Source organism: Acidovorax sp. A1169, from assembly GCF_030704685.1.
In the GTDB taxonomy this organism is placed as follows: Bacteria; Pseudomonadota; Gammaproteobacteria; order Burkholderiales; family Burkholderiaceae_C; genus Acidovorax.
This window is the reverse complement of record NZ_JAUZDX010000014.1, coordinates 111,359-167,446: the sequence shown is the minus strand read 5'-3', so window position 1 is coordinate 167,446 and position 56,088 is coordinate 111,359. Positions and strand designations below refer to the sequence as shown.

Sequence of the window (56,088 nt, the reverse complement as noted above, 5' to 3'; positions counted from 1 at the left end):
TATGTATAGCAATTACTGTACTAATTTTGCCTTATAAAGTAAAGCGATTGCTATACTTGGCGCATGACCTCCCCTCCTTCACTGGACCCCTCTCCCCGCGGTCGTCCGCGCTCCGACGCGCTGCACGCGGAAATCCTCTGGGCCGCGGCGCAGTTGTTCAGCACCCAGGGCATCGGTGGCACCACCACGCGCCAGGTGGCTGCACAGGCGCAGACCACCGAGCGCACCCTGTTCAAACACTTTGGGTCCAAGGAGGGGCTGGCCCAGGCGGTGATCTCAGAAGCGGTGCTGCCCCATTTGGCCCCGGCATCGCTGGCGGGGCTGGCCGAGGCCATCGCGGCCTACGGTGGTGATCTGGTGGCCTGGCACCAGGCGCTGCTGCGCGCACGGATCACCGCGCTGCAGACTGCGCCCGAGCTCACACGCCTGCTTCTGGTCGAACTGGTGCGGGACGAGGGCCTGCGCGGGCGCTTTGCCGCGCAGTGGAAGCCGGCAGTGTGGGGCCCGCTGGTGGCATTGTTTGACCGGTTGCAGCAGCAGGGACTCCTGCGCAGCGACGTCGCGGCAGGAGTACTCGCCCGGCGCTTTTTGGCGCTCAACATCGGATTTTTGGTTTCGCGGTTGGTCCTGGCCCCGGATCTGGCGCTCGATGACGAGGAGGAGATCGCCTCGATCGCGCAGGTGTTCTTCGCAGGGGTGTCGCCGCTGCGCGGATGAGGCGACGCGGGCAGGGCAGGCCTGCGGGTGAGATCTTGTGCACGGCGGCATGACCGCTGTGGTCCATGGTTTGCAGTGGTGGCGGGCAGGCCCTGGCGTACTTGGATGGTCCTGGGTACGCCCCGACCTTGCCCGCCCAGCAAACTTCGCAAGCCAGATGCCGAGGACTCTCATCCTCGAATATCCCCCACCAGGTAGCTTGCTCAGACGGGCAAATCATACCATAAAATGCGAATCATTCTTATTATCAAGGATGGTGCATGCATACCCTGTCCGAAGAGTTCCTGGTGCTGTGCCGCCAGCTGGGGGAAGCGCAGACGCGTTGCAGCGACGCGCTGGCCCGGCAGGCGGGCGAGCTTGAGCAGTTGCGGGCCGAGGTGGTGCGGCTGCGGGCGGCGGTGGTGGTGCGCGATACGCGGCTGGCCCTGGCGCAGGAAGACCTGGCGCAGTTGCATGCCGCGCAGCCGGGGCTCAGGCGCCGCCTGGACATGGCGCGGCACATTGCAACGCTGGCCGAGCGCATTGCCAGCCTCTCGCGCGAGTGCCTGCGCTGGCGGCTGCAGGCGGTGGCTGCGGCCTCGGAAGAGCAGGGCGTTGCGCCGGCCCCGGCTGCGGCCATGGACGGAACCGACAATCCGGCCCTGAACTCCAGCCTGGCCGCCGCTGACCTGGTCATCTGCCAGACGGGCTGCATCAGCCACGACGAATACTGGCGCGTGCAGGACCACTGCCGGCGCACTGGCAAGCCCTGCATCCTGGTGGACCAGCCGCTGGGCGCGGGTGCGGCCGACAAGGCACAGCCTGTGGTCGTGCTGCGCATGGCGCGCGGCCTGCGGGCAGTGAGCGGCGTGCAGGCCGTGGATGCCGTGGATGCCGCTGCAACGCCTGATACGGATTTGCATTCGATCTTATAGCCAGGCGGGAAGCCGTAGACAGTGCTTTAGAGGGTGTAGACGAAATCAACCGGCCAGGGCAATCCTGCTGAGCAGGACACCTGCCTCAGCAAGCCAGACCCATGCAGCAGAGATCGAGGTCTTGCGGTCGTGATGCATAACCATGCGGCGCCAGCGTTCGCCCCAGGCATGGGTGCGCTCGACAACCCAGCGCTTGGGTAGCACTACAAAGCCCATAGCCGTTCCTGCCACAAGGATTGCTGCGTATCGTGCAGTGTCCCAGTCGAGCGGTTGCCTGGCTTGCGCACGACCTGGACGCGGATGCCATGGGCCTTCTCGATTGCTTGCGCGCATTGGCCACCGTAGGCCCCATCGGTGTAGAGCCGCTGGATGCCAGGAGCGTTGCGACAGGCCTGTGCCACAACATCTGCGGCGCCGTCGCGGTCCTGCACGCTGACAGCCGTGACCGTGACAGCCACAAGCAGACCAAGCGTGTCCCCGACGATGTGGCGCTTTCTGCCTTTGACTTTCTTGCCCGCGTCGTAGCCGCACTCGCCACCTTGAGGTGATGCGCGATTTGACCGTGCATCGATGACTACCGCACTTGGTTCGGCATTGCGCCCCATGTGATACGGATTTGCATTCAATCGTATAACTAGGCGGGAAGCCGCAGACAGTGCTGTAGCACGGCAAGGCGGACCAACGAAGTTAGACGGTTGAAGGCAAATTCGTATGAGACCGCCACTGCTGGCGAAGCCGGTCCTGCATCCGCTTGAAGACATCAGCCTGGACCCAGCGCGCGAAGGCCTTGTAAACCACCTCCCACGGTGCGAAGTTCGAAGGGCAGCAGTCACCAGGCGCAGCCGGTGCGCAGCACATAGCAGCAGGCGTCAACGAGGTGGCGGCGCTCGTAGCGTGCTGGCGTTGCATGCGGCATCCGGGAGACGCTGCCACGCAGCAAAACGATGTGCTCCGGCGTCAATGCCGCAGGCCTTCCCCTTCGATCTACAGCCATGCATTTATCATCCACTTGCTTGCGTTCTGCCATGGCAACTCCGTGCTCGGATGGCAGATGACTCGCAATTTTCAGGCCGATTGATTTCGTCCACATCCTCTTAAGATGAGATCACTGACCGCTCACGTTGGTCGCACCTTCTCAGCTGCTTTCCGTCCGATCCCTTTCGAAGTTCCCGCCGTGTGTGTTCGCTCCTCGGACGCATCTCGAAGGCATTGAGCAAACTGCGCGACGATGGGAGGCGTTGTACGTGGCTTGCGTTGCAGAAGGCCAATCTCTCGATAGAACGTAGCTTCGCCCAGCGAAATCACACGAAGGTTCGGCGGTAAAGGAAGGTGCGCCTCGACCATTGGAATAAGCGCCACGCCAAGCCCCTTGGATGCCAAATGGATGAGCCCGGAAATCTCGTCGACTTCGATCGCGTCGTTGACCACAAGCCCTTCGCGCCTCAGAAACCCTTCGACCATCCGCCCTCCGAACGAGGCACGGTCGTAGCGCAGAAAAGGTTGCCCCTGAATCAGCTCGCGCCAGTCCTTTCCCTTTATGGAGTCTGGAACGACAAGCACGTAGGGTTCATGCACCAACGCTGCCCAAGTCAGCTCTGGAAGCATGCCAAACGGCGGCCTGATGATGACCGCTGCATCGATCTTGCCGGAATCCAGATCGTCCATGAGTCGCATGGAAACACCAGGCGACACATGTACACGCACCATGGGGTAAGCACCGCGCAGGCGTTCCAGCGCGCGGGCCAGGAGAGTCGACTGGGTCGAAGCGATAGCGCCGATGCGCAAGAGGCCCCTGGTAGAGCTGCCGCTTGGCGCATCTCCGAGTTTCGCGTACAGCGCGCAGATTTCTTCGGCGCGCGCAAGAGTGGTGTGTCCTGATGCATTCAACGTGGCAGAGCGGCCAGTGCGGTCGAAGAGCTCAAACCCCAGAGATTCCTCAAGCCGTTTGATCTGGCTGCTGACTGCAGATTGGGTCAGGCCAATACGCTCAGCGGCCGCCGCAAAGGTGCCATGCTTGCAGACGGCAATGAAGGTCTTCAGCGCTGTAATCAAGGTTCGTGCTCCTCATGTCAATCGAGTGAAATGGGCGTCTGCAACTCCTGGAGCGAGTGCGGCACAAGGAGCATTGGCTGCAACGCCCGATAGACCGGTTGCGTCGGGTATTGCTTCCCGCGCCCAGGGGCCTGCCCTGGGCTTGTTGTTACTACCCTGCGATCCTCGGCTTTCGAGCGTTTCGCTTCGATGCCTTCTGCCACGCCCGCTCCCCGCAGTTTGGATGAACAGGTGCTCCAAGAGCGCATTAAAGCGTGTGCGAGCGATTTTGGATGGAGCCGCTGTGCTGCAGCCCGTCCGTAGTGCTTCGCCGAAGCATTTTTTCGCAGAAATGCGTGCTGTTCTGACAAGAAGCGATGATTGCGTTGGAAACGCCTTGATGGGTCCGCTTGGGTACCGAGCGATCGTCGAGTTTCGAGCGCTTCGCGTCGAAGCCTTTTGCTGCGCAGACCTGTCGCGTTTCCAGAGACGAGTGGTCGACGCGTTGGCGAACACTCGTTCATGGCCTGAATCGTCAGTTCTTAAGAGGCGGGATCACCAGCGCCAAACCATTTGGACTGCGAGGATCGGTGACCGGCATCGGCGTGCGACCCACCACCTGGATGGCCTCGATGTTGAGCCCGCCGCCTACGCCGTCCTGCAGGATCCAGCCGCGTCGTGTGAGATCGGCCTTTACGGAGTCAGAGTACTTGTTGGCTTCATAAAAGATCACGTTGTCAGGCAGCAACTGATGGTGGAAGCGCGGCGCGGCTTGCGCCTGGTCGATCGGCAAACCATAGTCGAAAACATTGACCAATACTTGGTAGACACTGGTGAAGATCCGCGACCCGCCAGGCGTACCCAGCACCAGAGCCACCTTGCCGTCCCTGGTTGCAATGGTTGGACTCATGGAAGACAGGGGGCGCTTGCCCGGCTGAATCGAATTGGCGTCCGCGCCAACCACTCCGTACTGGTTGGGCACACCCGGCTTGGCAGAGAAATCATCCATCTCATTGTTGAGCAAGAATCCCGCTCCCTCGACGACGATGCCGCTGCCATAGCCTCCATTCAGCGTATAGGTGTTGGAGACTGCATTGCCCCATTTGTCCACGATGGAGAAATGCGTCGTTTCGGGCTTCTCGGCTGCCGAAATAGGTGTCGGATAGTCGAAGCCGAGTCCTGGCTTCACGTTCGCAACTGGCGTCGGCACAAGTGGGTTGACCGAAGCTGCACGGCCCCGAAGGTAGGTGTCATCCAGCAACTGTGCCATCGGAACCTTGTAGAAATCGGGGTCGCCGAGGTACTGGGCTCGATCGGCGAAGAGTCGCTTCTCCATCTCTGCAGTCAGATGAATGTATTGGGCCGAGTTAAGCGGCGCGCTGGCAAACTGGGGTGCGAGAAAGCCCTTCATCTTCAGCAACTGGCCTATGCCAAAGCCGCCCGAACTCGGCGGCGGTGAGGTGTAGATCGTCAGGCCGTTCCAGTCTATGGTCACGGGATTGCGCCACACTGGCTTGTAGTCGGCCAAGTCGGCCTTGGATATCAGACCTTTGGTTCGTCCCATCTGCGCGACCAACAAGTCTGCTGTCGCACCCTTGTAAAACTCGTCTGCGCCGTTGTCACTGATACGCTGCAAGGTGTTGGCCAGTTCGGGCTGTTTGAACAGCTGCCCAGCTACCATCTTTCCGCCGAAATAGTCGTTGAAATTCACGCGGCGGCCGGCGCTTGTCGGCTCGGCGGTCGCATATGCCGTGAAGCCATTCCTCGCGTAGTCGATAGCGGGAGCCATCACCTGCTTCCAGGTCAGCTTTCCGAACTTCTGATGGACCGCCTGCATGCCTGCGACGGTTCCGGGGACACCGGCCGAGAGAGAACCATCCCAGCTCAATCCGGGGATCACCTCGCCGTTGGCGTCGAGGTACATCGTCGGGGTTGCCTTGCCGGGCGCCTTCTCCCGATAGTCAATGAAGTATGGCTTGCCATCCATGTAGACCGTCATGAACCCACCGCCCCCGATGTTGCCGGCAGATGGCAGGGTCACGGACAAAGCGAACGCCACCGCGACGCCAGCATCGACCGCGTTGCCACCTTGGTCCAACATCAGCTTTGCGGCCTGCGCGCCAAAGCGGTCCGGCGACGAAACCGCGGCGGCGGTCAGCAAGGTGGAGGCGTTGCATTCGCTACTTTCGCTCCCTCCGCCGCCGCAACCTGCGAGCAGGGCTGCGAGCAACGCTGAGGCCACAAGGCCGCGCCGTCCGCCGTTAACAGAATTGAATTTCTCCATGATGACTCCGTGGGTTTTGACATGCTGAATCTAGTGAAAACGACCACTGTCTAGGTCGATGAATAATTGAACTCAGCATCACTATTTTTGCTGCTCGAACAATTTGAAGTTCTGGAGTCCACTCGCAGAGAAACCTGAATGTGGCTTTCAATCTGGCGCGAGCGGGCATCCGGCTGGGCGCAATTGCCGTGTGTGAACGCCCGAAAAAATGGGATTGGGCCAAGCTCACGTGTCGCCGTGTGTTTGCATGCAGGGTGCGCGCTTGATGGGAAGAGCGGTCCGACACAAACCGCGTGCATAGGCTGCCTGTACCTCGCGCCATCTCAAGTTCGTGGCGTGCTCTCGCTGAGCATCGGCGACGCGCTGTTCACAAAAGCATGCTGGTGACTTCGCAACCATCCTGGCATCAATTGACAATTAAAATTGATGCTAATCAACGAAAAATATTGATTTTCATTGATTTGGATCATGGATAAAGTTTGGAAACATCAACACCCCAAACGCTTTCATATGACCACCCCACAACGAATCCCGTTCCATTTGGCTTTCCCCGTGCGTGATATTGCAGAGGCTCGTGCTTTCTACGGTGAACTGCTGGGATGTCCTGAAGGACGCAGCGCACCCGAATGGGTTGACTTTGATTTCTATGGGCACCAGATCGTCGCCCACTTGGCCCCGGACGAATGCGGTCACAAGTCGAGTAGCGCGGTAGATGGCCATGACGTGCCTGTGCGCCATTTCGGCGCCATCCTTCCCATGGACCAATGGCAGAAGATGGCCGACAAGCTCGTCGCGAACAAGACCAAGTTCGTCATCGAGCCCTACATCCGCTTCAAGGGGGAGCCTGGTGAGCAAGCCACGATGTTCTTCCTCGACCCTTCCGGCAATGCCGTCGAAATGAAGTCCTTCGCGGATCTCGATTCGCTGTTCGCAAAATAAGGGTGATGACATGAAGAACCAACTCCTTCTTCCGATCGCAACCGCGACGGCGCTCCTGTGCTTCCTGGGGAATGCAGTCGCCCAGACCGACACGCTCAAGAAGATCAAAGATTCCGGAGTCATCACCATGGGTGTCCGCGATGGCTCTGGAGCCATGTCGTATACGCTGGGGCCTGGGGTCTACACGGGCTTTCATGTCGAAGTGTGCGAGCGCGTCATAGCGGATGTGAAAAAGGCGCTGGGAGTTCAGAAGCTCGACGTCAAATACCTGCTTGTTACACCACAGAACCGCATTCCGCTGGTGCAAAACGGGACGGTCGACATCGAGTGCGGTACCACCACGAACAACACTGCTCGCCAGAAGGACGTTGCCTTCGCACCGACGCTCTATGTGGAGGGGGTGCGCGTGGCTGTCAAGAAGGCCTCCGGCATTACCTCCACATCCCAGTTGATCGGCAAGACTGTTGGCGCGACATCAGGCAGCACCGCAGTGCAGCAATTGCGCAAGCTCAAGCGTGACGGCGGTGGCGGGGAGGTTGGCGAATTGTTTGCCAAAGACAATAGCGAAGGCTTCCTCTTGCTTGAGTCCGATCGCGTGCAGGGATTCATCGCTGACGGACAAATCCTTGCGACCCTGATATCCAAGAGCAAAGACCCTTCACAGTACGAATTGCTGGACCAAGTGCTCAGTGTCGAGCCTATTGCAATCATGCTGCCCAAAGGCGATCCGGGCTTTAAAAAGCTGGTAGACCAGAGCGTTCTGGCCATTGCTCAGAGCGGCGAAGCCGCGCGCCTGTATGACAAATGGTTCATGAAGCCGATTCCGCCTAGCAGCTTGAAGGTGGGCCTGCCTCCAAACGCTTTGACTCAAGCAGCTTGGAAAGGTCCCTCTGACAAGCCAATGGAAGCATACGAAGTCAAGTAAGTGCAAGCTACCGTCAGTAGGTGATTGCTGACTCCAAGGCGCACGAGGGTGCTTGCGGGCTACAGGACGGCCGGCAATCAATGCAATACGCAAGGGATGCCAGAGCTTAGACATCATGGTCCCAATAGGTAAAGGCAGGGGCCGACCTCCTGCCTGATCCGTCGGCTGTAGATTTCTGTGCAGAGGTGCATGCTGTGACTGTGTCACGGGCAGCTGAGGCAAGGGGGGGCGACCATGGATCAGAACGATTGGGCATTATTGGCCGCTCGCATGAAATCGACGAATGCTCGCAGCTTCCCAGGCATACGCGTGCGATGGGGGTAATATAAGTGAAATGCGTCGTCCATTGCGCTGTGCTGCTTCAGTATCTGCCGCAACTGGCCGCTGGCCAACTCTTGCTTTGCAAACTCCTCAAGCACGAAGCCAATGCCGAGACCTTGCACAGCCGCGTCCACGACAGATCGCATCTCGTCGAATAGAAGACGCCCTTGCACGTCGATTTGCACCATTTGGTCATTTGCATCGAACCTCCATTCGTACCACCGGCCTCCCACGGAATAGCGTTGCCGAATGCAGTCGTGCTTCAACAGATCATTGAGGGACCTGGGTTCCTTGCGATGTTGAAAGTAGTTCGGGGCGGCAACCAAAATTCTTTTCTGTACCGATCCCAGCTGCATGGCCACCATGTCGTTCTGCACTTTCTTGCCCATGCGTATGCCCATGTCAAAGCCGGCGCTAACGATATCGCCGAGCAGGTTGTCCAGGGATATCTCGACATGGATCAACGGGAAACTCGCCAGGAAGTCTTCTAGATGCGGTTCGATCAACATGCGGTACGCGACGTATGACGTGTTGACCCGCACCGTGCCGGACGGCTGATCGGCCGCAAGCAAAGTCTCCGCCAAGGAGTTCTTGATCAGTGCGAGCGCGGGTGCCAATTTCGAATGCAGGGATGCACCCGCTTCGGTCAGGCCGACGCTGCGCGTGGTTCGATTGAAAAGCCGCACATTCAATTGCGCTTCCACAGCCTTGATGGTGCGGGACACCGCTGTCGGCGTAACGCCCAATTCGGCTGCCGCCCGGGCAAAGTTCAAATGGCGGGCCGCCGCCTCGAACGTCAAAAGCCCCGGAAGGTGCACCGGTGGCGAGGCGGCTGCCACACCCGCAAGGCCGGCCTGCATCGCATCATCTATTGTGAGCTTTTTGTTCATACTCTATCTATGCTTGTGACTATTTACGTCATTATCACCGGCCTCCATACTTCCTGCATCACATGAATTCACAACGCAACGTGGTTGCTCAAAAGGAACAAAAAATGGCGCTTGGCAACTCTTGCAGCGATCTCTTTTCGCCCGTGAGGATGGGTGCGCTGGCGCTTGCAAATCGCATCGTCATGGCACCGCTCACCCGCAGCCGCATGGGCACCGACGGCGTGCCCAACGAAATGCATGCCCGCTACTACGCACAGCGGGCCAGTGCGGGGCTGATCGTCAGCGAGGCCACCAATATCTCTGCGCAGGGGCGCGGCTATGCACTGACGCCTGGCATCTGGACGGACGAGCAGGTCGCCGGCTGGAAAAAGGTGACCGACGCGGTGCACGCAGCCGGGGGCCTGATCGTCTGCCAGCTGTGGCATGTCGGCCGTTTCTCGCATGTGGACCTGCAGCCCGACGGGGCAGCGCCGGTGGCACCGTCGGCGATTCGTGCGCAAGGACAGACCTACACCGAGCAGGGCATGCTGGATGTGTCGATGCCACGGGCACTGGAAACGTCCGAAATTCCCGGCGTCATCGCGCAGTACCGGCACGCCGCAGAGTGTGCAAAGCGGGCCGGCTTCGACGGTGTCGAAGTGCACTCCGCCAACAGCTATCTGCTGGATCAGTTTTTGCGCGATTCTACAAACCGGCGCAGTGACGAATATGGTTGCACGATCGAGAATCGCAGTCGGCTCACATTGGAAGTCACTGCGGCGGTGGTTGAGGTCTGGGGCCACGACCGCGTCGGTATTCGGCTCTCCCCTGTGACGCCGGACGCAGGCAACACGCCTCTGGACAGCCAGGTCATGCAGACGTACGGCTATTTGATCGAGCAGTTGAATCGCTTCCAACTGGCGTACATGCACTTTGTCGAGGGTGCCACAGCCACCTCGCGGACTGTGCCTGAAGGCGTGGACCTCGACGCATTGCGCGCACGGTTCAAAGGCCCCTACATCGGCAACAACAACTATGACCTTGCGCTGGCGGTGAATCGCCGCCTGGCAGGCAAGGTCGATGCCGTGGCGTTTGGCCGTCCGTTCATTGCCAATCCCGATTTGGTCCGTCGCTTGAAAGAGGATGTTGAACTGGCCGTGGCTCCCCGTGAAACCTATTACGGCAATGGCGCCAAAGGTTATACCGACTGGCCTGCACTGGCAGATTGATCCGGTTATCTGCTGACCCAATTTCCGATGTCGAATCGACGAGTCATTGCGACTCTTAAAGGAGTAACCGAGTGAAGACGACTTTCATCAAGACTTTTATTTTCGCGGCGATGGCTGTCGGCATGGGCGTTGCCGCCCACGCCGCAGACACGCCAACCCGACCCCAAGCCAACCAAGGAAAAACCATGAGCCAGCCGACGTACGTGCAAGATTACCAAGCCATCTCCGAAGTGCTGAACAAGTACATCGAGGGATGCAAACAGGCCAAGAGCAGCATCATGAAGTCTGCTTTCAGCCCACAGGCGACGATGTACAGCGTCGGCCCCGATGGCAAGCTGACCGGCGGCGCGATTCCGATCCTGTTCGAGGGGATCGACAAGGATTTCCGCCCGTCTCCTGACGCGAAGGCCGCGATCACCCGCATCGAGATCGTGGGTACGGCGGCCAGCGCCCGCATAGACGCCAACGGCATGTCGGGCATCTCGTTCACCGACTTCTTCCATCTGTTGAAGGTTGATGGCCAGTGGACGGTGGTGAGCAAGATTTTCCAGGCGCACGTGGCGCCTTGACCAGCCATCATCATGGATACCCTAACCTCCGCTGTCGCCGTTTCCGTCCTGACCCTGGCGGTTGGTAGCGCCTGTGCAGCCGACAGGCCCGGCGTCGAACACAACACGGCAACATTCCTGCAATCCCTTGAAGGCGCCAAAACGCTCGACAGCATGACGCCGATCGATGCCCGCGCCGCGCTGGTGGGTGCCCAGGCCGCCCCCCAGGTTGCCTTGCCGGCGGCGGACGTCAGCGAGAAGATGATCCGCATCCATGGCAGCGACCTGAAATTGACCATCGTGCGCCCGGCCGGCAGCCAACAGAAAACCCTGCCCGCGTTCATGTACTTCCACGGCGGTGGCTGGGTGCTGGGGGATTTCCCCACCCACGAACGGCTGGTGCGTGACCTGGTGGCAGGCTCGGGCGCGGTGGCGGTCTTCGTCCACTACACGCTGTCGCCCGAGGCGGGATACGGCGTGGCCATCGAGCAAGCCTATGCCGCAACGAAATGGGTGGCCGAGCATGGCAAGGAGATCCATGTCGACGGCCAGAGCCTTGCTGTGGCTGGCAACAGCGCGGGCGGCAATCTGGCTGCCGTGGTTGCCTTGATGGCGAACGAGAAGGGCGTGCCTGCACTGCGTTCGCAGGTATTGCTGTGCCCTGTGACGGATGCAAACTTCGACACGCCGTCGTACCAGGAGTTTGCCAACGGCTACTTCCTGACGAAGGACTTGATGGAGTGGTTCTGGGACCATTACACGACCGACGCCCAGGCACGCAAGCAGATCTACGCTTCGCCGCTGCAGGCGACGGCCGAGCAGCTCAAGGGCTTGCCGCCAACGCTGATCCAGACTGCTGAATTCGATGTCCTGCGCGATGAAGCCGAAGCTTACGGCCGCAAGCTCGACGCTGCGGGTGTGCAGGTGAAGACGGTGCGCTACAACGGCATGATCCACGATTTTGGCCTGTCGAACATGTTCAGCCATTTGCCGGCGCCCCGCAGCGCGATTGCGCAGGCATCGCAAGAACTCAAGGCGCACCTGGGCAAGTAATTTCAGATGCAAGGAACAAGCGATTTGTTCTAGGCCCTAGCGCTGGACTGCGGTGGGGTGGGGGTGGTCAGCGGCTGCGTATACCTTGCTACCATCCGCGCATGCCTTTGCTCGACGACGCCCCCGCACTGCCGCTGGATGCCCAGGGCATTCTCGAACTCGCGGCGCGGTCGATGTTTCACCTGTTCTCCAGCGTCAGCCAGGGCATGTTCCTGGTGGACCTGAGCGGGCGCATCGTCTGGGTGAACGAGGGCTACCAGCGCTTTCTGCCCGACCTGGGCTTCTCGTCGGTGGACCAGTTCGTGGGCCGCATGGTGGAGGAGGTGATCCCCAACACCGGCATGCGCCGCGTGCTGGAGACGGGCAACCCGGTGCTGATCGACCTGCTCACCAACAAGGCGGGCACCTTCGTGGTCAGCCGCATTCCGCTGCGCGACGACGAGGGCGGCGTGATCGGTGCCATCGGCATCGTGCTCTTCGACCACCCCGAGACCACACTACAGCCCCTGATCAGCAAGTTCGCGCTGCTGCAGCGCGACCTGGACGATGCGCGGCGCGAGCTGGCCAGCCAGCGCCGGCGCACCCTGGCCGTGGCGGGCGATGGCGAGCGGCGCGCCAAGTACACCTTTGCCAGTTTCATTGGCTCCAGCCCTGCCGCCGCCGAGGTCAAGCGCCAGGCGCGCCGCGCGGCGCAGTCGAGCAGCCCGGTGCTGCTGTTGGGCGAGACGGGCACCGGCAAGGAGCTCTTGGCCCATGCCATCCACGCCGCATCGAGCCGTGCCAGCGGCCCCTTTGTGAGCGTGAACATCGCCGCCGTGCCCGACACGCTGCTGGAGGCCGAGTTCTTCGGCGTGGCGCCCGGGGCCTACACCGGCGCGTCGGCCAAGGGCCGCGACGGCAAGTTCAAGCTGGCCGATGGCGGCACCTTGTTCCTCGACGAGATCGGCGACATGCCGCAAAGCCTGCAGGCCAAGCTCTTGCGCGCGCTGCAGGAGGGCGAGATAGAGCCCCTGGGCTCCAACAAGCTGGTGCCCTTCAACGTGCGCATCCTGGCGGCCACCTCGCGCGACCTGGCGGGGCTGGTGCGCGAGGGGCGGTTTCGCGAAGACCTGTTCTACCGCCTGCACGTGCTGCCGTTGCGCGTGCCGCCGTTGCGTGCGCGGCGCAGCGACATCCCGGCGCTGGTGGAGGCCCTGGGCGATGACCTGGCGCTGCGCAACGGCACGCCGCCGCCCGAGCTGCTGCCCGCTGCCATGGCCCTGTTGGCGGGCCAGCCCTGGCGCGGCAACATCCGCGAGCTGCGCAACGTGATCGAGCAGGCCGTGATGCGCAGCGAGGGCCAGTCCATCGACGCCGCGCAGCTCGAACGCATCCTGCGCGAGGCGGGCGTGGAGCCTGCCGCGCCGGTGCAGGACACCACCTCCGTGGTGGTGGCCGAGGCCGAGGACGCATCGCGCTATCTGCGCCCCCTGGCCGAGCAGGTGGCCGAGCTGGAGCAGCGCGCCATCGCCGCCGCCATGAAGGCCCATGGCGGCAACAAGCTGGCCACCGCGCGCCAGCTCGGCATCTCGCGCGCCACGCTCTATGGACGTCTGGAAAACCCTGAATAAATTTCAGGCATTTGTCTGAAATATGGACAATTGTATTGTCTGATATTTGGACGGTGCTGTCCAGGTGTCAGCGAAAGTATCATACAAATCAACAGCTTGTGCCCTGGCACGAACTGTGCAATGTTCAGGCATCACAACAAGGAGACATCGCCATGCACCGTCGCACCCTGGTCGCCCTCGCCACTGCAGCCGTTACCGCCGCCGCCACGCTTTCCGCCCCCGCATTCGCCCAGTCCGGCGAGATCCGCATCGCCCACGTCTACAGCAAGACCGGCCCGCTCGAAGCCTATGGCAAGCAGACCCAGACCGGCCTGCTGATGGGCCTGAACTACGCCACCGGCGGTAGCATGACCGTCAACGGCAAGAAGCTCGTGGTCATCGAGAAGGATGACCAGGGCAAGCCCGACCTGGGCAAGAGCCTCTTGGCGTCGGCCTACTCCGATGACAAGGCCGACATCGCCGTGGGCCCCACGTCCTCGGGCGTGGCGCTGGCCCTGCTGCCCGTGGCCGAAGAGTACAAGAAGATCTTGCTGGTCGAGCCCGCCGTGGCCGACGCCATCACCGGCGACAAGTGGAACAAGTACATCTTTCGCACTGGCCGCAACAGCAGCCAGGACGCCATCTCCAACGCCGTGGCCATCGACAAGGCCGGCGTGACCGTGGCCACGCTGGCGCAGGACTATGCCTTCGGCCGCGACGGCGTGAAGGCCTTCAAGGACGCGCTCAAGAACGCCAAGCTCGCCCATGAGGAGTACCTGCCCACCACCACCACCGACTTCACCGCCGGTGCCCAGCGCCTGATCGACAAGCTCAAGGACGTGCCCGGCCGCAAGGTCATCTTCATCATCTGGGCCGGCGCGGGCAACCCCTTCAAGATCGCCGACATGGACTTGAAGCGCTACGGCATCGAGATCGCCACGGGCGGCAACATTCTGCCGGCCATGGCCGCGTACAAGAACTTCCCCGGCATGGAAGGCGCGACCTACTACTACTTCGGCATCCCCAAGAACCCCGTGAACGAAGCCCTGGTGGCCGCGCACTACAAGGAGTTCAAGACCCCGCCGGACTTCTTCACCGCCGGGGGCTTCAGCTCGGCCATGGCGCTGGTCACGGCCCTCAAGGCCACGGGTGGCGACACCAACACCAACAAGCTCATCAAGACCATGGAGGGCATGAGCTTTGAGACCCCCAAGGGCAAGATGACCTTCCGCAAGGAAGACCACCAGGCCATGCAGAGCATGTACCACTTCAAGATCAAGGTGGACCCGGCCTTCGCCTGGGGCGTGCCCGAGTTGGTGCGCGAGATCAAGCCTGAAGAAATGAACGTGCCGATTCGCAACAAGCGATAAGCGCAACCGGATACGGTTTGCGTGGCCTGGAGCGCGCGGTACGCAGGTACCGCACTCCAGGGTTCATCCCGCAGGGGCGGCCGCCCCTTTTTTTCCAGTGAATTGATGCATGAACCCCCGGGTCTACACGGGGGCTGGGTCAGACTTTCTCAAAATTATTTGGAGACAAGACAACATGGCTTTCAATTTCATCCGGGTGGCCGCAGCAGGTGCTGCCATCGCGCTGTGCGCAACCGGCAGTGCGTTCGCTGCCGTCAATCTCCCCGCACTCAAGATCGACAAGACGCAGACCACGGTGTCGGGTCTGTCGGCCGGCGGCTTCATGGCCGTGCAGCTGCACGTGGCCTACTCGGCCACCTTCGCCAAGGGCGCGGGCGTGGTCGCGGGCGGGCCGTTCTACTGTGCCGAGGGCTCCATCGTCAACGCCACCGGCCGCTGCATGGCCAGCCCCGCCGGCATCCCCACCAGCACGCTGGTCAACACCACCAACACCTGGGCCAGCCAGGGCCTGATCGACCCGGTGGCCAATATGCAGGCCTCCAAGGTCTACCTGTTCTCGGGCACGCTGGACAGCGTGGTCAAGACCGGCTCCATGGACGCGCTGCGCACCTACTACAACAGCTTCGTGCCGGCCGCCAACGTGGTCTACAAGAAGGACATCGCGGCCGAGCACGCCATGGTCACCGACGACTATGGCAACGGCTGCTCCACCAAGGGCGCGCCTTACATCAGCGACTGCAACTTCGACCTGGCCGGCGCCATGTTGCAGCACCTGTACGGCACGCTGAACGCGCGCAACAACGCCACGCTGCCCGCAGGCAACTACGTCGAGTTCAACCAGAACCAGTTCATCACCAACCACGGCATGGCCACCACCGGCTGGGCCTACATCCCGCAGGCCTGCCAGGCCGGCGGCACCGAGACCTGTCGCCTGCATGTGGTGCTGCACGGCTGCAAGCAGAACGTGAGCGACGTGCAGCAGCAGTACGTGCGCAACACCGGCTACAACCGCTGGGCCGACACCAACAACATCGTCATGCTTTACCCGCAGACCAGCCTGGCGGCCACCAACAGCTGCTTTGACTGGTGGGGCTATGACAGCGCCAACTATGCCAAGAAGTCCGGCCCGCAGATGGCCGCCATCAAGGCCATGGTGGACCAGGTCTCGGCCGGCGGCACCACGCCGCCCACCAACCCCGCGCTGCCGGCCCCCACGGGCGTGAACACCTCGGGCGCCACGGCCAGCTCCATGCAGGTGGGCTGGGCCGCCGTCTCGGGCGCGGCCAGCTACAACGTTTACCGCAACGCCAACAAGGTCAACGCGCTGCCCGTGAACGCCACCAGCTACAGCGACACCGGCCTGGCTGCTTCCACCACCTACAGCTGGACGGTGCGCGCCGCCGACGCCAACGGTGCCGAGGGCGCCACGTCCAGCGCCGCCAGCGGCACTACGCTGGCAGCGCCCGGCGGCGGGGCCACCTGCACCACGGCCAGCAACTACGCCCACACCATGGCGGGCCGCGCCTACGTGGCCGGCGGCTACACCTTTGCGCTGGGATCCAACCAGAGCATGGGGCTGTGGAACATCTTCGTGACCAAGACGCTCAAGCAGACGGCCACCAACTACTACGTCATCGGCACCTGCCCCTGACAATGCGCCGAACCCCGTGCGCCCTGGCACCGCGAAGGGCAGGGCGCCCGGCACACCTGAAAGACGACGACCTGTGAAAGCGACGCACTACCCATGAGCACCTTGTCCACCAAGGACTTGACCATCCGCTTCGGCGGCCACGTGGCGGTCAACGCCGTGACCTGCTCCTTCGAGCCTGGCACGCTGACCGCCATCGTGGGCCCCAACGGTGCGGGCAAGACCACGTACTTCAACCTCATCTCGGGGCAGTTGCGCGCCAGCGCGGGCAGCGTCACCCTGGGCGGGCAAGACCTCACGGGCCAGTCGGTCTCGGCGCGCACGCATGCGGGCCTGGGCCGTGCCTTCCAGCTCACCAACCTGTTTCCCAACCTCAGCGTGCTGGAGAACGTGCGCCTGGCCGTGCAGGCCACGCAGGAGGGCAAGCACCGCCGGGGGCTGAACCTGTGGAGCATCTGGAGCGACCACTGCGACCTGACGGACCGCGCCCGCGCCATCCTGCAGGCCGTGGCAATGCTGGACCGGCAGGACACGCCCGTCGCCAGCCTGCCGCACGGCGACCAGCGCAAGCTCGAAGTGGCACTGCTGATGGCGCTGGAGCCGCAGGTCTACATGTTCGATGAACCCACGGCTGGCATGAGCCATGACGAGGCCCCCGTGATTCTGAACCTGATCCGCGAGCTCAAGAAGGACAAGACCAAGATCATCCTCTTGGTGGAGCACAAGATGGACGTGGTGCGCGAGCTGGCCGACCGCATCATCGTGCTGACCAACGGCACCCTGGTGGCCGACGGCGCACCGGCCGAGGTGATCGCCTCGCCCGTGGTACAGGAAGCCTACCTGGGTGTGACCAAGGAGGCGGCAGCATGACCACCACTACCAACAATCTGCTCGAACTCAAGGGCGTGCACACCCACATCGGGGCGTACCACATCCTGCACGGTGTGGATCTGGCCGTGCCCAAGGGCCAGCTCACCATGCTGCTGGGCCGCAACGGCGCGGGCAAGACCACCACGCTGCGCACCATCATGGGCCTGTGGCATGCGTCGCAGGGCACGATCCACTTCGGTGGCAAGGACATCACGGCGCTCAACACCCCGCAGATCGCGGGCATGAACATCGCCTACGTGCCCGAGAACATGGGCATCTTCGCCGACCTCACGGTCAAGGAGAACATGCTGCTGGCCGCGCGCAATGCCAAGAATGCCGCGCAGATGGACAGCGCGCGGCTCGAATGGATCTTCAAGCTCTTTCCCGCCGTGGAGAAGTTCTGGAACCACCCCGCAGGCAAGCTCTCGGGCGGGCAAAAGCAGATGGTGGCCGTGAGCCGCGCCATCGTCGAGCCGCGCGACCTGCTCATCGTGGACGAACCCAGCAAGGGCCTGGCGCCGGCCATCATCAACAACATGATCGAGGCCTTCGACCAGCTCAAGAAGAGCGGCGTGACCATCCTGCTGGTCGAGCAGAACATCAATTTCGCCAAGCGGCTCGGTGACACCGTGGCCGTGATGGACAACGGCCAGGTGGTGCATGCGGGCAGCATGGCCGCACTGGCTGCGGACGAGGCATTGCAGCGATCGCTGCTGGGGTTGGCACTATGAGCACCGCGACGACGACAACGACATCCACCACCGGCGCCACCAAGGCCATGCTGCGCGACTTCGACTGGAAGCCGCTGGCCCTGGTGCCGGCCCTGGCGCTGCTGGTGCTGCCCTTCATCGGCTCGCCCAGCACCTGGCTCACGCTCACCGTGGCGGGCCTGGCCATGGGCATGATCATCTTCATCATCGCCTCGGGCCTGACGCTGGTGTTCGGCCTGATGGACGTGCTCAACTTCGGCCACGGCGTGTTCATCGCGCTTGGTGCCTTCGTGGCCACCAGCGTGCTGGGTGCCATGGGCGACTGGACGGGATCCGATCAGCTGTGGCGCAACATGGTGGCGGTGTTGCCGGCCATGCTGGTGGCCATGGCCGTGGCGGGGGCCGTAGGCCTGGCGTTCGAGCGTTTCATCGTGCGGCCGGTGTACGGCCAGCACTTGAAGCAGATCCTCATCACCATGGGCGGCATGATCATCGGCGAAGAGCTGATCAAGGTCATCTGGGGCCCGCAGCAAATCCCGCTGCCGCTGCCCCAGGGCATGCGCGGCGCGCTGCTCATCGGCGATGCGGCCATCGAGAAATACCGCCTGGTGGCGGTGGCCGTGGGCCTCTTGGTCTTTGCCGTGCTGGCCTGGACGCTGTCGCGCACCAAGGTCGGCCTCTTGATCCGTGCCGGCGTGCAGGACCGCGAGATGGTCGAGTCGCTGGGTTACCGCATCCGGCGCCTGTTCATCGGCGTGTTCGTGGTGGGCTCGGCGCTGGCGGGCCTGGGCGGCGTGATGTGGGGGCTGTACCAGCAGAACGTGGTGCCGCAGATGGGCGCGCAGGTCAACGTGCTGATCTTCATCGTGATCATCATCGGCGGCCTCGGGTCCACGGGCGGTGCGCTCATCGGCGCGCTGCTGGTGGGGCTCATGGCCAACTACACCGGCTTTCTGGTGCCCAAGGTGGCGCTGTTCTCCAACATCGCGTTGATGGTGGCCATCCTGCTGTGGCGTCCTCAGGGCGTCTACCCCGTGGCCAACCGCTGAACAGGAGCCGACCAATATGCTGAATCGACTTCTCTCCGGCGACTACCCGCGCAGCAAGGTGCTGGCGGTGATCCTCGTGGCCATCTTCCTGGGCCTGGCGTTCGCGCCCTTCCTGTTCCCTGGCGTCAAGGCCCTGTCCGTGGCGGCCAAGGTGCTGATCTTCGTGGTGCTGGTCGCCAGCTTCGATCTGCTGCTGGGCTACACCGGCATCGTGAGCTTTGCGCACACCATGTTCTTCGGCATCGGGGCCTATGGCATCGCGGTGGCCACCACGCGCATGGGGCCCACCTGGTCGGCCCTGGCCGTGGGCCTGGGCGGCGCCCTGGTGCTTTCGCTGCTGTTGTCGCTGGCGGTGGGGCTGTTCTCGCTGCGCGTGCGCGCCATCTTCTTCGCCATGATCACGCTGGCCGTGGCGGCAGCGTTCCAGACGCTGGCCTCGCAGCTGTCGGACATCACGGGCGGCGAGGATGGGCTGACCTTCAAGGTGCCCGAGATCCTGTCGCCGAGCTTCGAGCCCTTCGACGAGCCCTTCCTGGGCGTCACGCTCGACGGGCGGCTGCTGTGCTACTACCTGCTGTTCGTGGTGGCCGTGGCACTGGTGCTGGCGCTGTTGCGCATCGTGAACTCGCCGTTTGGCCGGGTGCTGCAGGCGATTCGCGAAAACGAGTTCCGTGCCGAGGCCATCGGCTACCGCGTGGTGGTGTACCGCACCACGTCGAGCGTGCTGTCGGCTCTGTTCGCGTGCTGCGCGGGCGCCATGCTCGCGCTCTGGCTGCGCTACAACGGGCCCGATACCTCGCTGTCCTTCGAAATCATGATGGACTGCCTGCTCATCGTGGTTATCGGCGGCATGGGCACCATCTACGGCTCGGCCATCGGCGCCGTGCTCTTCCTCATTGCGCAAAGCTACCTGCAGGACCTGCTGCGCCTCGCAAGCGAGGCGGCCTCGGGCCTGCCATGGCTGTCGGCGCTGCTCTCGCCCGACCGCTGGCTGCTGTGGCTGGGCGTGCTCTTCGTCTTGTCGGTGTATTACTTCCCCACCGGGGTGGTGGGGCGCCTGCGCGCGGCAGCAGCGCGCAAGGTGGCGTGAGGGCCAGGCCCCCAACCTGGCCGGGGTGAAGCTGCGTTCCAGAAGTTCAGAAAAACACAACTCGGAGACAAACGCAATGAAATGCCTGAAGAAAAAGACGACGCAACGAACCGCGATGCTGGCCGTGTCCGCCGCAGTGCTCGCAGCCTGCGGTGGCGGTGGGGGCAGTGACAGCACGGGCGGGGTGAACACGCGGCCCGCCTACCTGGGCAGCATCACGGAGACCCGCTACGACGGCAGCAGCAACGACCTGCTGACCGCCGGCCTGGGTGCGAGTGGCCTGGCTTCGGCCACGCCACCTGCCTACGCCGATGCACTCAAGCCCACCGGGGCCGAACTGCGCCGCGCCGCCATCTACAACAACTACCGCGCCATGCTGGACATGACCGCCGCCGGCGGCTACGGCACGCTGTATGGCCCCAACGTCGATGCCCAGGGCCGCGTCACCACGGGCGATGGCAAGGTGCCCGGCACCGAGTACATCGCCTATGCCGACGACGGCAGCGGCCGCCAGAACGTGACCCTGATGGTGCAGGTGCCCGACAGCTTCAACCCCGCACGGGCGTGCATGATCACGGCCACCGCATCGGGCTCGCGCGGCGTGTACGGCGGCATCTCCACCGGCGAATGGGGCCTCAAGCGCGGCTGCGCCGTGGCCTATTCCGACAAGGGCACGGGCGCCGCCCCGCACGACCTGCAGAACGACACCGTGCCGCTGATCGACGGCACGCGCACCACGGCCGCTGCGGCCGGCAAGAGCGCCGCCTTCAACGCCAACCTCACGCCCGCGCAGCTCGCCGCCTTCAACGCCGCCACGCCCAACCGCTTTGCCTTCAAGCACGCGCACTCGGGCCAGAACGCCGAGAAGGACTGGGGCACGACCACGCTGCAGGCGGTGGAGTTCGGCTACTACGTGCTCAACGAGCGCCATGGCTCGCTCACCGTGTCGGGCCAGCGCATCAAGTCGCTCACACCGGGCAACACCATCGTCATCGCGTCCAGCATTTCCAACGGCGGCGGCGCGGCGATTGCAGCGGCCGAGCTCGATACCCAGGGCCTGATCAGCGGCGTGGCCGTGTCCGAGCCCGCGGTGGAACTGCCCGCCAACCCCGGCATCACCGTGCAGCGCGGCGGCACGGCCATCGCCGTCACGGGCCGCCCGCTGATCGACTACACCACCCAGGCCAACCTGTACCAGGCCTGCGCCTCGCTGGCGCCCTCGGTCAGCACCAGCCCGTATGCCGCCGCCTTCGCCGCAGGCTTTGCCGGTGCGGCCCTGCCCATCGCACCGGGTCGCTGCGCGGCCCTGCGTGCGCGGGGCCTGCTCACGGCCGACACTACGGCGGCCCAGGCCGAAGAATCGCTGCAAAAGCTGCGCGCCTACGGCTGGGAGCCCGAGTCCAACGACCTGCATGCCTCGCTCGCGGCCTTCGAGGTGGCGCCTGCGGTCGCGGTGACTTTTGCCAACTCGCTCTCGCGCGCCAGCGTGCAGGACCACCTGTGCGGCTTCAGCTATGCAGGGGCCACGACCGCCGGTGCGGTCACCCCGCTGGCGGCCCCCGCCGCGCTGGCCGGCATGTTCGCCACCGGCAACGGCGTGCCGCCAGCGGGCGGCGTGCAGCTCATCAACAACCGCGCCAGGCAGGGCCCGGCGCGCGACTTCCTGTCCGTGGCCGATTCCGGTGCGTTCGACTGGAACACCGAGGGTGCCGTGTGCCTGCGCAACCTGGTCACCGGCACCGATGCCGCGGCCCGCAAGCTGCAGGCCGGTGTCGATGAAACGCGCCGCAATGGCAACCTGCGCGGCAAGCCTGCCATCATCGTGCATGGCCGCGCCGATGCGCTGCTGCCCGTGAGCCACACCTCGCGCCCCTACACCGCGCTGAACAAGCGCGTGGAGGGTGCGGCCAGCAAGCTGAGCTATGTGGAGGTGGCCAACGCCCAGCACTTCGACAGCTTCATCGGCTTGCCCACGGTGCTGCCCGGCTACGACACCCGCTACGTGCCGCTGCACGTGTACCTGAACCGCGCGCTCGACGCCGTGTACGAGCACCTGGCCACCGGCAAGGCGTTGCCCGCCAGCCAGGTGGTGCGCACCGTGCCGCGTGGCGGCACACCAGGCAGCGCCCCGGCCATCACCGCCGCCAACGTGCCGCCGCTGGTCGACGTGCCCAGCGCGGGCAACGCCATCGCCGTGACGGCAGCCGGAGCCATTGCGATCCCCGAATAACGACCCTACAACAACAAAGCTGCCGGGCGCGTTGCCGCACCCGGTGGCACAAAGGACGGACATGAACACATGGAACACATGGGGCCGCTGCATGCGCGCGGCCCTGGGGATACTCGGACTGACGGGGCTGCTGGCGCTGATGGCAGTGCCCGTGCGCGCCGCCGAGCTGGTGGTGGGCCAGGTGGCGCCGCTGTCGGGCGTGCTGGCCAGCACGGGCACGCAGATGGTGCTGGGCGGCAAGATCTACTTCGACGCCATCAACGCCCAGGGCGGCGTGCATGGCGCCACCATCCGCCAGTGGGTGGTGGACGATGGCTACAAGGTGCCCGACACCGTGCGCCTGACGCGCGAGATGCTGGCCAAACCCGAGGTGGTGGCGCTCTACGGCTTTGCCGGCACGGCCAACGTCACGCAGTTGCTGACGGACGGCGTGCTGGAGCAGGGCGGTGCCGCGCTGGTGGCGCCCTACACGGGGGGCGAGTCGCTGCGCAGCCCGTTCAACCCCTGGATCTTTCACGTGCGCGCGGGCTATGGCGACGAGGCCGAGCACATGGTGCAGCAGTTGACCACGCTGGGCATGAACCGCGTGGCCGTGATGTACCAGGACGATGGCTTCGGCAAGGCCGGCCTGGCGGGCGTGGAGGCGGCGCTGGCGCGGCGCAACCTGAAACTCGTCGTCTCGGCCGGCTACGAGCGCAACACCGACAAGGTGGACGATGCCGTCAAGGCCATCAAGGCTGCCGACGTGCATGCCGTGATCATGATCGCCATCAACAAGCCTGCGGCGGCCTTCATCCAGCGCTACCGCGAGCAGGGCGGCGGCGCGCAGCTGTACAACATCTCGGTGGTGGACCCGACCGAACTCGTGAAGCTCGCCGGCCTGAAGAATGCGCATGGCCTGGGCATCAGCCAGGTGGTGCCCTACCCCTTCCGCCCGCAACTGCCCGTGGTGCGCGAGTACCAGACCCTGCTCAAGAAGTATGCGCCCGAGGCCGAGGTCAACTACACCAGCTTCGAGCAGTTCCTGGGTGCCAAGGTGCTGGTCGAGGCGCTGCGCCGCGCCGGCCCCGCGCCCACGCGCGCCAAGGTGGTCAAAGCGCTCGAATCACTGCAGAACTACGACCTGGGCGGCATCAGCCTGGGCTATTCGCCCACCAACCGCATCGGCTCGCGGTATGTCGAAGTGACCGTCATAGGCGCCAACGGCCGACTTATGAAATAGGGGCAGTCTTCGACTGCGCCGTCCCATCCACTGACTCACAAGGTTGTCCACCATGACCCCGTTATCGCGCTATGCCACCTGCGCCGGCTATGAAATCCACTACACCGAATGGGGCGCGCCCGATGCCCCGGTGGTGGTGGCCTGGCACGGCCTGGCCCGCACCGGCCGCGACATGGACGACCTGGCCGCCCACCTGGCGCCCCGCTACCGCGTGATCTGCCCCGACACCATCGGCCGCGGCCTGAGCCAGTGGGCGCGTGAGCCGGCCCAGGACTACCAGTTGCGCTCCTACGCCCGCATCGCGGCGGGGCTGTTCGACGCACTGGGGATCGAGCAGGCCCACTGGGTGGGCACCTCCATGGGCGGAGCCATCGGCACCGTGTGCGCCTCGGGCCTGTTTGAGCCGGGGCTCAAGGGCCGCATCCGCAGCCTGCTGCTCAACGACAACGCACCGCGCCTGGCCGACGATGCGCTCGGGCGCATCAAGGCCTATGCGGGCCAGCCGCCTGCGTTCGATACCGTGGCGGAACTGGAGGCCTTCTTCCGCCAAGTCTACCAGCCCTATGGCTGGCTCAGCGATGCGCAGTGGCGCCGCCTGACCGAGACCAGCACCCGCCGCCTGCCCGACGGCCGCGTGACCCCGCATTACGACCCGGCCATGGTGCAGCAGTTCACGCACCATGCCAACGACTACCTGATCTGGGACCACTACGACGCGCTCGACATCCCCGTGCTGTGCCTGCGCGGCGAAGACTCCGACCTGGTGCTGCGTGAGACCACCATCGAGATGCTCATGCGCGGCCCTGGCGCCCGCGGCCAGGCCCGCGTGATCGAGGTGCCCGGTTGCGGCCATGCCCCGGCCCTCAACGTGCCCGAGCACTATGCGCTGGTGGACCGTTTCTTCGTGCACGGCGTGCAGGACCCTGGGTCTGCGGAGCCTGCGCTGGTGCGCACGGCGGGTGGGCCTGCGGCCAGCGCGCTGCCGCGTTCGCAGTACCGGGCACCTACCCGGCTGCAATGGCCTTGAGAACGATGGCTTGGCCCTGGTGCATGATGGGGGTATGGGCCTCCCTTTGACATGCTGACAGACCACCTTCGTTCTTTCCCGCAGGGCTTTCGCGCCCTCGTCCTTGGTGCCTCGGGCGGCATCGGCAGTGCCTTCGTGCAGCACCTGCAGGCCGACCCGCGCTGTGCGCTGGTGGTCGGACTGGGAAGAAGCACGTTGCCACCCATCGATTTCGCGCACGAAGCCACAGTGTCCGAGGCGGCGGCAGCGCTGGCACCGCAGGGCCCGTTTCACCTCGTCATCGTCGCCACCGGCATGCTGCACGGCCCCGAAGGCATGCCAGAAAAGCGCCTGGGTCAGCTCAACTATGCGCAGATGCAGGCCTGCCTGCGCACCAATGCCATGGGCCCGGCGCTGGTCATGGCGCATTTTGCGCCGCTGCTGGCCAAGGACCGCAGCGTGCTGGCGGTGTTGTCGGCCAAGGTGGGCAGCATTGGCGACAACCGGCTGGGCGGCTGGTACAGCTACCGGGCCTCGAAAGCGGCGCTGAACATGTTCCTCAAGACCGCGGCCATCGAGGTGCAGCGCGGCAACCCACAGGCCGTGCTGGTGGCGCTGCACCCCGGCACGGTGGACTCTGCCCTGTCGGCCCCGTTTCGCGGCGCCGAGATCGGCCGGCCGGCGGCGGACGCGGCGGCCGACATGCTGCGTGTGATCGATGGGCTCACGCCCGAATGCACGGGTGGTTTCTACGCATACGGCGGGCAGCCATTGCCCTGGTAAGCCTGCCCCGCGGTAGGTATTTGCGGTGTTCGCCTACACAGAGTTAGGCCCAGGCAGTACACCATGCGAAGGCTTTTTGTCCTCGCTGTTTCTCTGTTCTGCAAAGCCGATGCGTACCCAATCCGAAACCTTCAAATTCACCCGCGCTCGCAAGGTGGCCCACGGAAGATTCGCCCATGCCAACACGGATGCCATCGGGGTTCTGCAGTTCTGGACGGCGCTGGGCGCAGGACGGTCCGGAGAAATACTGTCGCAGCCGGATGACGAGTGGCTGGTGGCACGTGTCACCTACCCGCTGCTGCAGGGCATGCTGGCCACCAGCGAACTGCACCAGTGCTGTGTGGCACGCGGAATCATGCGCGAATCAGTAGAGGAATAGCCCTGGCATTGCAGCGCTGAAAAGGCTGCACTGCAGTGGCGCCAGCGCCTCAAGGTCTCGCCGCTGCCTCGCGAAAGGCACGCTCATCAGCCGCCAAAAACATTGATCGGCGTTGGCGCCAAATGCTCCCGGAGCTTCTGTTCTGCGGTGTAGAGCGCTTCGGGGTAGCTGGCCCAGTCACGGCGCACGGTGAGCACGGGCGAGCCGTCCTCTTCGAAGATGAAAACCCGCTCCGGCACATTCGATGGCGCAGCCAGCGCCAGCGGCCGCACCAGGTAGGTCGATCCGTCGATTTGGAGATTGGGTGGCCAGGGGAGACCGATCGCAGGCATGGTTGTGAGGGGTGTAACTGAATGAACGATGCCCCATACTACCCACGCAAACGCCCAATTCGGCAATTCCCGGAGCAACACGAGCGGATGTCCTACGTGGCCGGGGAGGGCTGATCAGCCGCCTGCGCAGCAAGGTGAGGCCGAGACCCAGCTGGCGCTGCCGGTGCAGACCTTTCGCAACCAGGGCTTTGCGTTCGCGCAGTGATCTATCAGCGCCGAAACCGCTCGCCGTTGAAGTAAGACAGCTCCACGAAGTCCGTGCCGTTGTGGTCCTGCGGTCCATAGCGCAACTCGAAGCCGCCCATGTCGTAGGGGCGCATGGTGTGCAGTGCCTCGATGAGCTTTTCGCGCGTTGCAGTGCGGCCCGTGCGGCGCAGGGCCTCGATCATCAGGCGCGCGCTCAGGTAGCCCTCCAGCGACGAATAGCCCGGCTCGGCACTGGCCGCGCTGGCCTTGAGCGCATCGCGGTAGGCCTTGACGATGGGCTTGGCCACGTTGTCGGGGTTGGGTGCCACCTGGGCCACGGTGATGCCGCGCGCCGACTCGCCCAGCGCCGCCAGCAGCGGCCGCGAACCCAGGAACGAGATCGAGAACGCAGGCGCCTTCACGCGCTGGCGCAGCGCCTTGTAGAACGGTATGCCCACGGCGCCCACCGCCAGCGAGATCAGGGCCGTGGGCTGCCAGGCGGTGATCTCGTCCACCGTGCGCGCCACGCCTTCCTCGGTCTCGGGCAAGAGGAAGGCCTTCCAGTCCTTGTTGTTGTGCGCCTTGGCCGCCGCATCGAAGGCCGCCAGCGTGGCCTTGCCGAACGGGTTGTCGATATAGGCCACCGCGCACTTGGTGAAGCCTGTGGAGCCCAGCTGCTGCACGATCTTGTGGAGCTCCTGCGAATAGCTGGCACGCGCATGGAACACCAGGGGGTTGAACGGCCGCAGCGCATCCGAGCCCGTAGCGGGGGCGATCACCGGCACCTTGGCCGCCATGGCCACGGGCAGCGCGCCCATCACGCTGGTGGTGCCGCCGCAGGACAGCAGGGCGAAGACCTTGTCCTCCTCCAGCAGCTTCTTTGCATTGGCACCCGCCCTGGCCGGGTCGCCGCCATCGTCGGTGCTGGTGAACTGCAGGCGCCGCCCGTCGATGCCACCGCGCTCGTTGACCTCCTGGAAGGCCGCGGCAATGCCCTTGTTCATCTCCACGAACGGGAAGGCCAGCGGGCCCGTGAGGGCGGCCGTCTGGCCGATGCGCCAGGGCTCGGTCTGCTGTGCCAGTGCCCAGCCGGGCAGGGCGACAGCGGTGGCCGCTGCTGACGACAGCACCCGGCGGCGCGTGAGGGCAGGCGCGATGGGCGTGGAGAAGGGGTGCATCGGCGTGTCTGCTGTTGTAGTGCTGTGCCCTTCCATCGCTGCACGCAGGGTGCGCGCAATGGACCGGCGGCACAGCCAGTATCGAGCGCGCATGCACCACAATGGGTCGGGGAAAACACTGCAGGAGGTGGCTGGAGCGTCACGTTGGTGACTCTGGTCTGACCTTTGTCACGCGGTGGACACGGATGCGCCAGGCAGGGCCCGGCTTCAATCGCGCCGTGGTCTGCGCCCGGCGCGCCCCGCCCGCGTATGCCCCGCGCTCTGGCACGCACGCCGGTAGGCGCGCAGGGTCTGCTCGGCACGGCTGAGCACGGTCTGGGTTACATCGTCGGCGGCATCGGCCGCCAGCAGCGCACCCGGCGCCATGCCGGAGGCCTCGCCCGTCAGCAGGGCGATGCCCTCGCTGACATGCTGCACGGTATGGACGTGGAACAGGCCGCGCTCCACCGCGTTGAGGATGGGGCGCGACAGCATCAGGTGGCGCTGGTTGCGCGCGGGGATGAGCACGCCCTGCGTGCCGTCGAGCCCGGCGGCAGCGCAGGCCTGGAACCAGCCTTCGATCTTTTCGTTGATGCCGCCCACGGGCAGCACCTCGCCGTGCTGGTTGAGTGCGCCGGTCACCGCAATGCCCTGGCGCAGCGGGAGGCCCGACAGGCTGGACAGCAGCGCGTACAGCTCGGCGCACGAGGCCGAGTCGCCCTCCACACCGCTGTACTCCTGCTCGAACACGATGGAGGCATTGAGCGCCAGCGGCGCCACATGGCTGAACAGGGCCGTGAGGTAGCCGTGCAGGATGAGCACGCCCTTGTCGTGGATGGGACCGGACATGTGGACCTCGCGGTCGATGTTGAGCAGCCCCTCCTGCCCGGCGAAGCTGCGCGCGGTGATGCGCACCGGAAAGCCGAAACGGTAGTCGCCGAGGTCGATCTGCGACAGGGCGTTGACCTGGCCCACCGCAGTGCCCTGCAGGCTGATGAGGCATTCGCCCTCGGCCAGGGTCTGGTGCAGCTCTTCCTCGGTCTGGTTGTGGCGCAGCCGCTGGGCGGCCAGGGCAGCCTGCACGTCGGCGGCCTTCACCAGGGCCGTGGCATCGGCAGGGCTGCGCATGCGGCACATGGCGGCGCTCTCGATCACCAGCGCCTCGGCTTGGGCGAAGCGGGCGCTCTGGCGGCCCTGGTCGTCGGCCTCGCGGTGGCTCTGCTCGATCAGCAGCGCCACGGCCTCGGGGCCGAAGTGCGGCAGGCCGCGCTGCACGCAGCAGTGCGCCACGAAGATGGCGGTAGCGCGGTGCGATGCCGAAGTGGCGATGAAGCGGTCGGCAAAGTCCACCTTCACACGAAAGCGCCGCGCGGCCTCGGGGTCGCTGTCCTGCAGGGCGTAGAACTCATCCACCGAGCCGATGAGGACGATTTTCACGTCCACATCCACCGGCTCGGGCTGCAGGCCGGCGGGCGTGCCGGCGCTGGCGCCGCCACCTGCGCTGCCAGCGGCACCCGCCTCGTCGCTGATCTGCAGCCGGCGGCTGCGCAGGAAGCGGCGCACGCGCGGCCACAGGCCCTCTTCGGCGGCCAGGTCGTGCAGGTGCAGCAGGATGAAGCCGCCGTGCGCGCGCAGCAGGCTGCCGGCATGGATGGCCGATACGTCGGCCTGCCCGGGGTCGGCGTCGTCGGCATTGGCGCCGTGGTCGATGCTGCCCATCAGGCTGCGCAGTTGCGGGTTGTCTTCGACGATCACGGGGGCGCCGGTGCGCCCGCCGTTGTCCACCGCCAGGTTCACGCGGCACTTTGCGAGCAGCGCGTCCAGGTCGTCGCGGCGGTCGGCTTCGGCATCGGCCTCGTTGTCGCCGTAGTAGGGTTCCAGCAGGTCGATGCTGCCGAGCAAGGCGCGCTCTACCTGGTCCAGCCACTGCGCAAGGCGCCCGGCGTGCGGCGCCTGCTGGCCGGCGATGCCGCGCGCGGCCTGCAGCGCCTGCTGCACCAGCGGCGTGATCACTGTGCTGCGCAGGGTGTCCAGGGCTGCGTCGCGTTCGCGCTCCAGCGGGCGCATGGCCTGGGCAAAGCGCTCGATCTCGCTGCGCAGGGCGTCCTCGTCGCGTTCGATGGCGGCGCGGCGCTCGGGCGGCTGCACGCGCGCCTCGGCGTCGGACAGGGGCTGGCCGCGCGGGCCCAGGGGGGTGACCAGCATCTGCCCGTTGTCGCGCACCAGGCGCAACTGGCGCGCGAGCGCAAATGCGTCGAGCGCGGCCAGCGCCTCGCGCTCCTGCACCTGCCAGCGCTGCTCGATGCGCGCCGCATCGGCCAGGAAGGCGGGGCCTGCCAGGTGCTGGGGCACCTCGGCCTCCAGCCGCGTGCCCATGTCGGCCAGGGCCTGGCGCAGCAGGCGGCCCTGGCCCGCAGGCAAGCGCAGTGCGCGTGGGCGCTCCGGTGCATCGAAGTCGTGCAGGTAGCACAGGTCGGGCGGCACGGGGCGCCGCGCGGCCTCGGCCAGCATGGCCTGGTGCAGCAGCGATGCGCGGCCGCTGCCCACGTCGCCCAGCACGAAGAGGTGGTAGTCGGGCTGCTGCATGGCCAGGCCGAAGCGGGCGGCGGCCTCGGCGCGCTCCTGGCCGATCCAGGGCAGGGGCAAGCCCGTGAGCTCGGCCGTGCTGGCAAAGCCGAGCGTGGCGGGGTCGACGGTCAGCCGCAGTTGGTGTGCAGACAGGGCGCGGGCGGATGCGGGCATGGAAGACAATTCGGGGGCAGGGGGATGCAAGGGAAATGGGAGGGGCCGGGGCGCACGCCCCGTGCCGGTCAGCGGCCCGGTGGGGTCGCGCCCTGGGGCGCGCCGCCCGCCAGTGCGCGCTCGCGCGCATCGGCCTGCGTGGCGGCATCCTCCACCTGGGTGGGCCAGCCCGCCAGGTGCTGCTGGGCCACGCGGCTCAGCGCGGTGATCCAGTGGCTGCTGTCGTTCAGGCAGGGGATGTAGTGGAACTCCTGCCCACCCGCATGCAAAAAGGCCTCGCGCACCTCCATGTTGATCTCTTCCAGCGTCTCCAGGCAGTCGCTGGTGAAGCCGGGGCAGACCACGTCCACCCGGCGCGTGCCGGCCTTGCCCAGGGCCTCGATGGTGGGCTGGGTGTAGGGCTGCAGCCACTTGGCCTTGCCAAAGCGCGACTGGAAGGTGAGCACGTAGCGCTCGCGGCGCAGGCCCAGGCGCTCGGCCAGCAGGCGACCGGTCTTCAGGCTCTCGCAGTGGTAGGGGTCACCCAGCATGAGCGTGCGCTCGGGTACGCCGTGGAAGCTCATCACCAGCTTGTCGGGCTGGCCATTCACCTTCCAGTGCGCCTCGATGCTGCGGGCCAGCGCATCGATGTAGCCGGGGTGGTCGTGATAGCGGTTCACGAAGCGCAGTTCGGGCACGTGGCGCGTGCGTGCTGCCCATTCATACACCGCGTCGAACACGCTGGCCGTGGTGGGGCCGGAGTACTGGGGGTACAGCGGCAGGATGAGGATGCGCGTGGCGCCCTCGGCCTTGAGCGCATCGAGCTGGCTGGCGATGGACGGGTTGCCGTAGCGCATGGCATGGCGCACCAGCACCTGGTGGCCGGCCTCGCCCAGCCAGCCGCGCAGCAGCGTGGCCTGTTTCGCTGTCCACACCGCCAGGGGCGAGCCCTCGGGCGTCCACACACTGGCGTACTTGGCCGCGGACTTGGCGGGGCGGGTGCGCAGGATGATGCCGTGCAGGATGGGCAGCCATGCCAGCTTAGGGATCTCCACTACGCGGTGGTCCGCAAGGAATTGCGCCAGGTAGCGGCGCACGGCCGGCGCCGTGGCCTCGTCGGGCGTGCCCAGGTTGCACAGCAGGATGGCTGTGCGTTCGGGCTGGCCGTGGGTGAAAGGGGGTTCGGGTTGAAAACGCATGCGGCATTGTGGCCCAGGCATTCACCAGCCATCTCCTGGAGGGAGAAAGCGGCTCCGGGAAACCCCTCATGCGCTAATGAAACCGGTTTCATAGACTCCTGCCATGCCACCTGACAGGCTTTTGCCGTGAACTACCAATTCCAGTTCGAATCCGTTTTTGCCGCCTGGCCCCTGCTGCTCAAGGGCACCTGGATCACCGTGCAGCTGTCGCTCACCGCGACGGTGCTGGGGCTGGTGGTGGCCATCGCCTGCGCCTGGGGCAAGACATCCGGGCCGGCCTGGCTGCGCTTCGTCGTCAATGCCTACATCGAGCTGATCCGCAACACGCCGTTCATCGTGCAGCTGTTCTTCTTTTTCTTTGCCCTGCCGTCCATCGGCCTGCGCTGGTCGCCCTATACGGCGGCATTGACCGCGATGGTGGTGAACCTGGGGGCCTACGCGGCAGAGATCGTGCGCGCCGGGATCGAGTCCATCCCCAAGGGGCAGATCGAGGCCGGGCGGGCGCTGAACCTCAAGCCCTGGGAGATCTTCCGCTTCGTGGTGCTCAAGCCGGCCCTCAAGGCCATCTACCCGGCGCTCACCAGCCAGTTCATCTTGCTGATGCTGAGCTCTGCCGTGGTCTCGGTTATCTCGGCCGACGACGTGACCTCGGTGGCAGCCAACCTGCAGTCGCAGACCTTTCGCAGTTTTGAGATCTACATCGTCGTGGCGGCCATCTATCTGCTGCTGGCCGTGTCGTTCTCCGGGCTGTTCAAGCTGATCTATCAGCGCACGCTCAACTACCCCGACCGTCGCTGAGGACCGGCCATGCGCACTTTTGGAGTTTCCGAGTTCTGGTTCATCGTGCAGGCCGCCCAGTGGACGCTGGCGCTGTCGGCCATGGCCTTCGTGGGCGGTTCGCTGCTGGGCCTGGTGGTGGCGCTGGCGCGCACGTCCGAAAACACTGCCGCGCGCTGGGCCGCCACCCTGTTCATCCAGGTGTTCCAGGGCACGCCGCTGCTGCTGCAGCTGTTCTTGATCTTTTTCGGAGCCCCGGTGCTGGGGCTGGACATCAACCCCTGGCTGGCCGCCGGCATTGCGCTGGTGCTCAACAGTGCCGCCTTTCTGGGCGAGATCTGGCGCGGCTGCATCGAGGCCATTCCGCGCGGGCAGTGGGAGGCAGCGCAGGCCCTGAACCTCAACTACCTCTCGCGCATGCGCTTTGTGGTGCTGCCCCAGGCCTTCAAGATCGCGCTGCCCCCCACCGTGGGCTATGTGGTGCAGATCATCAAGGGCACGTCGCTGGCCGCCATCATCGGCTTCACCGAGATCACGCGGGCGGGCCAGATCATCAACAACGCCACCTTTCAGCCGCTGCACGTGTTCACCACCGTGGCGGCGCTGTACTTCGTTATCTGCTGGCCGCTGTCGCTGCTGGCCGCCCGCATGGAGCGCAAGCGCGCCCGGGTGCTGGCGCGATGAATTCCTCTTTTCCCAAGCGTGCATTCCATACCAACCACACAGGAGACATGAGATGACCTTTTCGCACTATCGCCGCACCACCACCGCTGCCCTGGCTGCCCTGGGCCTGGGCGCTGCGCTCACGGCCTTCGCCCCGCTGGCATCGGCGCAGAGCACGGCCGACATCAAGAAGAAGGGCGAGATCACCATCGGCATGCTGGTGGACTTTCCTCCCTATGGCACGACCAATGCGCAGAACCAGCCCGATGGCTACGACGCCGACGTCGCCAAGCTGCTGGCCAAGGACCTGGGCGTCAAGGTCAACATCGTCCCTGTCACCGGCCCCAACCGCATTCCCTTCTTGCTGACCAACAAGGTCGATGTGCTGGTGGCATCCCTGGCCATCACGCCCGAGCGCGCCAAGCAGGTGCAGTTTTCGCAGCCCTATGCGGCCGCCACCATCGTGCTGTACGGCAAGACGGGCAGCACCATCAAGAGCGCGGCCGACCTCAAGGGCGTGCGCGTGGGCGTGGCCCGTGCCAGCACGCAGGACGTGGCGGTCACCAAGGCTGCACCCGAGGGCACCGAGATCCGCCGCTTCGACGACGACGCATCGGCCATGCAGGCGCTGATCTCGGGCCAGGTGGACGCCATCGGCTGCTCTGTCACCGTGGCGGCGCAGATCGCCAAGCGCGTGCCCGCCAACACCTTCGAGAACAAGTTCAACCTGCTGCAGCAGGCCATGGGCATCGCCATGCGTCCCGGCCAGGAAGAGCTGCACAAATCCATGGATGAGTTCGTGGCGCGCAACACGGCCAATGGCGAGCTCAACAAGCTCTACCGCAAGTGGCTTGAAACCGACCTGCCCAAGCTGCAGTAATAACGACCAGGACAGGGAGATTCTCGCCATGACGGACGCAGTCACGACCACCCCCGGCGCAGCGCCGATCATCCGCATGGAGGGGGTCAACAAGTGGTTCGACAGCTTTCAGGTGCTCACCGACATCGACCTGTCGGTGCGCGCTGGCGAGCGCATCGTGATCTGCGGCCCGTCGGGTTCGGGCAAGTCCACCCTGATCCGCTGCATCAACCGCCTGGAGGCGGTGCAGAAGGGCCGCATCGAGGTGGACGGCATTGATCTGACGGCCGGCGGCAAGAACGTGGACGCCGTGCGCGCCGAGGTGGGCATGGTGTTCCAGCAGTTCAACCTGTTCCCGCACCTGACCATTCTGGAGAACTGCACCCTGGCACCGATGCGCTCGCGCGGCATGGGCCGGGCCGAGGCCGAGGAGGTGGCGATGAAATACCTCACGCGCGTGCGCATCCCCGAGCAGGCGCACAAGCACCCGAGCCAGCTGTCGGGCGGGCAGCAGCAGCGCGTGGCCATTGCGCGGGCGCTGTGCATGGCGCCCAAGGTGATGCTGTTCGACGAGCCCACCTCTGCCCTGGACCCCGAAATGGTCAAGGAAGTGCTCGACACCATGATCGGCCTGGCCGAGGACGGCATGACCATGCTGTGCGTGACCCATGAGATGGGTTTTGCCCGCAGCGTGGCCGACCGCGTGATCTTCATGGCCGACGGCAAGATTCTTGAGCAGGCGCCGCCCGCCGAGTTCTTCGGTCAGCCGCAGCATGAGAAGACGCGCCAGTTCCTGGGCCAGATCCTTAGCTCCCACAACGCGCACTGAACCGCGGTGGATGACCAGCGCCGCAGCGCCCTGGGCGCGCGGGCATGACAAAAGAAGTGCAGCCAATGAAGGTACTTATTTCCCTTTCTTCCTTCGGCGCGGCCGAGGTGGGGCGCCACGGGCAGCTGTGGTGTACCGAACTGGCCCGCGAGGCCGGTGCCGACGGCGTCGAGGTGCGCGGCGAAATGCTGCGCGACGCCGCCGCCGAGCTGCCCGCGCTGGCGGGCAAGGCGGCGGTGTACTCCAGCCCCGAGGGGCTGTGGGCGCCGGATGGCGCGCTCAACGAGCCCGCGCTGGCGCGGGGGCTGTCCGCTGCCGGCGTTCTCAAAGCGCCGCGCCTGAAGATGGCGATTGGCGGCTTTGGCACGGGCTCGCACGGCTCGCTGGCGCGCCTGAAGGACTTGCTGGCGGATGGGCCGGTCGAGCTGGTGATCGAGAACGACCAGACCGCCACGGCCGGCACGCTGGCGGCGATGCAGGCTTTCTTTGTCGCGCAGGAGCGCGCGGGGCTGGACCTGGGCATGACCTTCGACATGGGCAACTGGCACTGGCAGGGCGAGTGCCCGCTGCAGGCCGCACAGGCCCTGGCCCACCGCGTGCGCTACGTGCACTGCAAGGGCGTGCAGCGCCTGCCCGGCAAATGGGTGGCGGTGCCGCTGGCCGATTCCATCGCGCCCTGGCGCGCCATCTTGCGGGCGCTGCCTGCGGATGTGCCGCACGCCATCGAGTACCCGTTGATCGGCGACGACCTGGTGGCCGTGACGCGCGCGCAACTGGCCGTGATCCGCGATGCACGGAGGCAGGCATGAGCGAAGGAAAAATAGACACCGCTTTCGACGTGGCGCTGTTCGGCGAGGCCATGCTGCTGCTGGTGGCCAACGAGCCCGGGCCGCTGGAACATGCCACGGGCTTCCACAAGCGCACCGCGGGGGCCGAGACCAACGTGGCCATCGGCCTGGCGCGCCTGGGCCTGAAGGTTGGCTGGGCGAGCCGCCTGGGCACCGATTCCATGGGGCGCTCGCTGCTGGCCACCATGCAGGCCGAGGGCATCGATTGCTCGCATGTGACCTGTGATGCCACGCAGCGCACGGGGTTCCAGTTCAAGGAGCGCGTGACCGATGGCAGCGACCCGAAGGTGGAATACCACCGCAAGGGCTCGGCCGCGAGCCAGATGGGCCCGGCCGATGTGGACGAACCCTGGCTGCGCAGTGCGCGCCACCTGCATGCCACGGGCGTGTTCGCGGCGATTTCCGAGACCAGCCTGCAGGCTGCACAGCGCACGCTGCAGGTGATGCGCGCTGCGGGCCGCACCATCTCGTTCGACCCCAACCTGCGCCCGACGCTCTGGTCATCGCCCGAGGTGATGCGGCACCAGATCAACGAGCTTTCGCGCTTTGCCGACTGGGTGCTGCCGGGTATGGAGGAGGGCGTGTTCCTCACAGGCGAGACCTCGCCCGAGGGCGTGGCGGGCTTTTACCGCGCACGCGGAGCCAAACTGGTGGTCGTCAAGCTTGGTGCGCAGGGCGCTTATTTCGACAGCGATGTGGCGGGCACCGGGCATGTGGCTGGCTTCCCCGTGGCCGAGGTGGTGGACACGGTGGGTGCGGGCGATGGCTTTGCCGTGGGCGTCATCAGCGCCCTGCTGGCCGGCCGCAGCGTGCCCGATGCAGTGCGCCGCGGTGCCTGGATTGGCGCCCGGGCCGTGCAGGTGCTGGGCGACACGGAAGGGCTGCCCACGCGCCTGGAGCTGGAGCAGGCCGGCCTATGAGCCGCAAGAACGTGCTGGTGTACCGCACCCTGCCGCCGGACCAGTTGGCCCGCCTGCAGGCGGTGCACGAGGTGACCGTGGCCGACCCGCGCCAGCCGGCGCAGCGCGCCGCGTTTGATGCGGCCTTGCTCGAGGCCCATGGCCTCATCGGCGCCAGCTTTCCCATCAGCGCCGAGCTGCTGGCGCGTGCGCCGCAGCTGCAGGCGATCTCCAGCATCTCGGTGGGGGTGGACAACTACCCGCTGCAGGCCCTGCAATCGCGCGGCATCCTGCTGTGCCACACGCCGGGCGTGCTCGACGAGACCGTGGCCGATGCGGTGTTTGCGCTGCTCATGGCCACCTGCCGCCGGGTGGTGGAGCTGTCGCAGATGGTGCGCGAGGGCCGGTGGGACGGCAGCATCGGCGAAGACCTGTTCGGTCACGACGTGCATGGCAGGACGCTGGGCCTGCTGGGCTTTGGCCGCATTGGCCAGGCCGTGGCGCGCCGTGCCGCACTGGGCTTTGGCATGCCGGTGCTGTACCATGCGCGCCACCCGGTGGACCTGGCGCTGCTGGCACCCGCGCTGCTAGGCCGGGCCGAGCATGTGCCGCTCGATGGCCTGCTGGCGCGCGCGGACATCGTGGTGGCACTGCTGCCGCTGTCGGACAGCACGCGCGGCCTGGTCGATGCGCGGGCCTTTGCGGCCATGAAACCGGGCGCCATCTTCATCAACGGGGGGCGCGGTGCCACGGTTGTCGAAGACGACCTGCTGGCGGCGCTGGACCACGGCACGCTGCGCGCAGCGGGGCTCGACGTGTTTGCCACCGAGCCGCTGCCGCTGGCCTCGCCCCTGCGCACCCATCCGCGCGTGACGCCGCTGCCGCACATCGGATCGGCCACGCACGGCACGCGCCATGCCATGGCCCGGTTGGCGGTGACGAACCTGCTGCAGGCGCTGGCCGGCGAAAAGCCCGCCGCGGTGTACGGGACAATCGGCGCATGAGCAGCAGCAAGCCGCGCGCACCCACCGCCAAGGCGACCGCCGCCGCCCCTGTCGATACGGCTGGCCGAGACCGGCCCACGATTGCCGACGTGGCGGCTGCGGCTGGCGTGTCCAAGGCCACCGTGTCGCGTTTCTTCAACCACCGCGAGCGCCTGCTCAGCCCCGATATCGCCGCCCGGGTCGAGGCCGCCATCGCCCAGCTCGGCTATGTGCCCAGCCCCATGGCCCAGGCGCTCAGCCACGGGCGCTCGCGCCTGATCGGCCTGGTGGTGGCCGACATCACCAATCCCTTCTCGGTGGCCGTGCTGCGCGGGGCCGAAGAGGCGTGCCAGGAGGCCGGCTACCTGGTGATGCTGTTCAACCTGGGCAATGACCGCCAGCGCGAGCGCAGCGCCATCGACGCGCTGGCGAGCTACCAGGTGGACGGGTTCATCCTCAACACCCAGGGGCAGGACGAGGGCCATGCCGAGCTCAGCTCGTTGCATGGCCGGCCTGCCGTGCTGGTGGACCGCAGGCATGCGGGCCTGGAAGCCGACTTCGTGTCGCTGGACAACCCCGGCGCCATGCGCTCCGCCTGCACGCACCTGATCGACGAGGGCTGGAGCGAGCTGCTTTACGTCACCCAGCCCCTGGCGGGCGTGAGTTCGCGCCTGGAGCGGGCGGCCGCGTTTTCGCAGTGCATCCGCGAGCGCGGGGCTGGCGTGCAGGGCGCGGTGCTGGAACTGGTCGATGCGTCGGACGAGGTGCTGGATGCCGCGCTACACGCGCTGGGGCAGCGTACCGGTGGCAGGGCGCGAGGGGCTGTGGTCGCAGGCAATTCCGTGGTCACGCTGCGGGTGGCCGCCGCCATGGTGCGGCTGGGCTGGGCCTTTGGCCGCGATATCGGCTTTGTCGGCTTCGACGACCCTGAATGGGCGCCCCTGATCGGGCCGGGCCTGACCACGGTGGCGCAGCCCACCCATGACATCGGCCGCTGCGCGGCGCAATGCCTCATTGAACGGATGCAGGGTCTGCAGGCGCCTGCGCGGGAGCGCCTGCTGCCTGGCAAGCTGGTGGTGCGGGGGTCGTCTGTGGCTGCGGTGCGCGGGGTGGGCGGTTGGTAAGGGTTTGGCGTGCTGCGTGGCGCGGCCTGCCGGATGCTGCGTTATCCTTCGCGGCGGCCGACCTGGCCGCTGCCCGGGCTTCCGGGCCGTGAATCTTTTGGGTGGTTTGCCATGCCTGCTCTCTCCTTGGATATTTCCCGCATCCGCGCCATCACCATCGATCTGGACGACACGCTGTGGCCCATCTGGCCCACCATCGAGCGGGCCGAGGCCGTGCTACTGCAGTGGCTCGCCGACCACGCACCGGCCACGGCCGCGCTGTTCTCCGACACGCAGGCGCTGCGCGGCATCCGCAACCAGATGGTGACGCTGCGGCCTGACCTGGTACACGACCTGAGCGCGCTGCGCCGCGAGTCCATCCGCCTGGCACTCACCCAGGCGGGCGATGAGCCCACCCTGGCCGAGCCCGCGTTCGACCTGTTCTTTGGCGAGCGCCAGCGTGTGGAGTTGTTCGCTGACGCGCACGACACGCTGGCCTTTCTGGCTGCCCGCTACCCGGTGGTGGCCTTGTCCAACGGCAATGCCGACGTGCATCGCATCGGCATCGGCCACTACTTCAAGGCCAGCATCAGCGCCACCGCGTTCGGCATCGCCAAGCCCGATGCGCGCATCTTCCACGCCGCCGCCAGTGCCGCCAACGTGCAGCCGCACGAGGTGCTGCACGTGGGCGACGATGCCGCGCTGGACGTGCAGGGGGCGCTGGCCGCCGGCATGCAGGCCATCTGGCTCAATACCCCGAATCACCCCTGGGCCCATGAGGCCCATGGCGAGCCGCCGCATGCCACGGTGGCCAGCCTCACCGCCATCCGCGAGCTGTTGGCTGCAATCCCCGTAGTTCTGGCTGACCCACCCCAGCGCTGAGGTGCACCTGCCTTCAATCGGCGCGGCATTTTCTTGTCGCAGATCAAGACGCGCGCCAAGGCTGCACGCGAGACTTGGGCCACCATGCGCCCAAAGCCCCTTCCGTTCCTGCCGCCCGTGCGCACCATCGGGCTCATGCAGCCGCTGGCCTGGCTGGCCCTGGCCTGGCGCGACATGGTGCGCGCCGGCTGGCTCAGTTTTGCGCATGGCCTGGCCGTGGCGCTGTTCGGCGGCACGTTGCTGGCCGTGGCGCACCACCGCTTCTGGCTGCTGGCCGGGGCGCTGTCGGGGTTTCTGGTGGTGGCGCCGGTGCTCGCCACCAGCCTGTATGCGCTGAGCCGTGCGCTGGAACGCGGTGAGCCCGCCAGTATCTCGCTGGTGCGCCGCACCTGGGTGAATTGGCAGCACAGCCACCCCGCCAAGTGGGGTGACCACGACTATTGGTGCCTGGTGCAGTTCGGCGTGCTGCTGGCGCTGGCGGCAACGGGCTGGGTCATCACCTCGGCGGCGCTCATCACGCTGATGTCACCCCTGCCCATCCTCACGCCACTGGATTTCATGCACCACGTGGTGCTGGCTCCCGACAGCCGCCTGTTCGCGCTGTGGCTGGCGCTGGGCAGCCTGCTGGCCGCGCCCATCTTTGCCTCCAGCGTGGTGGCCATGCCGCTGCTGCTGGACCGGCGCGCCACGCTGCGCCAGGCCGTGCTCACCAGTTGGCAGGCAGTGCTGGCCAATCCGCTGCCCATGGCCCTGTGGGCGGCGCTGATCCTGGGCTTCACCTTGCTGGGCCTGGCATCGCTGCTGCTGGGGCTGATCGCGGTGATGCCCATGCTGGGCCATGCCAGCTGGCATGCCTACCGTGACCTGGTGGATGCCTCGGGCCTGCCGGCGCGCGATGGCCGGGGTGGGACGGGTGGTGCGGATGGAGCGGTGCGATGATCTTCGGCTTCACCGAGGCGCAGATCTCGGGCTTCTTCCTCACCTACGGCATAGGCGCCTTCATCGCCTACATGCTGTTCATCATTGGCCAGCTGGCATGGGAGTCCAAGGCGGGGCGCTTCGGCACCTTTGTGCTGTTCCTGGGGCTGGGCGTGGGGTTCATCGGGTTCATCGCCAAGGTCTTGATCCAGTGGTGGCTGGAGAGGTGATGAAGAAACAGGACAAACAGGCTCTAACATTCAGCCCATGTCCTCAGCACCTACCCCCCTGCTCACCCGCGCCGAATCCAGCGCCTATGCCGAGACATCCACCCACGCCGACGTGATGGTCTATGTGCAGGGCCTGGCGGCCCGGGGCGACCCGCGCCTGCACGTCAGCGATTTCGGCAGCTCGCCCGAGGGGCGGCAACTGCCGCTGATGGTGCTGTCGGCCCAGGGCCACCACACGCCCGAGGCCGCGCAGGCCAGCGGCCTGCCCGTGGTGCTGATCATCTGCGGCATCCATGCCGGCGAGGTGGAGGGCAAGGAGGGCGTGCTCATGCTGGTGCGCAACCTGCTGCGCGGCGACCATGGCGAAGACCTGCTCACGCGCACCGTGCTGGTGGTGGTGCCGCTGTTCAACCCCGACGGCAACGACCGCATGAGCGCCGACCACCGCCCGCTCGACATCGCCCACTTGCGCGGGCAGGACGGCCCGGCCCTGGTGGGCACGCGCACCAACGCGGCGGGCGTGAACCTCAACCGCGACTACATGCGCCAGCAGGCGCCAGAAATGCGCCTCTTGCAACATCGCGTGTGCCATCCCTGGAACCCGCACCTCACGCTGGACTGCCATGCCACCAATGGCTCCATCCACCGCTTTGCGCTGACCTACGACATCCCCCACACCGAGCACACGGGCCGCGCCGAGCCCGTGGCGTATATGCGCGAGCGCATGATGCCCGCTGTGCAGGCCGCGGTGAAGCGCACCGAGGGCCTGGACACCTTCTGGTACGGCAACTTCGTGCGCGACGAGGGCGGCCAGGGCCAGGGCTGGATCACCTACACCCACCACCCGCGCTTTGGCTGCAACTACCGGGGCCTGACCAACCGGCTCGATGTGCTGCTGGAGGCCTATTCGTACATCAGCTACCAGGAGCGCGTGGAGGTGACCTATGCCGTGCTGCGCGAGGCACTGGTCTATGCCGCCGCCAACGGCAAGGAGATCGTCGAGTTGCTCGCCGCCTGCGCGGAGCCGCCCGAGCAGGTCGCCATCCGCTACGCGCTCGAGGCCGTGCCCGATACCACTGTGGAAGTGCTCACGCGCGAGCCCTACACCCTGACCGGCGGCCCCATCAGCGTGCAGGTGCCGCACTACGCCCACTTCGTGCCCACCGCCACCGTGCAGCGCCCCTGGGCCTACGCCATGCCCCAGGCCGTGGCCGACTGGCTGCGGGGCCATGGCCTGCAGACCACGCCCGTGGCGGCCGGTACCGTGCTGGAGGTGGAAGTGCCCGTGATGCAGCAGCCCGTGGCGGAACCTGGCCCAGCCATTCTCGAAGCCCAGGCCAGCACCCATTGGACGGCCACCCACCAGCGCACTCGGCGTGCCCTGCCCGACGGCTGGTGCGTGGTGACGACCAGCCAGCGCTACGGCGCGATCGCGGTAGTGGCCTGCGAGGCCGAGAGCGACGATGGCGTGGTGGCCAATGGCATCGTGGCGGAACCGGTAGTGGGGGAAGAGTTGACCGTGTGGCGGGTGCTCACGGCGGTCTGAGGCGCACTGCGGAGAGACAATCGCCCGATTCTGTTTGTTTTAGCGGTTTGTACTAATTATTGGTTTTGACTAAAATCCGCTAAATGGACCTTTTCCACCGCCCCGCACTGGCCGAACAGATGGCCAAGCAGCTCTTGGAGCCCGGCCTGCTTGACCAGGGGCTGCGCTCGGGCCTGTTCCTGTCGGGCCTGCGGCGCACCGGCAAGACGACCTTTCTGCGCCAGGACCTGATCCCCGCGCTGGAGGCCAAGGGTGCCATCGTGATCTATGTCGACCTGTGGGCTGACACCAAGGCCGACCCGGCCACCCTGGTGCACGCGGCCATCCGGCGTGCACTGGCCGACCTGCAGACACCGGCCTCGGGGGTTTTGGGCCGCCTGGCGCGGCTCAAAGGGGCGGATGTGGGCGCGGGCGGATTCAAGTTCGGCTTTCAGCTCAATGAGGTGGGGGCCAAGGGCGGGGTGACGCTGGCGCAGGCACTCACCGAGGTGATCGAGCTGGCCCGCACCGACCTGGTCCTGATCGTGGACGAGGTGCAGCAGGCCCTGGCCGGCGACGATGGCGCGCAGATGCTGCTGGCCATCAAGGCCGCGCGCGATGCGATCAACCCGCGGCCGGACACCCCTGGGCATTTCCTCTTCATCGGCACCGGCTCGCACCGCGCGCAGGTGGTGGGCATGACGCTGCAGGGCAAGCATGCCTTTGCAGGCGCCACCTCGGTCGAATACCCCACGCTCGACGGCGACTACGTGGCCTATGTGCTGCAGGGCATTGCGCAGGAGGGCGCCCCCGTGCTGCCCAGCCTGCCCGTGGCCACCGCAGCTTTCAACCTGCTGGGCCGGCGGCCCGAAGAGCTGATCCGCGCCCTGCGCCAGCTGCAGCGCGAAGACCCCACCGAGGCCGACCGCCTGCTGCCGGTGATCGCCTCCACCCTCAAGGGCGCGGCGGCCGACGTGGAGCTGCGCAAGCTCGAAGACCTGGGTGTGCTGGCCGGCGCGATCTTTGATCGCGTGGCGCGTGTGGAGGGCGATGCCAGCGGCTTGTTCACTATCGACGCACTGGCCGAATACACCGCCACCGTGGGCCGCGAAGTCACGGCCGACCAGGTGCAGCGCGTGTCGGAAGAACTGCGCGACGCCAACCTCATCGTGCGCAAGGGGCATGGCACCTATGCGGTGACGGACCCGTTTGTGCAGCAGGCGTGGCGTGAGCGCAAGATGCTGGCGGGGCCGGCTGCACCGAATCGATCTGCCAACGCCGCGTAGAGGCAGCAAGCACAGAAGCGAGCGCGGGCCAAGGTCGGCGCATTCCGTTCCGACTCAGTACTGCGATTTCGGATACTAGTCCGCAGGTCGCCCTCCGGGAGTCAGGTCCAGAATCGACCACAGCGACGCAATGTCCGGCGCATCGCGCGGGTCCTGGCCCGGGTCGGCCATCTCCTGGGTCCTCTCGCTGGCCCAGAACAGGCGGACCTGCTCGCCGTCGCGTTGGAAAACCACCAGCGCCGGGTACTCGCTGCCGTCGTCCATCAGGACGCCCAGGTCCTTCGCATAGCCGTCTTCCACGGTCTACCCGAAGTTCAGGTCGCGCCAGCCGCGCTCCTGGGCAAAGGCGTACTGGCGTTCCACGGGCGAGCGGCCCAGGATCTTGAGGGCCACGCGCTGCTTGATGTCGGCCGCGTTGCCCTCCACCGCGCCGAGCCAGTTGGTGCACATGGGGCAGGGGCGCTGGCGCTGCGGGCCGTACATCCAGAAGTAGGTGACAAGGGTGTCCTTGTCGCCGAACAGGTCGATGAGGCTGGCATCGAAGCCCTGCTCGTCCTTGAAGCGGTAGTCCTTGGTGATCACCGGGCCGGGTGGCAGGGACTGGCGCTGCGCGACCAGGCGCGTCATGTGGCGGCGAAACTCGATCTCTTCGGCTAGCAGGGCCTTGCGCGCGGCCTCGTATTCGGCGGATGCACCGGGGAAAGGGGTCTTGGCTTTTTCAGCCAACTGGGCAGCGGGCGTGAGGTTCGGGTCACCATTCGTCGCCATGGTCGCTCTCCTGGGGCTGCTGTGGACGGACAGGCGCTCGAATATGCCTGGATGCCGGGCCGCTGCGGGTAGGAGAAATGCCCGTCCTGCATGCCTTGCGATGGGTCATGGGTCGGGATTGCCGCCAGGCTGGCTACTCGCCCGCTCCCGTCACCGCAATCGTCTGCAGGCTTTTCCTCAACTCCTTCTCCACCGACGGAAACTCGCTCTTGGTGGAGTTGAAGTTGAAGACCAGCATCTTGCCCCGGTGGGGGGTGACCATCATGATGTTGTAGATGTCGGTGTCGATGGCGCGCGAGGTCATCTCGAAGTAGATCCACTGCTGGCCTTGCATGTCCAGGAGTTTCTTTTCCTTCCACTCGATGCCCGGGATGATGCGGTCGAACAGGGTTTCGAACGAGGCCTTGGCCTGCGGCAGCTTGTCCTTGGGCAGGCCCTGGGGCTTGAGGTCGAAGGCGATGGTGGTCGTGCGCCGGGCGTTGCCCACCACGAAGTTGGGCGCGCGGTTGGACGGGTATTTGCTGCCGATCTCTTCCGCGCTGAGCTGGGTGAAGCCCTCGGGCGCGTTGAACGACACGCCCGCATCGGGAATGGTGAATGTGGCTGCGCTGGCGGCCGTGGCGGTGAGTGCCGAAGCCGCAGCCAGGCACAGGGTGGCGATCCAGGATGTCATGGTGGTCGGGCACATCACGAGCGATCCAGCCGGGGCCTGTTGTGGGCCCTGGCCTCCCTTCGTCGTTGAGCCGGTTTTTGTGGAGACGCCAGTATCCACACGCATCGGCGCTTTGGCGCGCGGTTGCAGACTTTTACTATTTGGTAAGTGCGCAGTAGTTCACACAAATGGGTGATTGCAGCGGCCCGTTCTGTCAACCAACAGGCCAGAACTGGCAATCGACTAACGCGGTCAGGTGCGCAGCCCCAGGCCCTGCGCCATGCCCCGGCAGTTCTGCAGGCATCCCGGGTTGCAGGTGGGAGGTATGCGTTTTGAGTTACAAACACCCTCATGCCCCTGAGTCCGCCCCAGCCGCCTGCCTTCAAACCCACCTTATTGCACGTGCCGCCCGGCCCCGTGGCGGGCCCCTTGCAGTTGTTGCCCCTCAACTCCGCCGTGGTGGCCGTGCACACGGCCACTGGCGCACATGTGGGCTCGCTCAAAAAGGTGGGTGGGACCTGGAAGTTCAAGGCCATGGGCTACGACGCTGACGGACGCATGGAGCCGGGCCACGGCCCGCTGACGGACCAGCACAACATGCAGTTCGACACGCCCGATGCCGTCGAGGTGAGCGCCAGGTTGCTGGGCGCGCTGGGGAGCACCTTGTAAGGGCGGTCAAAAAGCCCCAGCGATGTCCGCCTGGATGGGCCGCAACCCTGAGCTGCCCGTACAGCGTGTGTGCGGTGCAGAGCGTCAATAGAATGCCGCGATGCCTTTCCTTTTGACCTGCTCGCTGCGGCGTGCCGCAGCACCCCTTCTTGTTCTGGCCTGTGCTGGGGCCCACGCCCAGAATGCACCCCACCCTGCGACTGCCCCCACGGCCGTGGCTGCGACCGCCGGCGCGCCCGCCATTCGCGCCACAGGCGCGGCATTGCCTGCGCCGCCGGCATCCAAAGCGATGCCGCCCGCTGCAGCGGGTGTCGAGCCGGTGGACAGCAGTGCGGCCGCATCGGCGACAGCGGAGGCTGCCGGTGCCGGTGCCGCTGCTGTGCCCGCTGCACCCCTGTCCCGCGATGCCCGGCGCATCTATGAGCTGTCGCGCGACAAACTGGTGCAGATCCGCACGCTGCTGCGCAATGCCGATACCCAGGCGTCGATCGGCTCAGGGTTCTTTGTCTCTGCGGACGGCCTGATCGTCACCAATTTCCATGTGGCCAGCCAGTTGGCGCTGGAGCCCGAGCGTTACCGCGGCGTGTACGTCACGATGGAGGGGCCGGAGGGCGAGGTCGAGCTGCTGGCGTTCGACGTGCAGCGCGACCTAGCGGTGCTGCGCGCCAAGGCCCGCACCGCAGCGGCGCCGGTGCTGAGCTTTCGGCCCGCCGCAGAGGCCCTGGCACAGGGCGAGCGCATCTACTCGCTGGGCAACCCGCTGGATATCGGCTTTGCAGTCACAGAGGGCACCTACAACGGGCTGGTGCGGCGCAGCTTCTATCCGCGGATTTTCTTTGGCGGCACGCTCAACCCCGGCATGAGCGGCGGCCCCTCGGTGGACGATTCGGGGCGGGTGCTGGGCGTCAACGTGGCCAAGCGGCTCGATGGCGAGCAGGTCAGCTTCTTGATCCCCGCCGAGTTTGCCCAGGCGCTGGTGCAGCGCGCGGCCAGCGCAGAGCCCATCACGCAGCCCGCGTACGCGGAGATGACAAGGCAACTGACAGGGCACCAGCAGGTGCTGACCGAGCGGTTTCTGAAAGCGCCATTTCGTGAGCAACGCCACGGCAACTACCGGGTGCCGGTGCCCGATGACGCGCTGGCGCGGTGCTGGGGATCGGGCCGCGACCCGAAATTTCCGGGTTTGAACCTGGAGCGGACGCAGTGCCAGGCTGACAGCGATGTCGTGGCCGGCGACTACAGCACCGGCACCGTGCGCCTGGCGTATGAAGCCTATAACGCCCCCACGCTGAGCGCGGCGCGGTTTGCCCGGGTGTTCTCGCAAAGCTTTGCCAACGAGCGCTTCCAAACGCGTGGCAACCGCCACCAGACCGCCGTTGAATGCAGCGAACGTTTTGTGGACTCCGGCAGCCTGCCGCTGCGGGCGGTGGTCTGCATGTCTGCCTACCGCAAGCTGCCCGGCCTGTACAACATGACCGTGCTGACAGCCTCGGTCAACCAGCCCACGCAAGGCATCCTGGGCCGCCTGGATGTGCAAGGCATCGCTTTTGACAACGGCATGAAGCTGGCCAGCCACTACCTCAAGGCGTTTCGCTGGGAGGCCGCACCATGATGCCCACCCTCGGCCTCATCGAAGCCTTTGGCCGCCACGGCGCACTGCTGGCACGCGCCCCCATCACCCGCTGGCCCGTGACGGTGGGCAGGGGCCTGGACTGTGACCTGGTGCTGGACGATCCGTTCGTCGCGCCCTCGCACCTGCGCATCGACCGCCTGGAAGATGCCCCGCGCGCGGTACAGGTGGAGGTTCTGCACACCCGCAATGGCGCGCGCCTGCAGCGCAAACACTACGCCCAGGGGGAGCGATTCGACTGGCCGGGCGGCACGCCCATCGACCTGGGCCACACCCACGTCGCGCTGCGCCTGGCCGATGCCCCCATCGCCGACGAACAGGCGCTGCCACAGTTTCCGTGGAGCACGGTGGCCACCACGGCAGCGCTCATGGTGCTGGTGCTGGCTGCGGCATTGGGATCAGCGTGGCTGGAGGCCCGCGATGCGTCGCAGTATCTGAAGTCTGTTCCTGGCCTAGTGCTTGGCCTGCTGGCCAGCCTGGGCGTCTGGTCGGGCGTATGGGCGGTGGCCAGCAAAGTGTTCGGCGGCCAGCTTCGGTTCTGGCGCCATGTGCGCATCGCCTGCACTGCCGCCTTGGCGGTGGATGCGGTGCACCTGGTGGCGAACTTTGTGGCGTTCACTTTCTCGTTGGAATCCTTTTCTCGGTTTGCCAATGTGCTGGTGGCGCTGCTGCTGGCGGGGGCGTTGTATGCCCACCTGTCAACGGTGCTGCCGCGCCGCCGCGTGGGTTTGGCCTGGACGCTGGCTGCGCTGGTGGCATTGGGATTGCCGTCGTGGCTGGGTGCGCAGTGGCTGAACAACATGCGCCTGTCGAACAGGCTGTACATGAGCAGCCTGTTCCCGCCAGGCCTGCGCGTGGCGCCGGCCGTGCCCGTAGACCAGTTCCTGAAAGACACCGAGTCGCTGCGTGGCAAGCTGGATCGCCGGCTGCGTGATGACGGTCAGGCGCAGGACGAATAAGAGCGGGTAAAAAAGAATTCAGCGAAGCGGTTCTGGCCAGGCTGCGTCGCAGGCAGTACGGGTAGTGCGACAAGACGCCGCCCACCCTGACAACGGAACAACGGATCAGCGCGGCCAGGTGCGCAACCCCAGGTCCTGCGCCATGCGCCGGTAGTCCTGCAGGCTGCGCTGCACGAAGCCGTCGAGCGCCGCGCCGGTGAGGGCAAAGGGGTACAGGCCGAAGCGGCTGCACAGTGCGACGTAGCCGGGCGCAGCCATGGCGGCCTCGAAGGCGCTGGTCCAGGCGCGCATGGCGGCCTCGGGGGCGGTGGCGGCCATGTACAGGCCGCGCACGGTGGGCCAGACCAGGTCAACGCCCTGCTCGCGTGCGGTGGGCAGGCCGGCCAGGGTGCCTTGCAGTCGCTCGGGTGCCAGCACGGCCAGAAAGCGCAGCGGTAGGCCCTGGGCAGCGGCCTGCATGGCCTCGGCCGCGTCCCCGGTGAAGATGTCGAGGTGCCCGCCCTTCAGGGCCTTGAGCGCCTCGCCGCCGCCTTCGAAGGCGACGAAGCGCATCTTCTTGTGGTCCTGCCCCGCCGCGCGCACCAGCTGCGCGGCCTTGATCCAGTCCTGGCTGCCGATGGTGCCGCCCGCGCCGAAGACCACGCGCGCCGAGTCGCGCTGCAGCGCCGCTGTCACCTGCGCCAGGTTCTGGTACCGGGCATCGCGGTGCACGGCGATCACCCCGTAGTCGGTGCCCAGCGTGGCGATGAAGCGCACGGCGTTCACCGGGTGCGGGCCAAAGCGGCCCTGTGCGATGTTGAGCAGCGAACCGCTGGAGAAGGCCACCAGCGTGCCGGGCCCGCCCAGGCGCCCCGTGGCCACCTGGTCGAAGGCCACGGCGCCGATGCCGCCCGGCAGGAAGCGTGTCGGCAGCGGTGTGCGGCCTGGGCGCACGGCCTGGATGGCATCGGCCGCCAGCCCGCAGGTGAGGCCGAAGCCACCCCCGGGTTTGGACGGGGCCACGCACTCGCCGGGCTCGGCGCTGGCATCGGCCTGCGCGCCGGTGGCCATGCCGCTGAGCAGGGTCGCCAGCACATGGCGGCGCGAGTGCGCGAGGGCGTGCAGGGAGTGGTCAGTGGAGGGCATGGAGATCATCATGGCTTGGGCCACCAGAGTATCGCCAGCAGGCCCGGCCCGCTGGGCCGTGCTTCCAGCCGCAGCGCGCCGCGGTGCCGCTCGGCGATGGAGCGCGCGATGGCCAGGCCCAGGCCCGAGCCCCCGGCCGCTGCCTGCGAGCCGCGCCGGTAGCGCTGGCCCAGGGCAGCGCGCTCCTCGGGCGCCATGCCGGGGCCGTTGTCCTCCACATTCACGCTCCAGCCAAGGGCGTCGCCCGCAGCCGACAGGGTGATGGTGCCGTGCGCAGGCGTGTAGGCAATGGCGTTGGCGGCCAGGTTGGTGAGGGCCTCGCGCAGCAGGCCGCTGTCGGCCACGGCCATGAACTCCGGGGTGGGTGTGTGGATGCCGAAGTCGATCTGCTTGGCCCGCGCCTGGGGCAGCAGCTCCAGCGCCACGGTGCGCAGCAGTGCGGCCAGGTCGAAGGGCGCGAACTCGACGGCCGCTGTGTCGCTGCGGCCCAGGGCCAGCAGCTGCTGCGTGCTGCGCGTGGCGCGCGCGATCTCGCCGCCGATGGCGGCCAGCGCGTCCTGCACCTGGGCGGGGTCGGGCTCGCGGCGTGCGTAGTCGATCTGCATCTGCAGCGTGGTCAGGTGCGTGCGCAACTGGTGCGAGGCATCGTCAAGGAACTGCCGCTGCTGCGCCACCAGCGCCTGGGTGCGCGCCATCTGTCCGTTCACCGCCGCCACCAGGGGGCGGATGTCGGCGGGCAGGTCGGTGTCGGCAATCGGGGTCATGTCGTCGGGGCTGCGCTCCTGCACACCACGCGCCAGGCGCGACAGCGGGCGCAGCGCAACAGCCAATGTGGCCGCGGCGCCCAGCACCATGAGGGCCAGCACCAGGCCATCGCGCAGGGCGGCACGCTGAACGAAGCGGCGCGTGAATTCCTGGCGCGACTGCGTGCTCTCGGCCACCTGCACGAGCACGCTGCCCGGGCCGTCTGCGGTGGCCGGGATGGCGCCGTTGCTCATGTCCACCATGCGCCTGTAGGCGGCCAGGCGCACGGATTCGCCGAAGTAGGTGGCGTCGTAGAAGCGGGGTACGCCGGGCTCCAGCGGGCCCGGGGGCAGGGGCAGATCGGCGTTGCCCAGTTCCACCAAGCCATCGGACGAGGCGACGCGGAAGTACACATGCCCGCTGGCGGTGAGCTCGAAGAATTCGAGCATGGTGTAGGGGAGTTCGGCGGACAGGCCGCCGGAGGCGGTGGAGATGTTGGCGTCTATGGATTTGAGGGCGCCTAGCAATGAACGGTCGTAGGCGGCGTTGGCGGCTTCGAGGGCGTCGTGCCTTGTCATCCACAGTTCCACGCAGGTGACGAGGGCGAGGACGGGGAGGAGGAGGAGGGCCAGCAGGCGCCAGAGGCTGGTGCGGCGTAGCCTGACCCAGGGACTGCTGGGGGCTGTGCTGGACGGTGTTGCTTGAGCCATCTCAGCTGTCCTCTGGCCGATGGGAGGACGGCTCTGCGCGTGGGTGCTCTGTGCCTTTGCAAGGGGCGGGAGCCGGGGTGTGCGCCCGGCGGCGCAGTAACTTTCTCTTGCGTCGCCAAGAGAAAGTCACCAAAGAGAAGGCGACCCCCAGTCTGCGTCCCCCATTCGCCCTGTCGGGCGAACGGGGGCAGCCTGCGATGCTCGGATCTGGGGTGGGCGTCGCTGAACTCGCTGCGTTCTTCGAACTCCGCTCAGACAGCAGCGACGAGCTAGACGACGAAGCGTGTGTGTCCTTCGGCACACACGCCCACCCCAGTTCCTGCGCTTCTCGGCGCAGCCAGCAGGGGTGGGGAGCGGGGACAAAGACGGCTGCTGCTTCGCAGCTGCGCCTGGGGGCGGTTACACGCTGCGCGCTGCCGACGGGCGGCGCAGCCGCCCTGGCGAGCCGAGCGCAGCGAAGGAACACAGGCCGAGCGAAGCAATGGCCCGTGTGGAGCCCGCTCCCATCCCCTTCTGACCGTGCCGAGAAGCACAGGGACTGGGGTGAGCGCGTGCCGAAGGACACGCGCCTCGTTGTCTGGCTTGCCGAAGCTGTTTGAGCGGAGTTCGAAGAACGCAGCGAGTTCTGCGGCACACCCCAGGACCGAGCATCGCAGGCTGCCCCCTCGCCTCCGGCGAGGGGGACACGGGCAGCGGGGTCGCCTTTCTTTTGGGTACTTTTCTTTGGCGAAGCAAAGAACAAGTACCTCGGCCGCCGGGCCGAGACCCGGCCTCCGCCCTCAAGCAAAGCATGCAGCAACCATAGCCAACGAGCAGAAGCCATCACTCCTGCTCCAACGCATACCCCAGCCCGCGCAGCGTAGTGATCCTCACCCCACTCCCATCCAGCCTCTTGCGAAGCCGGTGCACAAACACCTCGACGGCTTCGGGATGCACATCCTCATCATCCGAAAACACCCGCTCCAGAATCTGCTGCTTGGAAAACGGCTCCCCACTGCGCTGCACCAGCACCCTGAGCACCGCCTGCTCCCTCGGTGACAAGGCCAGCGGCTCGCCGTGCAGCACGAACTGCTTGCGCGCACCATCGAACACCAGCGGCCCGCAGGCCAGGCGCGGGTGCTCGGTGCCGCGCGCGCGGCGCACCAGGGCGTGCAGGCGGGCCTCCAGCTCGGCCAGCTCGAAGGGCTTGGCCAGGAAGTCGTCGGCCCCGGCGTTGAGCGAGCGCACGCGCTCGTCGAGCGAGTCGCGGGCGGTCAAAATCAGGGCGGGCAGGCGCTGGTCGCGCTCGCGCAGGCGCTGCAGCACGGCATGGCCGTCCAGGCCGGGCAGGCCCAGGTCCAGCACCAGGGCGTCGTGGTCGCGCTGCTGCAGTGCGCGGTCGGCCAGGCGGCCGTCGGTCACCCATTCCACCTGGATGCCCGCGTGCTCCAGCGCCCGGCTCAGCCAGGTGCCCAGGGTGTGTTCGTCTTCGGCCAGGAGGATGCGCATGGTGGCTCGATGCTACCTACCCCGCGCCCCTGGGCGCGGAAGACCTTCAATCCGGCTTCACCTTGGCGCGCAGCAGCACCTTCTTCCACCGCGCCTGCTCGGCTGCGATGAACTGCGCAAACTGCGCCGGCGTGTCTCCAATGGCTTCGGCCGCGTCGGCGTTCAGGCGCTCCAGCGAGCTGGGCGACCTGACGGCCTTGGCGGTTTCCACGGCCAGCTTGTCCAGGTGGGCGGCGGGCAGACTGGCGGGGGCCAGCATGCCGTACCACTGCGTCATCTCGAAGCCGGGGAAGCCCTGCTCGGCCACCGTGCCCACGTCGGGCAGCTGCGGCAGGCGCTTGACCGAGCCGGTGGCGATGCAGCGCACCTTGCCCGATTTGATGAAGGGCAGGATGGCCGCCGCACCCACGGCCGAGGCATCCACGCGGCCCGAGATCAGGTCGGTCATCATCGGGCCGGTGCCGCGGTAGGGCACGTGCAGCATGAACATGTCGGCCGTCATCTTCAGGTACTCGAACGCCAGGTGGCCGGCGCTGCCGTTGCCGGCCGAGCCGTAGCTCAGCTTGCCGGGCTTGCTCTTCACGTAGGCCACGAACTCGCGCAGGTTCTTGGCCGGCACGTCGGGATGCACCACGTACAGGCTGGGTACCTTGGCCAACAGGCTCACGGGCTTGAAGTCCTTGTTGGGGTCGTAGGGCAGCTTGTCGAAGATGTAGGGGTTCACCGCCAGCGTGCCGATGTGGCCCAGGATCAGGGTGTGCTGGTCTTCCGCGCGCGCCACTTCGGACATGGCGATGTTGCCCGCCGCACCGGGCTTGTTGTCCACGAACACGCTCTGGCCCAGGGTCTTGGAGAGCTCGGCCGCCGTGGAGCGCGCCACGATCTCCGAGCTGCCGCCCGGGGCGAAGGGCACCACGAAGCGGATGGACTTGGCGGGCCAGGCGGCTTGCGCCTGCGCCATGCCGGGCAGCAGGCCGGACAGGCCCAGTGCGCCTGTGGCGGCCAGGAACTGGCGGCGCCGTGCGTCCAGTGAAAATGGATCGTGGTGGTCGTGTGCATGCATGGGGGTTGTCTCCGTCAAAAGCAAAGCGGCCCGAAAGAAAAATGGCCTGCGCCGATGGTGGCGCCAGGCGGCTTTCGGAATGCTGTCAGTCGGGGCCCATGCTGGGCCTGTGGGGTGCATATCGTCTCGGGGTTTTCCCGAGGTGGTCGTCAATGCGCCGGGGCCAGTGCGGCAGCCGCCGTGCCGCACAGCACCGCGCCTTCCAGCGTGGCGGGGTAGGGTCCGTCCACATAGTCGCCGCAGGCCACCAGGCCTGGCGCCACCTGCATGCCAGGGCGTGCCAGTCCGGGCGTGCAGGCAAAGGTTGCGCGCTTTTCGACCACGGTCTGCAGGGGCTGCAGCGATGGCAGCCCCAACTGCTCGGCGGCCTGGCGCAGCACCTGTTCGGTGACCACCGCGCGCTCGCCGGTGCTGGCGCTGACCACGAAGGCCAGCACACCGTGCAGGCCATCGAGCTGCCCGCGGTCGAACACGAACTGTGCGGGGTGTTCTGCCGTATTGCGCAGCGCCAGCATGGGCTGGGCCAGGCGAGCCCCTGCGCCGTGCAGATACGCGGTGGTGATGGCTTCGAAGCGCAGCGCATCGGCCGCAGCGCACCACTGCTGGCGCGCCACATCGTGCGCCGCAGGCAGGCCCGTGGCGCTGGCGATGAGGCGGCTGGCCTCCCATGGCGGGCAGGCCAGCGTGATGTGCTCGTAGGGGCCGGCGAAGTCCGTGCCGTGCAGTTTCCAGCGCCCATCTGCCTGCTGGGCAATGCCCTGCACACGCTGGCCCGCCTGCACTGCGCCGTCGTGCTGTGCCACCAGCCAGCGCGCTGCGGCTTCGGGGAACAGCGCGCCCAGGTTCACGCGCGGCAGCAGCAGGTTCGACCCACCCCGGCCGCTGAACAGGCTGTCCTGCAGCACCCGCAGAAACACCTGGCCGCTGGCCTCGGCCGCCGGGGTATTCAGCGCCGACACGCACAGCGGGTCGATGAACTCGGCCATCAGCCGCGTGGGCAAGCCCGCGCACAACTGCGCCACCGAGGTGTGTGGCGCGCAGCGGAAACCACCTAACTGCCAGCCGCTGGCCGCGCGCAGCAGGGCGAGCTTGTCGCGCCAGTGCCAGCCGCGCGCACGCGCGATGCCCAGCAAGGCGTCCAAGGGCGGCGGCAGGTCGGGCAGGGCCAGGCCCGTGCCGTCGGGGAACTGCAGGGTGAGCGGCAGGCGCAGCAGGGCGGTGTCGGCATCCACCCCCACCAGGCGCATCAGGCGCAGGCTTTCGGTGTAGGCGCCGATGAGGATGTGCTGGCCGTTGTCCAGCGTGGCGGGCGTGCCATCGGGCAGGGTGGCCGGTACCGCGCGGGCGCGGCCGCCCACGGTGCGCGCAGCCTCCAGCACGGTGACGGCGTGGCCGGCCTGCGCGTGTGCGATGGCCGCGGCCATGCCGGCCCAGCCCGCGCCGACGACGGCGATCTTCATGAAGCGGAAGGCCGTGGCTTGGCTGAGGCGGCAGGTTTTGTGGCCAGCGCTGCCTTGCACTGCGCCTGCACATCGGCCGGTGCGGTGCGCAGCACAGCCGGGTCGGCGCAGCGATCGCGCAGCTCGTTCTGGGCCGCGCGGTGGCCGGCCGATCCGGCGTGCGCGAGCAGGCGCAGCCCGGCCAGGCTCATCTCGGCGGCGGCCGATGGTGAGGGTGCAGCAGCCGCTGCTGGCGATGGCTGTTGCGCCGTGGCGCCGGCCTTGACCGGCACCGGCATGGGATGGGCAGCCTGCGGCAGCGTCTTTGCGCCATGCACCTGGGGCATGCGCTCGATCACGCTGAAATCGCCGGTCTTGCCTGCCTGCGCCACCATGCGCTGGTACATGCCCATCATGGCCGCCGTATCGGTGCCCGTCAGGCTGGCGGCGGGCTTGGCCAGGTACATGGCCACTTCGGGCGGCAGCGCCGCGTTGACGGCGCTGAACCCATGGGCGGCGCCGCCTGCGGCGTCGGCAGTGCCAGCCCCCTTGCCTCCCGCCCGGGCGGCATCGTCGGCCAGCGTGGCGGCGCCTGCACCGGCAGCCGCCGCCTTGCCGGCCGTGCCGGCTGCGGTGGCTGCCTCGCCAGCGGCCCCTGCCGCCCCGGCCGCACCCGCAGCCCCGGCTGCCTTGCCAGCAGTGCCGCCAGCCGCCTTGCCGGCACCGCTGGCGGCCTTGCCCAGCAGGCCCCAGAAGGCGTGCGCGGGCTGGGGCAGGGCGGTGGCGCCCATGGCGAGTGCCAGCAAGGCGGCAGCGACCAGGCGCGTGCTGAACGAGGGAGGCACAGACCGGTTCATGGCGGGTTTTCCGTGGCGGTGGACTACATGCGCCCCAGCGCCTGCACCTTCCACGCCAGCCAGAACTTGCGCAGCGGCGTGAGGCGGATGCGCTGGTGCAGCACCTGGAAGTTGTCGCGCTCGATCTCGCGCAGCAGCGTGCGGTAGATGCTGGCCATCATCAGCCCGGGCTTCTGCGCGCGGCGGTCGGCGTCGGGCAGCAGGGCCAGGGCCTCGTCGTAGGTGCGGTGCGCGCGTTCGGATTGGAACTTCATCAGTGCCGTGAATCGGTCGGAGTATTGGCGCTTGAGGATCTCGTGCGCCTTCACGTCGAACTGCTGCAGCTCCGACACGGGCAGGTAGATGCGCCCCATCATCGCGTCTTCGCCCACGTCGCGGATGATGTTGGTCAGCTGGAAGGCGCGGCCCAGGGTGTGGGCGTATTGCGTGGTGCGCTCGTCCGTCTGGCCGAAGATGCGCGCCGTGACCTCGCCCACGATGCCCGCCACCAGGTGGCAGTATTGGGTGAGGCCGGCAAAGTCGAGGTAGCGGGTCTGCTCCAGGTCCATCTGGCAGCCGTCGATCACGGCCTGCAGGTGGCGCTGCTCGATGCCGTAGTCCGCCACCAGCGGCATCAGTGCCTGCATCACGGGGTGGGTGGGCTGGCCGGCATAGGCCTTGGCCACCTCGGCCTGCCACCAGGCCAGCTTGGTGCGGGCCACGCCCGCATCGCTCACTTCGTCCACCACGTCGTCCACTTCGCGGCAAAACGCATAGAACGCGGTGATGGCCGCGCGCCGGGGCGCCGGCAGGAACAGGAAGGCGTAGTAGA

General features: G+C 66.6%; 51 protein-coding genes and 2 pseudogenes (1 of these 53 running past the window's edge). 35 read left to right on the top strand and 18 right to left on the bottom strand.

What is annotated here, in order from left to right:
• Positions 1–63 precede the first annotated feature (63 nt).
• Entirely contained in the window at positions 64–717 is a 654-nt protein-coding gene (locus QYL93_RS21565) for a TetR/AcrR family transcriptional regulator (protein WP_305745572.1), read from the top strand.
• A gap of 260 nt (positions 718–977) precedes the next feature.
• Positions 978–1,631 (top strand): DUF2325 domain-containing protein, encoded by a 654-nt coding sequence (locus QYL93_RS21560; RefSeq protein ID WP_305745571.1) that lies wholly within the window; start codon positions 978–980, stop codon positions 1,629–1,631.
• A gap of 45 nt (positions 1,632–1,676) precedes the next feature.
• Here QYL93_RS21560 and QYL93_RS21555 read toward each other — a convergent pair.
• The 4 genes and pseudogenes from QYL93_RS21555 to ggt all read right to left on the bottom strand — a co-directional run.
• Positions 1,677–2,239, bottom strand: a pseudogene (locus tag QYL93_RS21555) (transposase); the annotation flags it as partial.
• A gap of 221 nt (positions 2,240–2,460) precedes the next feature.
• Positions 2,461–2,658, bottom strand: coding sequence for a hypothetical protein (locus QYL93_RS32010; RefSeq protein WP_370877017.1), 198 nt, complete (start codon positions 2,656–2,658; stop codon positions 2,461–2,463).
• Between the two features lie 89 nt (positions 2,659–2,747).
• On the bottom strand, positions 2,748–3,683 hold the full coding sequence (locus QYL93_RS21545; RefSeq protein ID WP_305745570.1) for a LysR substrate-binding domain-containing protein: 936 nt from the start codon (positions 3,681–3,683) through the stop codon (positions 2,748–2,750).
• A gap of 514 nt (positions 3,684–4,197) precedes the next feature.
• A complete protein-coding gene (gene ggt / locus QYL93_RS21540; RefSeq protein ID WP_305745569.1) occupies positions 4,198–5,946 on the bottom strand; it encodes a gamma-glutamyltransferase in 1,749 nt (582 codons plus the stop codon).
• Between the two features lie 510 nt (positions 5,947–6,456).
• Between ggt and QYL93_RS21535 the strand changes: the two genes are divergently transcribed.
• Together QYL93_RS21535 and QYL93_RS21530 are read left to right on the top strand one after the other, a co-directional pair.
• Positions 6,457–6,885 carry a VOC family protein gene (locus QYL93_RS21535; RefSeq protein WP_305745568.1) on the top strand — a complete coding sequence of 143 codons (429 nt, stop codon included), beginning with the start codon at positions 6,457–6,459 and terminating at the stop codon, positions 6,883–6,885.
• Between the two features lie 10 nt (positions 6,886–6,895).
• Positions 6,896–7,810 (top strand): amino acid ABC transporter substrate-binding protein, encoded by a 915-nt coding sequence (locus QYL93_RS21530; RefSeq protein WP_305745567.1) that lies wholly within the window; start codon positions 6,896–6,898, stop codon positions 7,808–7,810.
• 239 nt (positions 7,811–8,049) lie between these two features.
• On the opposite strand, the gene QYL93_RS21525 is transcribed toward QYL93_RS21530, so the two are convergent.
• On the bottom strand, positions 8,050–9,021 hold the full coding sequence (locus QYL93_RS21525) for a LysR family transcriptional regulator (protein ID WP_305745566.1): 972 nt from the start codon (positions 9,019–9,021) through the stop codon (positions 8,050–8,052).
• A gap of 104 nt (positions 9,022–9,125) precedes the next feature.
• On the opposite strand from QYL93_RS21525, the gene QYL93_RS21520 reads away from it, so the two are divergent.
• From QYL93_RS21520 to QYL93_RS21450, 15 genes are all read left to right on the top strand, one after another.
• Positions 9,126–10,229: an alkene reductase gene (locus tag QYL93_RS21520; protein ID WP_305745598.1), complete on the top strand. Its 1,104-nt coding sequence runs from the start codon at positions 9,126–9,128 to the stop codon at positions 10,227–10,229.
• Positions 10,230–10,300: 71 nt separating this feature from the next.
• Positions 10,301–10,798, top strand: a complete 498-nt coding sequence (locus QYL93_RS21515) for a nuclear transport factor 2 family protein (protein WP_305745565.1) — start codon at positions 10,301–10,303, stop codon at positions 10,796–10,798.
• A 12-nt stretch (positions 10,799–10,810) separates the two neighbouring features.
• Positions 10,811–11,830, top strand: coding sequence for an alpha/beta hydrolase (locus tag QYL93_RS21510; RefSeq protein WP_305745564.1), 1,020 nt, complete (start codon positions 10,811–10,813; stop codon positions 11,828–11,830).
• 101 nt (positions 11,831–11,931) lie between these two features.
• On the top strand, positions 11,932–13,440 hold the full coding sequence (locus QYL93_RS21505; protein WP_305745563.1) for a sigma-54-dependent Fis family transcriptional regulator: 1,509 nt from the start codon (positions 11,932–11,934) through the stop codon (positions 13,438–13,440).
• A gap of 152 nt (positions 13,441–13,592) precedes the next feature.
• Positions 13,593–14,789 carry a substrate-binding domain-containing protein gene (locus QYL93_RS21500; RefSeq protein ID WP_305745562.1) on the top strand — a complete coding sequence of 399 codons (1,197 nt, stop codon included), beginning with the start codon at positions 13,593–13,595 and terminating at the stop codon, positions 14,787–14,789.
• Positions 14,790–14,964: 175 nt separating this feature from the next.
• Positions 14,965–16,440: a PHB depolymerase family esterase gene (locus QYL93_RS21495; protein ID WP_305745561.1), complete on the top strand. Its 1,476-nt coding sequence runs from the start codon at positions 14,965–14,967 to the stop codon at positions 16,438–16,440.
• A gap of 93 nt (positions 16,441–16,533) precedes the next feature.
• Positions 16,534–17,307 carry an ABC transporter ATP-binding protein gene (locus tag QYL93_RS21490; RefSeq protein ID WP_305745560.1) on the top strand — a complete coding sequence of 258 codons (774 nt, stop codon included), beginning with the start codon at positions 16,534–16,536 and terminating at the stop codon, positions 17,305–17,307.
• A complete protein-coding gene (locus QYL93_RS21485) occupies positions 17,304–18,038 on the top strand; it encodes an ABC transporter ATP-binding protein (protein ID WP_305745559.1) in 735 nt (244 codons plus the stop codon). Before QYL93_RS21490 ends, QYL93_RS21485 begins: the two co-directional genes overlap by 4 nt.
• A complete protein-coding gene (locus QYL93_RS21480) occupies positions 18,035–19,066 on the top strand; it encodes a branched-chain amino acid ABC transporter permease (RefSeq protein ID WP_370877016.1) in 1,032 nt (343 codons plus the stop codon). Before QYL93_RS21485 ends, QYL93_RS21480 begins: the two co-directional genes overlap by 4 nt.
• A gap of 16 nt (positions 19,067–19,082) precedes the next feature.
• Entirely contained in the window at positions 19,083–20,156 is a 1,074-nt protein-coding gene (locus QYL93_RS21475) for a branched-chain amino acid ABC transporter permease (protein WP_305745558.1), read from the top strand.
• Positions 20,157–20,232: 76 nt separating this feature from the next.
• Positions 20,233–22,386 (top strand): D-(-)-3-hydroxybutyrate oligomer hydrolase, encoded by a 2,154-nt coding sequence (locus tag QYL93_RS21470; protein WP_305745557.1) that lies wholly within the window; start codon positions 20,233–20,235, stop codon positions 22,384–22,386.
• Positions 22,387–22,447: 61 nt separating this feature from the next.
• Entirely contained in the window at positions 22,448–23,608 is a 1,161-nt protein-coding gene (locus QYL93_RS21465; protein WP_305745556.1) for an ABC transporter substrate-binding protein, read from the top strand.
• A 52-nt stretch (positions 23,609–23,660) separates the two neighbouring features.
• Positions 23,661–24,635: an alpha/beta fold hydrolase gene (locus tag QYL93_RS21460; RefSeq protein ID WP_305745555.1), complete on the top strand. Its 975-nt coding sequence runs from the start codon at positions 23,661–23,663 to the stop codon at positions 24,633–24,635.
• A 51-nt stretch (positions 24,636–24,686) separates the two neighbouring features.
• On the top strand, positions 24,687–25,397 hold the full coding sequence (locus QYL93_RS21455; protein ID WP_305745554.1) for an SDR family NAD(P)-dependent oxidoreductase: 711 nt from the start codon (positions 24,687–24,689) through the stop codon (positions 25,395–25,397).
• Between the two features lie 109 nt (positions 25,398–25,506).
• A complete protein-coding gene (locus QYL93_RS21450) occupies positions 25,507–25,776 on the top strand; it encodes a hypothetical protein (RefSeq protein ID WP_305745553.1) in 270 nt (89 codons plus the stop codon).
• Between the two features lie 86 nt (positions 25,777–25,862).
• Here QYL93_RS21450 and QYL93_RS21445 read toward each other — a convergent pair whose 3' ends face one another.
• The 4 genes from QYL93_RS21445 to hemH form a co-directional block, all read right to left on the bottom strand.
• Positions 25,863–26,108, bottom strand: a complete 246-nt coding sequence (locus QYL93_RS21445) for a hypothetical protein (protein WP_305745552.1) — start codon at positions 26,106–26,108, stop codon at positions 25,863–25,865.
• A gap of 209 nt (positions 26,109–26,317) precedes the next feature.
• Entirely contained in the window at positions 26,318–27,472 is a 1,155-nt protein-coding gene (locus QYL93_RS21440) for an ABC transporter substrate-binding protein (RefSeq protein WP_305745551.1), read from the bottom strand.
• 207 nt (positions 27,473–27,679) lie between these two features.
• Entirely contained in the window at positions 27,680–30,193 is a 2,514-nt protein-coding gene (locus tag QYL93_RS21435) for an ATP-binding protein (RefSeq protein WP_305745550.1), read from the bottom strand.
• 68 nt (positions 30,194–30,261) lie between these two features.
• A complete protein-coding gene (gene hemH, locus QYL93_RS21430; protein ID WP_305745549.1) occupies positions 30,262–31,371 on the bottom strand; it encodes a ferrochelatase in 1,110 nt (369 codons plus the stop codon).
• Between the two features lie 126 nt (positions 31,372–31,497).
• Between hemH and QYL93_RS21425 the strand changes: the two genes are divergently transcribed.
• From QYL93_RS21425 to QYL93_RS21365, 13 genes are all read left to right on the top strand, one after another.
• The gene (locus QYL93_RS21425) at positions 31,498–32,169 is read left to right on the top strand and encodes an amino acid ABC transporter permease (RefSeq protein ID WP_305745548.1); all 672 of its coding nucleotides are present in this window, start codon (positions 31,498–31,500) and stop codon (positions 32,167–32,169) included.
• Positions 32,170–32,178: 9 nt separating this feature from the next.
• Entirely contained in the window at positions 32,179–32,832 is a 654-nt protein-coding gene (locus QYL93_RS21420) for an amino acid ABC transporter permease (RefSeq protein ID WP_057200999.1), read from the top strand.
• A gap of 52 nt (positions 32,833–32,884) precedes the next feature.
• Complete coding sequence (locus QYL93_RS21415; protein ID WP_305745547.1) at positions 32,885–33,691, top strand: transporter substrate-binding domain-containing protein; 807 nt, start codon at positions 32,885–32,887, stop codon at positions 33,689–33,691.
• A gap of 28 nt (positions 33,692–33,719) precedes the next feature.
• Positions 33,720–34,499, top strand: a complete 780-nt coding sequence (locus QYL93_RS21410) for an amino acid ABC transporter ATP-binding protein (protein WP_305745546.1) — start codon at positions 33,720–33,722, stop codon at positions 34,497–34,499.
• A gap of 65 nt (positions 34,500–34,564) precedes the next feature.
• Positions 34,565–35,308 carry a sugar phosphate isomerase/epimerase gene (locus QYL93_RS21405; RefSeq protein ID WP_305745545.1) on the top strand — a complete coding sequence of 248 codons (744 nt, stop codon included), beginning with the start codon at positions 34,565–34,567 and terminating at the stop codon, positions 35,306–35,308.
• A complete protein-coding gene (locus QYL93_RS21400; protein WP_305745544.1) occupies positions 35,305–36,267 on the top strand; it encodes a sugar kinase in 963 nt (320 codons plus the stop codon). Before QYL93_RS21405 ends, QYL93_RS21400 begins: the two co-directional genes overlap by 4 nt.
• A complete protein-coding gene (locus QYL93_RS21395; protein ID WP_305745543.1) occupies positions 36,264–37,250 on the top strand; it encodes a D-glycerate dehydrogenase in 987 nt (328 codons plus the stop codon). Before QYL93_RS21400 ends, QYL93_RS21395 begins: the two co-directional genes overlap by 4 nt.
• Positions 37,247–38,353 carry a LacI family DNA-binding transcriptional regulator gene (locus QYL93_RS21390; RefSeq protein ID WP_305745542.1) on the top strand — a complete coding sequence of 369 codons (1,107 nt, stop codon included), beginning with the start codon at positions 37,247–37,249 and terminating at the stop codon, positions 38,351–38,353. The genes QYL93_RS21395 and QYL93_RS21390 overlap by 4 nt, the downstream gene beginning before the upstream one ends.
• Before the next feature lie 111 nt (positions 38,354–38,464).
• Positions 38,465–39,214, top strand: coding sequence for an HAD-IA family hydrolase (locus QYL93_RS21385; protein WP_305745541.1), 750 nt, complete (start codon positions 38,465–38,467; stop codon positions 39,212–39,214).
• 84 nt (positions 39,215–39,298) lie between these two features.
• Entirely contained in the window at positions 39,299–40,153 is an 855-nt protein-coding gene (locus QYL93_RS21380; RefSeq protein ID WP_305745540.1) for a DUF2189 domain-containing protein, read from the top strand.
• The gene (locus QYL93_RS21375) at positions 40,150–40,362 is read left to right on the top strand and encodes a DUF2788 domain-containing protein (protein ID WP_057200989.1); all 213 of its coding nucleotides are present in this window, start codon (positions 40,150–40,152) and stop codon (positions 40,360–40,362) included. Before QYL93_RS21380 ends, QYL93_RS21375 begins: the two co-directional genes overlap by 4 nt.
• A gap of 37 nt (positions 40,363–40,399) precedes the next feature.
• Positions 40,400–41,908: a M14 family metallopeptidase gene (locus tag QYL93_RS21370; protein ID WP_305745539.1), complete on the top strand. Its 1,509-nt coding sequence runs from the start codon at positions 40,400–40,402 to the stop codon at positions 41,906–41,908.
• An 83-nt stretch (positions 41,909–41,991) separates the two neighbouring features.
• Positions 41,992–43,173 carry an AAA family ATPase gene (locus QYL93_RS21365; RefSeq protein WP_305745538.1) on the top strand — a complete coding sequence of 394 codons (1,182 nt, stop codon included), beginning with the start codon at positions 41,992–41,994 and terminating at the stop codon, positions 43,171–43,173.
• Positions 43,174–43,248: 75 nt separating this feature from the next.
• Here the strand turns inward: QYL93_RS21365 and QYL93_RS21360 are convergent.
• Together QYL93_RS21360 and QYL93_RS21355 are read right to left on the bottom strand one after the other, a co-directional pair.
• Positions 43,249–43,941: pseudogene (locus tag QYL93_RS21360) on the bottom strand (DUF899 family protein).
• A 133-nt stretch (positions 43,942–44,074) separates the two neighbouring features.
• Positions 44,075–44,614: a hypothetical protein gene (locus tag QYL93_RS21355; RefSeq protein WP_305745537.1), complete on the bottom strand. Its 540-nt coding sequence runs from the start codon at positions 44,612–44,614 to the stop codon at positions 44,075–44,077.
• Between the two features lie 330 nt (positions 44,615–44,944).
• On the opposite strand from QYL93_RS21355, the gene QYL93_RS21350 reads away from it, so the two are divergent.
• The 3 genes from QYL93_RS21350 to QYL93_RS21340 all read left to right on the top strand — a co-directional run bounded on the left by QYL93_RS21350 (position 44,945) and on the right by QYL93_RS21340 (position 47,851).
• A complete protein-coding gene (locus QYL93_RS21350; protein WP_305745536.1) occupies positions 44,945–45,262 on the top strand; it encodes a hypothetical protein in 318 nt (105 codons plus the stop codon).
• A gap of 214 nt (positions 45,263–45,476) precedes the next feature.
• Positions 45,477–46,874, top strand: coding sequence for a serine protease (locus QYL93_RS21345; RefSeq protein WP_305745535.1), 1,398 nt, complete (start codon positions 45,477–45,479; stop codon positions 46,872–46,874).
• Positions 46,871–47,851 carry an FHA domain-containing protein gene (locus tag QYL93_RS21340; protein WP_305745534.1) on the top strand — a complete coding sequence of 327 codons (981 nt, stop codon included), beginning with the start codon at positions 46,871–46,873 and terminating at the stop codon, positions 47,849–47,851. Before QYL93_RS21345 ends, QYL93_RS21340 begins: the two co-directional genes overlap by 4 nt.
• Before the next feature lie 105 nt (positions 47,852–47,956).
• Here QYL93_RS21340 and QYL93_RS21335 read toward each other — a convergent pair whose 3' ends face one another.
• The 7 genes from QYL93_RS21335 to hpnD all read right to left on the bottom strand — a co-directional run.
• Entirely contained in the window at positions 47,957–48,976 is a 1,020-nt protein-coding gene (locus QYL93_RS21335; RefSeq protein WP_305745533.1) for a tripartite tricarboxylate transporter substrate binding protein, read from the bottom strand.
• Positions 48,977–48,984: 8 nt separating this feature from the next.
• A complete protein-coding gene (locus QYL93_RS21330; RefSeq protein WP_305745532.1) occupies positions 48,985–50,430 on the bottom strand; it encodes a sensor histidine kinase in 1,446 nt (481 codons plus the stop codon).
• Positions 50,431–51,252: 822 nt separating this feature from the next.
• The gene (locus QYL93_RS21325) at positions 51,253–51,918 is read right to left on the bottom strand and encodes a response regulator (RefSeq protein WP_305745531.1); all 666 of its coding nucleotides are present in this window, start codon (positions 51,916–51,918) and stop codon (positions 51,253–51,255) included.
• Between the two features lie 46 nt (positions 51,919–51,964).
• On the bottom strand, positions 51,965–52,981 hold the full coding sequence (locus tag QYL93_RS21320; RefSeq protein WP_305745530.1) for a tripartite tricarboxylate transporter substrate binding protein: 1,017 nt from the start codon (positions 52,979–52,981) through the stop codon (positions 51,965–51,967).
• Between the two features lie 149 nt (positions 52,982–53,130).
• A complete protein-coding gene (hpnE, locus tag QYL93_RS21315; RefSeq protein ID WP_305745529.1) occupies positions 53,131–54,441 on the bottom strand; it encodes a hydroxysqualene dehydroxylase HpnE in 1,311 nt (436 codons plus the stop codon).
• The gene (locus tag QYL93_RS21310) at positions 54,438–55,277 is read right to left on the bottom strand and encodes a hypothetical protein (protein WP_305745528.1); all 840 of its coding nucleotides are present in this window, start codon (positions 55,275–55,277) and stop codon (positions 54,438–54,440) included. Before QYL93_RS21310 ends, hpnE begins: the two co-directional genes overlap by 4 nt.
• Positions 55,278–55,300: 23 nt before the next feature.
• Positions 55,301–56,088, bottom strand: partial view of a presqualene diphosphate synthase HpnD gene (gene hpnD / locus QYL93_RS21305; protein WP_305745527.1) — the 3' portion only. Its footprint extends 52 nt past the window's final position; 788 of the gene's 840 nt are visible here — the last part of the coding sequence; its start codon lies off the right edge, out of view — the gene reads right to left on this strand; its stop codon occupies positions 55,301–55,303.

What these genes read in the sequence shown, in the direction of transcription:
- QYL93_RS21565 (WP_305745572.1), top strand. Translation starts at nt 64, where the DNA reads ATGACCTCCCCTCCTTCACTGGACCCCTCTCCCCGCGGTCGTCCGCGC.
- QYL93_RS21560 (WP_305745571.1), top strand. Translation starts at nt 978, where the DNA reads ATGCATACCCTGTCCGAAGAGTTCCTGGTGCTGTGCCGCCAGCTGGGG.
- QYL93_RS32010 (WP_370877017.1), bottom strand. Translation starts at nt 2,658, where the DNA reads ATGGCAGAACGCAAGCAAGTGGATGATAAATGCATGGCTGTAGATCGA.
- ggt (WP_305745569.1), bottom strand. Translation starts at nt 5,946, where the DNA reads ATGGAGAAATTCAATTCTGTTAACGGCGGACGGCGCGGCCTTGTGGCC.
- QYL93_RS21535 (WP_305745568.1), top strand. Translation starts at nt 6,457, where the DNA reads ATGACCACCCCACAACGAATCCCGTTCCATTTGGCTTTCCCCGTGCGT.
- QYL93_RS21530 (WP_305745567.1), top strand. Translation starts at nt 6,896, where the DNA reads ATGAAGAACCAACTCCTTCTTCCGATCGCAACCGCGACGGCGCTCCTG.
- QYL93_RS21525 (WP_305745566.1), bottom strand. Translation starts at nt 9,021, where the DNA reads ATGAACAAAAAGCTCACAATAGATGATGCGATGCAGGCCGGCCTTGCG.
- QYL93_RS21520 (WP_305745598.1), top strand. Translation starts at nt 9,126, where the DNA reads ATGGCGCTTGGCAACTCTTGCAGCGATCTCTTTTCGCCCGTGAGGATG.
- QYL93_RS21510 (WP_305745564.1), top strand. Translation starts at nt 10,811, where the DNA reads ATGGATACCCTAACCTCCGCTGTCGCCGTTTCCGTCCTGACCCTGGCG.
- QYL93_RS21505 (WP_305745563.1), top strand. Translation starts at nt 11,932, where the DNA reads ATGCCTTTGCTCGACGACGCCCCCGCACTGCCGCTGGATGCCCAGGGC.
- QYL93_RS21500 (WP_305745562.1), top strand. Translation starts at nt 13,593, where the DNA reads ATGCACCGTCGCACCCTGGTCGCCCTCGCCACTGCAGCCGTTACCGCC.
- QYL93_RS21495 (WP_305745561.1), top strand. Translation starts at nt 14,965, where the DNA reads ATGGCTTTCAATTTCATCCGGGTGGCCGCAGCAGGTGCTGCCATCGCG.
- QYL93_RS21490 (WP_305745560.1), top strand. Translation starts at nt 16,534, where the DNA reads ATGAGCACCTTGTCCACCAAGGACTTGACCATCCGCTTCGGCGGCCAC.
- QYL93_RS21485 (WP_305745559.1), top strand. Translation starts at nt 17,304, where the DNA reads ATGACCACCACTACCAACAATCTGCTCGAACTCAAGGGCGTGCACACC.
- QYL93_RS21480 (WP_370877016.1), top strand. Translation starts at nt 18,035, where the DNA reads ATGAGCACCGCGACGACGACAACGACATCCACCACCGGCGCCACCAAG.
- QYL93_RS21475 (WP_305745558.1), top strand. Translation starts at nt 19,083, where the DNA reads ATGCTGAATCGACTTCTCTCCGGCGACTACCCGCGCAGCAAGGTGCTG.
- QYL93_RS21470 (WP_305745557.1), top strand. Translation starts at nt 20,233, where the DNA reads ATGAAATGCCTGAAGAAAAAGACGACGCAACGAACCGCGATGCTGGCC.
- QYL93_RS21465 (WP_305745556.1), top strand. Translation starts at nt 22,448, where the DNA reads ATGAACACATGGAACACATGGGGCCGCTGCATGCGCGCGGCCCTGGGG.
- QYL93_RS21460 (WP_305745555.1), top strand. Translation starts at nt 23,661, where the DNA reads ATGACCCCGTTATCGCGCTATGCCACCTGCGCCGGCTATGAAATCCAC.
- QYL93_RS21455 (WP_305745554.1), top strand. Translation starts at nt 24,687, where the DNA reads ATGCTGACAGACCACCTTCGTTCTTTCCCGCAGGGCTTTCGCGCCCTC.
- QYL93_RS21450 (WP_305745553.1), top strand. Translation starts at nt 25,507, where the DNA reads ATGCGTACCCAATCCGAAACCTTCAAATTCACCCGCGCTCGCAAGGTG.
- QYL93_RS21445 (WP_305745552.1), bottom strand. Translation starts at nt 26,108, where the DNA reads ATGCCTGCGATCGGTCTCCCCTGGCCACCCAATCTCCAAATCGACGGA.
- QYL93_RS21440 (WP_305745551.1), bottom strand. Translation starts at nt 27,472, where the DNA reads ATGCACCCCTTCTCCACGCCCATCGCGCCTGCCCTCACGCGCCGCCGG.
- QYL93_RS21435 (WP_305745550.1), bottom strand. Translation starts at nt 30,193, where the DNA reads ATGCCCGCATCCGCCCGCGCCCTGTCTGCACACCAACTGCGGCTGACC.
- hemH (WP_305745549.1), bottom strand. Translation starts at nt 31,371, where the DNA reads ATGCGTTTTCAACCCGAACCCCCTTTCACCCACGGCCAGCCCGAACGC.
- QYL93_RS21420 (WP_057200999.1), top strand. Translation starts at nt 32,179, where the DNA reads ATGCGCACTTTTGGAGTTTCCGAGTTCTGGTTCATCGTGCAGGCCGCC.
- QYL93_RS21415 (WP_305745547.1), top strand. Translation starts at nt 32,885, where the DNA reads ATGACCTTTTCGCACTATCGCCGCACCACCACCGCTGCCCTGGCTGCC.
- QYL93_RS21410 (WP_305745546.1), top strand. Translation starts at nt 33,720, where the DNA reads ATGACGGACGCAGTCACGACCACCCCCGGCGCAGCGCCGATCATCCGC.
- QYL93_RS21405 (WP_305745545.1), top strand. Translation starts at nt 34,565, where the DNA reads ATGAAGGTACTTATTTCCCTTTCTTCCTTCGGCGCGGCCGAGGTGGGG.
- QYL93_RS21400 (WP_305745544.1), top strand. Translation starts at nt 35,305, where the DNA reads ATGAGCGAAGGAAAAATAGACACCGCTTTCGACGTGGCGCTGTTCGGC.
- QYL93_RS21395 (WP_305745543.1), top strand. Translation starts at nt 36,264, where the DNA reads ATGAGCCGCAAGAACGTGCTGGTGTACCGCACCCTGCCGCCGGACCAG.
- QYL93_RS21390 (WP_305745542.1), top strand. Translation starts at nt 37,247, where the DNA reads ATGAGCAGCAGCAAGCCGCGCGCACCCACCGCCAAGGCGACCGCCGCC.
- QYL93_RS21385 (WP_305745541.1), top strand. Translation starts at nt 38,465, where the DNA reads ATGCCTGCTCTCTCCTTGGATATTTCCCGCATCCGCGCCATCACCATC.
- QYL93_RS21380 (WP_305745540.1), top strand. Translation starts at nt 39,299, where the DNA reads ATGCGCCCAAAGCCCCTTCCGTTCCTGCCGCCCGTGCGCACCATCGGG.
- QYL93_RS21375 (WP_057200989.1), top strand. Translation starts at nt 40,150, where the DNA reads ATGATCTTCGGCTTCACCGAGGCGCAGATCTCGGGCTTCTTCCTCACC.
- QYL93_RS21370 (WP_305745539.1), top strand. Translation starts at nt 40,400, where the DNA reads ATGTCCTCAGCACCTACCCCCCTGCTCACCCGCGCCGAATCCAGCGCC.
- QYL93_RS21365 (WP_305745538.1), top strand. Translation starts at nt 41,992, where the DNA reads ATGGACCTTTTCCACCGCCCCGCACTGGCCGAACAGATGGCCAAGCAG.
- QYL93_RS21355 (WP_305745537.1), bottom strand. Translation starts at nt 44,614, where the DNA reads ATGACATCCTGGATCGCCACCCTGTGCCTGGCTGCGGCTTCGGCACTC.
- QYL93_RS21350 (WP_305745536.1), top strand. Translation starts at nt 44,945, where the DNA reads ATGCCCCTGAGTCCGCCCCAGCCGCCTGCCTTCAAACCCACCTTATTG.
- QYL93_RS21340 (WP_305745534.1), top strand. Translation starts at nt 46,871, where the DNA reads ATGATGCCCACCCTCGGCCTCATCGAAGCCTTTGGCCGCCACGGCGCA.
- QYL93_RS21335 (WP_305745533.1), bottom strand. Translation starts at nt 48,976, where the DNA reads ATGCCCTCCACTGACCACTCCCTGCACGCCCTCGCGCACTCGCGCCGC.
- QYL93_RS21330 (WP_305745532.1), bottom strand. Translation starts at nt 50,430, where the DNA reads ATGGCTCAAGCAACACCGTCCAGCACAGCCCCCAGCAGTCCCTGGGTC.
- QYL93_RS21325 (WP_305745531.1), bottom strand. Translation starts at nt 51,918, where the DNA reads ATGCGCATCCTCCTGGCCGAAGACGAACACACCCTGGGCACCTGGCTG.
- QYL93_RS21320 (WP_305745530.1), bottom strand. Translation starts at nt 52,981, where the DNA reads ATGCATGCACACGACCACCACGATCCATTTTCACTGGACGCACGGCGC.
- hpnE (WP_305745529.1), bottom strand. Translation starts at nt 54,441, where the DNA reads ATGAAGATCGCCGTCGTCGGCGCGGGCTGGGCCGGCATGGCCGCGGCC.
- QYL93_RS21310 (WP_305745528.1), bottom strand. Translation starts at nt 55,277, where the DNA reads ATGAACCGGTCTGTGCCTCCCTCGTTCAGCACGCGCCTGGTCGCTGCC.